This is a genomic window from Nitrobacter sp. (assembly GCF_051535235.1).
Classification (GTDB): domain Bacteria; phylum Pseudomonadota; class Alphaproteobacteria; order Rhizobiales; family Xanthobacteraceae; genus Nitrobacter.
This window is the reverse complement of record NZ_JBPPLZ010000001.1, coordinates 449,276-505,868: the sequence shown is the minus strand read 5'-3', so window position 1 is coordinate 505,868 and position 56,593 is coordinate 449,276. Positions and strand designations below refer to the sequence as shown.

At 63.3% G+C, this 56,593-nt stretch carries 51 protein-coding genes, 1 tRNA gene, 1 pseudogene and 3 riboswitches (2 of these 56 cut by a window edge); of the genes and pseudogenes, 35 read left to right on the top strand and 18 right to left on the bottom strand.

Annotated elements, in window-relative coordinates; translation table 11 throughout:
* Positions 1-532: the 5' portion of a ligase-associated DNA damage response endonuclease PdeM gene (gene pdeM / locus ACS3WA_RS02460; protein WP_438276995.1), read on the bottom strand. 122 nt of this gene lie to the left of the window's left edge; 532 of the gene's 654 nt are visible here — the first part of the coding sequence; the start codon lies at positions 530-532; the stop codon falls past the left edge of the window.
* 151 nt (positions 533-683) lie between these two features.
* Positions 684-3,218 (bottom strand): ligase-associated DNA damage response DEXH box helicase, encoded by a 2,535-nt coding sequence (locus ACS3WA_RS02455; RefSeq protein WP_438276994.1) that lies wholly within the window; start codon positions 3,216-3,218, stop codon positions 684-686.
* Positions 3,219-3,491: 273 nt separating this feature from the next.
* Between ACS3WA_RS02455 and ACS3WA_RS02450 the strand changes: the two genes are divergently transcribed.
* The 6 genes from ACS3WA_RS02450 to ACS3WA_RS02425 all read left to right on the top strand — a co-directional run bounded on the left by ACS3WA_RS02450 (position 3,492) and on the right by ACS3WA_RS02425 (position 11,556).
* Complete coding sequence (locus ACS3WA_RS02450; protein ID WP_438276958.1) at positions 3,492-4,838, top strand: outer membrane protein; 1,347 nt, start codon at positions 3,492-3,494, stop codon at positions 4,836-4,838.
* Positions 4,839-5,020: 182 nt separating this feature from the next.
* Positions 5,021-5,572: an N-acetyltransferase family protein gene (locus ACS3WA_RS02445; RefSeq protein ID WP_438276957.1), complete on the top strand. Its 552-nt coding sequence runs from the start codon at positions 5,021-5,023 to the stop codon at positions 5,570-5,572.
* A 99-nt stretch (positions 5,573-5,671) separates the two neighbouring features.
* Positions 5,672-6,610 carry a zinc metalloprotease HtpX gene (htpX, locus tag ACS3WA_RS02440; RefSeq protein WP_438276956.1) on the top strand — a complete coding sequence of 313 codons (939 nt, stop codon included), beginning with the start codon at positions 5,672-5,674 and terminating at the stop codon, positions 6,608-6,610.
* A gap of 156 nt (positions 6,611-6,766) precedes the next feature.
* Positions 6,767-7,852 (top strand): DUF4892 domain-containing protein, encoded by a 1,086-nt coding sequence (locus tag ACS3WA_RS02435; protein WP_438276955.1) that lies wholly within the window; start codon positions 6,767-6,769, stop codon positions 7,850-7,852.
* A 282-nt stretch (positions 7,853-8,134) separates the two neighbouring features.
* A complete protein-coding gene (locus ACS3WA_RS02430) occupies positions 8,135-10,960 on the top strand; it encodes a PAS domain-containing protein (protein ID WP_438276954.1) in 2,826 nt (941 codons plus the stop codon).
* Between the two features lie 179 nt (positions 10,961-11,139).
* Complete coding sequence (locus tag ACS3WA_RS02425) at positions 11,140-11,556, top strand: DUF1236 domain-containing protein (RefSeq protein ID WP_438276953.1); 417 nt, start codon at positions 11,140-11,142, stop codon at positions 11,554-11,556.
* 70 nt (positions 11,557-11,626) lie between these two features.
* Here ACS3WA_RS02425 and ACS3WA_RS02420 read toward each other — a convergent pair whose 3' ends face one another.
* On the bottom strand, positions 11,627-12,307 hold the full coding sequence (locus ACS3WA_RS02420) for an MBL fold metallo-hydrolase (protein ID WP_438276952.1): 681 nt from the start codon (positions 12,305-12,307) through the stop codon (positions 11,627-11,629).
* Between the two features lie 122 nt (positions 12,308-12,429).
* On the opposite strand from ACS3WA_RS02420, the gene ACS3WA_RS02415 reads away from it, so the two are divergent.
* The gene (locus tag ACS3WA_RS02415; protein ID WP_438276951.1) at positions 12,430-12,921 is read left to right on the top strand and encodes an MmcB family DNA repair protein; all 492 of its coding nucleotides are present in this window, start codon (positions 12,430-12,432) and stop codon (positions 12,919-12,921) included.
* 106 nt (positions 12,922-13,027) lie between these two features.
* Here the strand turns inward: ACS3WA_RS02415 and ACS3WA_RS02410 are convergent, their stop codons facing one another.
* Both ACS3WA_RS02410 and ACS3WA_RS02405 read right to left on the bottom strand, forming a co-directional pair.
* Positions 13,028-13,582, bottom strand: coding sequence for an ActR/PrrA/RegA family redox response regulator transcription factor (locus ACS3WA_RS02410; protein WP_438274004.1), 555 nt, complete (start codon positions 13,580-13,582; stop codon positions 13,028-13,030).
* Between the two features lie 92 nt (positions 13,583-13,674).
* A complete protein-coding gene (locus tag ACS3WA_RS02405; protein ID WP_438276950.1) occupies positions 13,675-15,015 on the bottom strand; it encodes an ActS/PrrB/RegB family redox-sensitive histidine kinase in 1,341 nt (446 codons plus the stop codon).
* Positions 15,016-15,325: 310 nt separating this feature from the next.
* Here ACS3WA_RS02405 and ACS3WA_RS02400 point away from each other — a divergent pair, with 310 nt between their 5' ends.
* The gene (locus ACS3WA_RS02400) at positions 15,326-16,660 is read left to right on the top strand and encodes a polyhydroxyalkanoate depolymerase (RefSeq protein ID WP_438276949.1); all 1,335 of its coding nucleotides are present in this window, start codon (positions 15,326-15,328) and stop codon (positions 16,658-16,660) included.
* Positions 16,661-16,881: 221 nt separating this feature from the next.
* The gene (locus ACS3WA_RS02395; protein WP_438276948.1) at positions 16,882-17,718 is read left to right on the top strand and encodes a M48 family metallopeptidase; all 837 of its coding nucleotides are present in this window, start codon (positions 16,882-16,884) and stop codon (positions 17,716-17,718) included.
* A 112-nt stretch (positions 17,719-17,830) separates the two neighbouring features.
* Here ACS3WA_RS02395 and ACS3WA_RS02390 read toward each other — a convergent pair whose 3' ends face one another.
* From ACS3WA_RS02390 to ACS3WA_RS02380, 3 genes are all read right to left on the bottom strand, one after another.
* Positions 17,831-20,023 (bottom strand): transglycosylase domain-containing protein, encoded by a 2,193-nt coding sequence (locus ACS3WA_RS02390; RefSeq protein WP_438276993.1) that lies wholly within the window; start codon positions 20,021-20,023, stop codon positions 17,831-17,833.
* A gap of 261 nt (positions 20,024-20,284) precedes the next feature.
* Positions 20,285-21,496 (bottom strand): ABC transporter substrate-binding protein, encoded by a 1,212-nt coding sequence (locus ACS3WA_RS02385; protein ID WP_438276992.1) that lies wholly within the window; start codon positions 21,494-21,496, stop codon positions 20,285-20,287.
* Positions 21,497-21,644: 148 nt separating this feature from the next.
* Entirely contained in the window at positions 21,645-24,434 is a 2,790-nt protein-coding gene (locus ACS3WA_RS02380) for a [protein-PII] uridylyltransferase (RefSeq protein ID WP_438276947.1), read from the bottom strand.
* Positions 24,435-24,658: 224 nt separating this feature from the next.
* Here ACS3WA_RS02380 and ACS3WA_RS02375 point away from each other — a divergent pair, with 224 nt between their 5' ends.
* The 5 genes from ACS3WA_RS02375 (at position 24,659) to ACS3WA_RS02355 (ending at position 29,315) form a co-directional block, all read left to right on the top strand.
* Complete coding sequence (locus ACS3WA_RS02375) at positions 24,659-25,633, top strand: aliphatic sulfonate ABC transporter substrate-binding protein (protein WP_438276946.1); 975 nt, start codon at positions 24,659-24,661, stop codon at positions 25,631-25,633.
* 369 nt (positions 25,634-26,002) lie between these two features.
* Positions 26,003-26,842: an ABC transporter permease gene (locus ACS3WA_RS02370; protein WP_438276991.1), complete on the top strand. Its 840-nt coding sequence runs from the start codon at positions 26,003-26,005 to the stop codon at positions 26,840-26,842.
* Entirely contained in the window at positions 26,842-27,627 is a 786-nt protein-coding gene (locus ACS3WA_RS02365) for an ABC transporter ATP-binding protein (RefSeq protein WP_438276945.1), read from the top strand. The genes ACS3WA_RS02370 and ACS3WA_RS02365 overlap by 1 nt, the downstream gene beginning before the upstream one ends.
* Before the next feature lie 58 nt (positions 27,628-27,685).
* The gene (locus ACS3WA_RS02360) at positions 27,686-28,195 is read left to right on the top strand and encodes an OsmC family protein (RefSeq protein WP_438276944.1); all 510 of its coding nucleotides are present in this window, start codon (positions 27,686-27,688) and stop codon (positions 28,193-28,195) included.
* Positions 28,196-28,310: 115 nt separating this feature from the next.
* A complete protein-coding gene (locus ACS3WA_RS02355; RefSeq protein ID WP_438276943.1) occupies positions 28,311-29,315 on the top strand; it encodes an Hsp33 family molecular chaperone in 1,005 nt (334 codons plus the stop codon).
* Positions 29,316-29,326: 11 nt separating this feature from the next.
* Here the strand turns inward: ACS3WA_RS02355 and apaG are convergent, their stop codons facing one another.
* A complete protein-coding gene (apaG, locus tag ACS3WA_RS02350) occupies positions 29,327-29,722 on the bottom strand; it encodes a Co2+/Mg2+ efflux protein ApaG (protein WP_438276942.1) in 396 nt (131 codons plus the stop codon).
* 380 nt (positions 29,723-30,102) lie between these two features.
* Here apaG and ACS3WA_RS02345 point away from each other — a divergent pair, with 380 nt between their 5' ends.
* The 3 genes from ACS3WA_RS02345 to ACS3WA_RS02335 are packed head-to-tail and all read left to right on the top strand — an operon-like array spanning position 30,103 to position 33,091.
* Positions 30,103-31,350, top strand: a complete 1,248-nt coding sequence (locus tag ACS3WA_RS02345; RefSeq protein ID WP_438276941.1) for an OpgC family protein — start codon at positions 30,103-30,105, stop codon at positions 31,348-31,350.
* Positions 31,347-32,111: an SGNH/GDSL hydrolase family protein gene (locus ACS3WA_RS02340; RefSeq protein WP_438276940.1), complete on the top strand. Its 765-nt coding sequence runs from the start codon at positions 31,347-31,349 to the stop codon at positions 32,109-32,111. Before ACS3WA_RS02345 ends, ACS3WA_RS02340 begins: the two co-directional genes overlap by 4 nt.
* Positions 32,108-33,091, top strand: a complete 984-nt coding sequence (locus ACS3WA_RS02335) for an SGNH/GDSL hydrolase family protein (protein WP_438276939.1) — start codon at positions 32,108-32,110, stop codon at positions 33,089-33,091. The genes ACS3WA_RS02340 and ACS3WA_RS02335 overlap by 4 nt, the downstream gene beginning before the upstream one ends.
* Before the next feature lie 140 nt (positions 33,092-33,231).
* Here ACS3WA_RS02335 and ACS3WA_RS02330 read toward each other — a convergent pair whose 3' ends face one another.
* Positions 33,232-34,425 carry an O-succinylhomoserine sulfhydrylase gene (locus tag ACS3WA_RS02330; RefSeq protein WP_438276938.1) on the bottom strand — a complete coding sequence of 398 codons (1,194 nt, stop codon included), beginning with the start codon at positions 34,423-34,425 and terminating at the stop codon, positions 33,232-33,234.
* 70 nt (positions 34,426-34,495) lie between these two features.
* A riboswitch (SAM riboswitch) is annotated at positions 34,496-34,575 on the bottom strand.
* A 121-nt stretch (positions 34,576-34,696) separates the two neighbouring features.
* Between ACS3WA_RS02330 and ACS3WA_RS02325 the strand changes: the two genes are divergently transcribed.
* From ACS3WA_RS02325 to ACS3WA_RS02305, 5 genes are all read left to right on the top strand, one after another.
* Positions 34,697-35,803, top strand: coding sequence for a 2'-deoxycytidine 5'-triphosphate deaminase (locus ACS3WA_RS02325; protein WP_438276937.1), 1,107 nt, complete (start codon positions 34,697-34,699; stop codon positions 35,801-35,803).
* 48 nt (positions 35,804-35,851) lie between these two features.
* Positions 35,852-35,912, top strand: a riboswitch (Fluoride riboswitch).
* Positions 35,913-35,969: 57 nt separating this feature from the next.
* The gene (locus tag ACS3WA_RS02320) at positions 35,970-36,176 is read left to right on the top strand and encodes a hypothetical protein (protein WP_438276936.1); all 207 of its coding nucleotides are present in this window, start codon (positions 35,970-35,972) and stop codon (positions 36,174-36,176) included.
* A gap of 92 nt (positions 36,177-36,268) precedes the next feature.
* On the top strand, positions 36,269-36,649 hold the full coding sequence (gene crcB, locus ACS3WA_RS02315) for a fluoride efflux transporter CrcB (RefSeq protein ID WP_438276935.1): 381 nt from the start codon (positions 36,269-36,271) through the stop codon (positions 36,647-36,649).
* A 100-nt stretch (positions 36,650-36,749) separates the two neighbouring features.
* Positions 36,750-36,823: transfer RNA gene (locus ACS3WA_RS02310), tRNA-Gly, on the top strand.
* 40 nt (positions 36,824-36,863) lie between these two features.
* Positions 36,864-37,430 carry a hypothetical protein gene (locus ACS3WA_RS02305; RefSeq protein ID WP_438276934.1) on the top strand — a complete coding sequence of 189 codons (567 nt, stop codon included), beginning with the start codon at positions 36,864-36,866 and terminating at the stop codon, positions 37,428-37,430.
* A gap of 26 nt (positions 37,431-37,456) precedes the next feature.
* On the opposite strand, the gene ACS3WA_RS02300 is transcribed toward ACS3WA_RS02305, so the two are convergent.
* The 3 genes from ACS3WA_RS02300 to ACS3WA_RS02290 all read right to left on the bottom strand — a co-directional run bounded on the left by ACS3WA_RS02300 (position 37,457) and on the right by ACS3WA_RS02290 (position 39,114).
* Positions 37,457-37,798, bottom strand: a complete 342-nt coding sequence (locus ACS3WA_RS02300) for a cupredoxin domain-containing protein (protein ID WP_438276933.1) — start codon at positions 37,796-37,798, stop codon at positions 37,457-37,459.
* Between the two features lie 10 nt (positions 37,799-37,808).
* Complete coding sequence (locus ACS3WA_RS02295) at positions 37,809-38,330, bottom strand: DUF4142 domain-containing protein (RefSeq protein ID WP_438276932.1); 522 nt, start codon at positions 38,328-38,330, stop codon at positions 37,809-37,811.
* Between the two features lie 91 nt (positions 38,331-38,421).
* On the bottom strand, positions 38,422-39,114 hold the full coding sequence (locus tag ACS3WA_RS02290) for an RNA polymerase sigma factor (protein ID WP_438276931.1): 693 nt from the start codon (positions 39,112-39,114) through the stop codon (positions 38,422-38,424).
* Between the two features lie 335 nt (positions 39,115-39,449).
* Here ACS3WA_RS02290 and ACS3WA_RS02285 point away from each other — a divergent pair, with 335 nt between their 5' ends.
* The 4 genes from ACS3WA_RS02285 (at position 39,450) to ACS3WA_RS02270 (ending at position 41,437) form a co-directional block, all read left to right on the top strand.
* The gene (locus ACS3WA_RS02285) at positions 39,450-39,908 is read left to right on the top strand and encodes a hypothetical protein (protein WP_438276930.1); all 459 of its coding nucleotides are present in this window, start codon (positions 39,450-39,452) and stop codon (positions 39,906-39,908) included.
* A 154-nt stretch (positions 39,909-40,062) separates the two neighbouring features.
* A complete protein-coding gene (locus ACS3WA_RS02280) occupies positions 40,063-40,236 on the top strand; it encodes a hypothetical protein (RefSeq protein WP_438276929.1) in 174 nt (57 codons plus the stop codon).
* Positions 40,237-40,350: 114 nt separating this feature from the next.
* A complete protein-coding gene (locus tag ACS3WA_RS02275) occupies positions 40,351-40,962 on the top strand; it encodes an SCO family protein (RefSeq protein ID WP_438276928.1) in 612 nt (203 codons plus the stop codon).
* Between the two features lie 286 nt (positions 40,963-41,248).
* Positions 41,249-41,437: a hypothetical protein gene (locus tag ACS3WA_RS02270; RefSeq protein WP_438276927.1), complete on the top strand. Its 189-nt coding sequence runs from the start codon at positions 41,249-41,251 to the stop codon at positions 41,435-41,437.
* On the opposite strand, the gene ACS3WA_RS02265 is transcribed toward ACS3WA_RS02270, so the two are convergent.
* Both ACS3WA_RS02265 and ACS3WA_RS02260 read right to left on the bottom strand, forming a co-directional pair.
* Positions 41,417-42,706: a cytochrome P450 gene (locus ACS3WA_RS02265; RefSeq protein WP_438276926.1), complete on the bottom strand. Its 1,290-nt coding sequence runs from the start codon at positions 42,704-42,706 to the stop codon at positions 41,417-41,419. The genes ACS3WA_RS02270 and ACS3WA_RS02265 overlap by 21 nt on opposite strands.
* Positions 42,675-43,319, bottom strand: a complete 645-nt coding sequence (locus ACS3WA_RS02260; RefSeq protein ID WP_438276925.1) for an acyl-homoserine-lactone synthase — start codon at positions 43,317-43,319, stop codon at positions 42,675-42,677. The genes ACS3WA_RS02265 and ACS3WA_RS02260 overlap by 32 nt, the downstream gene beginning before the upstream one ends.
* Before the next feature lie 81 nt (positions 43,320-43,400).
* Between ACS3WA_RS02260 and ACS3WA_RS02255 the strand changes: the two genes are divergently transcribed.
* The 4 genes from ACS3WA_RS02255 to ACS3WA_RS02240 all read left to right on the top strand — a co-directional run bounded on the left by ACS3WA_RS02255 (position 43,401) and on the right by ACS3WA_RS02240 (position 47,754).
* Complete coding sequence (locus tag ACS3WA_RS02255) at positions 43,401-44,177, top strand: LuxR C-terminal-related transcriptional regulator (protein WP_438276924.1); 777 nt, start codon at positions 43,401-43,403, stop codon at positions 44,175-44,177.
* 20 nt (positions 44,178-44,197) lie between these two features.
* Positions 44,198-45,133, top strand: coding sequence for a transporter substrate-binding domain-containing protein (locus tag ACS3WA_RS02250; RefSeq protein WP_438276923.1), 936 nt, complete (start codon positions 44,198-44,200; stop codon positions 45,131-45,133).
* 45 nt (positions 45,134-45,178) lie between these two features.
* Positions 45,179-46,810 (top strand): lysine--tRNA ligase, encoded by a 1,632-nt coding sequence (locus tag ACS3WA_RS02245; protein WP_438276922.1) that lies wholly within the window; start codon positions 45,179-45,181, stop codon positions 46,808-46,810.
* Between the two features lie 425 nt (positions 46,811-47,235).
* Entirely contained in the window at positions 47,236-47,754 is a 519-nt protein-coding gene (locus tag ACS3WA_RS02240; RefSeq protein ID WP_438276921.1) for a L,D-transpeptidase, read from the top strand.
* A gap of 48 nt (positions 47,755-47,802) precedes the next feature.
* Here the strand turns inward: ACS3WA_RS02240 and ACS3WA_RS02235 are convergent, their stop codons facing one another.
* Both ACS3WA_RS02235 and ACS3WA_RS02230 read right to left on the bottom strand, forming a co-directional pair.
* Entirely contained in the window at positions 47,803-48,387 is a 585-nt protein-coding gene (locus ACS3WA_RS02235; RefSeq protein ID WP_438276920.1) for a thermonuclease family protein, read from the bottom strand.
* Positions 48,388-48,471: 84 nt separating this feature from the next.
* Positions 48,472-48,694: pseudogene (locus ACS3WA_RS02230) on the bottom strand (DUF1674 domain-containing protein).
* A 211-nt stretch (positions 48,695-48,905) separates the two neighbouring features.
* On the opposite strand from ACS3WA_RS02230, the gene ACS3WA_RS02225 reads away from it, so the two are divergent.
* From ACS3WA_RS02225 to ACS3WA_RS02205, 5 genes are all read left to right on the top strand, one after another.
* Positions 48,906-50,258 carry an RsmB/NOP family class I SAM-dependent RNA methyltransferase gene (locus ACS3WA_RS02225; RefSeq protein WP_438276919.1) on the top strand — a complete coding sequence of 451 codons (1,353 nt, stop codon included), beginning with the start codon at positions 48,906-48,908 and terminating at the stop codon, positions 50,256-50,258.
* Positions 50,259-50,394: 136 nt separating this feature from the next.
* A complete protein-coding gene (locus tag ACS3WA_RS02220; RefSeq protein WP_438276918.1) occupies positions 50,395-52,149 on the top strand; it encodes a heparinase II/III family protein in 1,755 nt (584 codons plus the stop codon).
* Between the two features lie 60 nt (positions 52,150-52,209).
* A riboswitch (ZMP/ZTP riboswitch) is annotated at positions 52,210-52,291 on the top strand.
* Between the two features lie 24 nt (positions 52,292-52,315).
* The gene (gene purH / locus ACS3WA_RS02215) at positions 52,316-53,908 is read left to right on the top strand and encodes a bifunctional phosphoribosylaminoimidazolecarboxamide formyltransferase/IMP cyclohydrolase (protein ID WP_438276917.1); all 1,593 of its coding nucleotides are present in this window, start codon (positions 52,316-52,318) and stop codon (positions 53,906-53,908) included.
* A 304-nt stretch (positions 53,909-54,212) separates the two neighbouring features.
* Complete coding sequence (locus tag ACS3WA_RS02210) at positions 54,213-54,875, top strand: c-type cytochrome (protein ID WP_438276916.1); 663 nt, start codon at positions 54,213-54,215, stop codon at positions 54,873-54,875.
* Positions 54,872-55,852 (top strand): c-type cytochrome, encoded by a 981-nt coding sequence (locus ACS3WA_RS02205; RefSeq protein WP_438276915.1) that lies wholly within the window; start codon positions 54,872-54,874, stop codon positions 55,850-55,852. The genes ACS3WA_RS02210 and ACS3WA_RS02205 overlap by 4 nt, the downstream gene beginning before the upstream one ends.
* 14 nt (positions 55,853-55,866) lie before the next feature.
* On the opposite strand, the gene ACS3WA_RS02200 is transcribed toward ACS3WA_RS02205, so the two are convergent.
* Positions 55,867-56,593 carry the 3' portion of an MFS transporter gene (locus ACS3WA_RS02200; RefSeq protein WP_438276990.1) on the bottom strand. Its footprint extends 659 nt past the window's final position, so the window shows 727 of its 1,386 coding nt (coding positions 660-1,386); its start codon lies beyond the right edge, outside the window; its stop codon occupies positions 55,867-55,869.

Here is a 56,593-nt window from a genome sequence, read left to right as displayed (position 1 = left end):
CGCCGAACGCCGGCATCACGGCGCGCTCGCCGTCGCTTGCAAAACAGCGCCGCTCCATGGAGCGGCCACGCGTCGAGACCCGCGCCTTCGGATGCAGGTGACCCGCGATTTCTCCGAACTCACCTGTCGGCTCATGGCGGAACATGATCCCGCCCATCGCAACCTCGGTTGCGACCACGCCGCCGAGATCGGCTGGCAGCGCCGGATCGTGATTGCCGGAAATCCAGATCCAGTCGCGACCGGCTTGCAGCGCAGACAATGCGTCGCGATCCGGCGCTGCCAGCCGCTGATAGGCGTCAGGATCGTGAAAACTGTCGCCGAGCGCGATCACGGTGCGCGGATTGTAATGCGCGATGACGGCCGCGAGCCGCGCAAGCGTCGCCTGCGTGTCATAGGGCGGCAGCAGCACGCCGCGCATGGCGAAACTGGAGCCTTTCTCCAGATGCAGGTCGGAGACGACGAGCAGCCGCTCCCGTTCCCAGAACAGCGCGCCGGAGAGATCGGCGAGAAATTCGACGGCGCCCACACGCATGGCTTGCGGCAGCCGGACGTCGTTGATGGCCAACACGCTCAAGAGATGATCCGAATCGGAAAGAGGCTCGTCGCTTTCATAGATCATGCGAACGATCTTCCGAAAAGAGCCGAGACCAAAGGGAACCCGGCAAATATGGACCGCGATGGCATCACCGCTCCATCGCCTCCTTGACGAGGTCCTCGGCGGCTTCGGCCAGCAACTCATCGGAGGCTTCGCCATAGACGGCCTCGCGGCCGATCTCCAGCATCACCGGCACCGCGAGCGGCGAGATATGATCGAGCGGCTTGTGCGTGATGCGGCCCTTGATCCGCGCCAGCATATCGCTCAGGCGGCGGATATCCAGCAGTCCGGTCGCGGCGTCCGCCCGCGCTGCGCGCAGCAGCACATGATCGGGCTGGTGCTTGCGCAGCACGTCGTAGACCAGATCGGTCGAGAACAGCACCTGTCGCCGGCTTTTCTCCTCGCCCGTGAAGCGGCGCGCGATCAGCCCCGAAATGATCGCGCAACTGCGGAAGGTGCGCTTCATCAGCGCGGATTCCGCAAGCCACGCCTCAAGATCGTCGCCCAGCATATCCGGATCGAACAGCGCATCCAGATCCAGCCGACGCTGCTTGATCAGGGTCGACGCATCGCCGAGCATCCAGATCGCCAGTGCGTATTCGTTGGCGACAAACCCGAGCGGGCGTGCGCGCATCCGCTCCAGCCGCCGTGTCAGGAGCATACCGAGCGTCTGGTGCGCGAGCCGTCCCTCAAAGGGATAGCAGACCAGGTAGTGTTTGTCGGCGCGCGGGAAGGTCTCGACGATCATCTCGCGCGCATGTGGGACGCGCGAGACGGAAGCCTGCAGCGACAGCCATTCCCGCACCTGATCCGGCAAGTTGTTCCATGCGCGCTTGTCGTCCAGCAGATTGCGCACCCGTTCGGCCAGATAGGTCGAGAGCGGGAACTTGCCGCCCATGTAGGACGGCACCTTGGGACTGTCGTCATTGGCGCGGGAGACATAGACCTGATCCTCCACCAGCGCCTCGTAGCGCACGATCTCGCCGCCGAATACGAAGGTGTCGCCGGCAACAAGTCCCTCGATGAAATACTCCTCGATCTCACCCAGTATCCGGCCGCCGCGCGCGATCGCGCCGGTCGATCCCGAACCGCGGTGCCGCGAGCGCACCAGTTTCACCTTCAGCATCGCCTCCTCGACGATGGTGCCGATGTTGAGGCGATAGCCCTGCCGCACGCGCAAATTGGCGACGCGCCAGCGGCCGTCCTTGTCCTGTTTGATGCGGGCGAAGCGCTCATAGGTTTTCAGCGCGTAGCCGCCGGTGGCGACGAAATCGATCACGTCATCGAAATCGGCGCGCGTAAGCGCCGCATAGGGCGCGGCCGTGCGCACCTCATCAAAGAGCTGATCGGCATGGACCGGCTCGCCGCAGGCGCAGCCGAGCACATGCTGCGCCAGCACGTCCAGCGCGCCGCTACGCAGCGGCGGCGTGTCCTGCGCATTCTCGTTCACCGCATCGATGGCAACGCGGCATTCGAGCACCTCGAACCGATTCGCAGGCACCAGCACCGCGCGCGAGGCTTCCTCGAGACGGTGATTGGCGCGACCGATGCGCTGCATCAGCCGCGACGAGCCTTTCGGCGCGCCGATATTGATAACGAGATCGACGTCGCCCCAGTCGACGCCGAGATCGAGCGAGGAGGTGCAGACCACGCCGCGCAGTCGGCCCGCCGTCATCGCCTGCTCCACCTTGCGGCGCTGCGCGACGTCGAGGGAGCCGTGATGCAGCGCGATGGCGAGACCGTCGTCGTTGATGCGCCAGAGATCCTGAAACAGCATCTCGGCCTGGCTGCGGGTATTGACGAACACCAGCGTCGTCCTGTTGCGCCTGATGAGTTCATAGATTTCGCCCAGCGCATGCCGCGCCGAATGCCCGGCCCACGGCAGCCGCTCGCGCGTATCGAGCATCTCGACAATCGGAGCGGCAGCGCCGCCGGCTGTGACGATATCGGCGGAGGCAGCTCGGCTTTCGGGTTGCGGCACCAGAAATCGCGCCAGCGACTCCGGCTCCGCCACCGTCGCCGACAGTCCGATCGTGCGCATCCGCGGCGCGAGTTGCCACAGCCGCGCCAGCGCGAGCGACAACAGATCGCCGCGTTTCGAGGTCACCAACGCATGCAGTTCGTCGAGCACCACGCGCCGCAATGACGAGAACAGGAACGGCGCATCATCCGAAGCAAGCAGCAGCGCCATTTGCTCGGGCGTCGTCAGCAGGATATCCGGCGGATAACGGCGCTGGCGCTGGCGCCGCGACACCGGCGTGTCGCCGGTGCGGGTCTCGACCCTGATCGGCAGCTCCATCTCCGCGATCGGAGCTTCCAGGTTGCGGGCGATATCGACTGCCAGCGCCTTCAGCGGCGAGATGTAGAGCGTGTGAAGGCCCCGGCTTTTGCTCCCCTCGCCCCTCGCAGGAGAGGGCTGGCAGGAAAGCTCCACCAGCGTCGGCAGAAAACCCGCCAGCGTTTTGCCGGCGCCGGTCGGCGCGATCAGCAGCGTCGAACGGTCCTCGCGCGCCTTTCGCAACAATTCGAGTTGATGCGCGCGCGGCGACCATCCCCGCGCCCCGAACCAGCGCAGGAAGCCGTCGGGCAGCGGAAGCTGCTCTTCGCGATCCGCGATTCTCACGCCCCGAGAGGTAGGCCGTCCCGCTTGCCCGGTCGAGGCCAAGACCGAGGCCAAGACGATGTCCGCCCTCCGAAAGCGAATCAGGCACCGCCCTCCCCGACCTCCAGCCACGTCCGGCTCGCCGACGCCGTGCCGGAATCGTCATGTGGCCGCTGATTTTGCTGGATTTTCGGCCTTGCAGGACATCATTCCCGGCGAGTGTGGCCACCGTATCACAGACAAGTTTCCCATCGGGGCGTACAGTTCCGGGGTCATTCGCAGACGGGGAACACAATGAAAAAAATTCTGCTCGGCGTTCTGCTGGCCGGCACCGCAATGAGTGCCCAGGCGGCCGATCTCGCACCGCGGCCTTACACCAAGGCGCCGGTGATGGCCCCGGTCTATGACTGGACCGGGTTTTATCTCGGCGTGAATGCCGGCTTCGGGCTTGGCCGCGACCGGACTGTGCATGATTATGGCAACGGCTTCGGAAACTCACTGTATCTGCAGCCGCTCGGCGCGGTCGGCGGCGGCCAGATCGGCTACAACTGGCAGACCAATTCGTTCCTGGGCCCGATCGTGATCGGCGTCGAAGCCGACATTCAGGGCGCCGACATGACCGACAACCGGACAGACTTCATCGGTTTGATCCAGTATCGGCAGAAGCTCGACTGGTTCGGCACCGCGCGCGGCCGTATCGGCCTGGTCAACGGCCCGACCCTGACCTACCTGACCGGCGGCTACGCTTACGGCAACGTCAACACCACGATCACCGAAGCCGGCGTGCCGTTCGCGTTCAGCGGCAACCGCGGGGGCTGGACCTGGGGCAGCGGCGTCGAAGCCGCGCTCGGCGGAAACTGGACCGGCAAGATCGAATATCTCTATGTCGATCTCGGCAACCGCACCGACTCGTTCGTTGGTCAGACACTGCATTCCGAACTGCGCGAGAACATCTTCCGCGTCGGCCTGAACTATCGCATCGGCGGCCACAGCACGTATACGCCGACGGTCACCGCCAACTGGAACGGCTTCTATCTCGGCGGCAATGTCGGCACCGGCACCAGCCGCAACCACGCTACGGTGACCGACATCAACGCCGGTACCAGCGTGCTGTTCAATCTCGCACCCGATGGCCTCATCGGCGGCGGCCAGATCGGCTACAATTGGCAAGCCGGCAACATCGTCTACGGCCTCGAGACCGACTTCCAGGGCTCGACGATGGAAGACAACAAGACCTGCATCGGCTGCGTGCCGGGCGCCTCGCTCGATTTCAATTCGAAGATACAGTGGCTTGGTACCGTGCGCGGCCGCCTCGGCTACGCGGTTGGTCCGTCGCTGTTCTATGCGACCGGCGGTTTCGCCTACGGCAGCGTCAAGACTGCGCTCAACACCTTGAGCTTCTCGGATACCCGCACCGGCTGGACGGTCGGCGGCGGCATCGAGACGCCGTTCACCCTGCTCGGCCTGTTCGGCCCGAACTGGACCTCGACGACGGAATACCTCTACGTCGATCTCGGCCGATCGAGCCGCAGCTTCGACTTCGGTAACGCGCCGGGCGTGCTGACAACCGGTGCGCAGGAACACATTTTCCGCACCGGGTTGAACTATCACTTCAACACGCCGGTGAGCGCGAGATACTGATCGCGACTGCACCGGACCTTCAAGGCCCGGTGCAGGCTGCGTGAAAATTTTGGGGAGTGGGCAAGAAGGCCGCATCGGATGACGATGCGGCCTTTTTTTATGCGTGGAATTCGACGTGTTGCCGCGGCAACGACCCGCGAAAGCGGTGACTCTTTTACGGAACCCGGCCTAATCTCCGCGCCATGTCCGATCTCGTGATCCGAGCCGCCAATGAGGCCGACCTCCCGGCCGTCACCGAGATTTATGAGCACGCCGTCCGTTGCGGGACCGCGACTTTCGAGCTTGTCCCGCCCGATCTCGCGGAAATGACGCGGCGCTTCGGCGCGCTGCGGGATGGCGGCTTTCCTTATCTGGTGGCGGAGTTCGCAAGCGCCGTGGTCGGCTATGCCTATGCCGGCCCCTACCGGGCACGACCGGCCTATCGCTTCACCGTGGAGGACTCGATCTATCTGGCGCCCGCCGCCCAGCGCCGCGGCGTCGGACTACAGTTGCTGCGCCGTCTGATCGCCGAATCCGAGGCGCGGGGCTATCGCCAGATGATCGCAGTCATCGGCGATTCCGCCAATGCGGGATCGATCGGGGTGCATGCGCGGGCCGGCTTCACAATGATCGGCATCCACCCCGCGGTGGGCCTCAAGTTCGGCCGCTGGCTCGACACCGTGATGATGCAACTCCCGCTCGGCGACGGTAGCGCAACGATTCCGTCTGAACAGGCCACGCGCATTCCGGACTAAAAGCGATGCCGCGACGGGCCGCCGCACTTGCGGCTGCCGATCCGCAATTCCCATGTTCTGTGGTGCCGTCCCCGTTCCGGGGGCGATCCGAGGAGCTCGATGAACTACTTTCGTACCGCGATCCTGCTGGCGGGCCTCACCGGCCTGTTCATGGCTGTGGGCTATCTGATCGGCGGCGCCAGCGGCGCGGCGATCGCGCTCGTTGTCGCCGCCGCGACCAATATCTTCGCCTACTGGAACTCCGATCGCATGGTGCTGTCGATGTACGGCGCCCATGAGGTCGATGCCGGCACCGCACCGGACCTGCACCGGCTGGTGGCCGAACTCGCCGCGAGCGCCGGGCTGCCGATGCCGCGCGTGTTCCTGATGGACAATCCGCAGCCCAACGCCTTCGCCACCGGCCGCAATCCGGAGAACGCCGCCGTGGCAGTGACGACCGGACTGGTGCAGTCCTTGCGCCGGGAGGAACTGGCCGGCGTGATCGCGCACGAACTTGCGCACATCAAGAATCACGACACGCTGCTGATGACCATCACCGCAACCATCGCCGGCGCGATCTCGATGCTGGCGCAGTTCGGCTTGTTCTTCGGCGGCGGCAATCGCGACAACAACGGGCCCGGCATTGTCGGCTCGCTGGCGATGATGATCCTGGCGCCGCTCGGCGCCATGCTGGTGCAGATGGCAATCAGCCGGACCCGCGAATACGCGGCCGACGAGATGGGCGCGCGCATCTGCGGCCAGCCGATGTGGCTTGCCGCGGCGCTGGCCAAGATCGACAACGCCGCGCATCAGGTGCCGAACATGGAGGCCGAGCGCGCGCCTGCCACCGCACACATGTTCATCATCAATCCGCTGTCCGGACGCGGCATGGATAATTTGTTCGCCACCCATCCTTCGACCGAGAATCGCATCGCGGCGTTGCAGCGGCTGACCTCGCAGTACGGCGGCGGCGCTTCCACGCCGCCCGCACCGCCTCGTGGCGACTCAGGCGGTCCATGGGGCGGACAGGGACCTTCGCGCCGTGGTCCCTGGGGCTAGGGCGCTTCTCCGCGAACAAATAAAGTCGCGCAGCAGACGTTGCCGGTTCAACGGCTGCGGCCATTTCGGCTGCGGCCAATCGACCTGCATGCATTGCCTTGTCACCATGTCCGGAATCGGCTTCGTGGGAGGTCTCGCCAAGGAGATCATTCGGACATGTTTGTTAAGTCGATTGCGGCGCTCGCCGGAGCGATAATGTTGTTCGGCGCGAACTCTGCCAACGCAGATGCCACCATTCCCAGCAAGGATATTGCCGGCGCCAGGGACAACGCGCTGCTGAAGCGTTACGACGGCTCGTTCATCGTGAGCTATGAGCGCCTCGCCTTCACCGACTTCAAGGTGCCGCTGTCGCGGCTCGAAAAGGCCGGCGACGATCAGCGCGATCGCATGAACAATCAGGTATTCAAACCGAAAGAGGAAATCGAGGTCGAGGGCGCGCGCACGCGGATCGCCTATCTGCTGCCGGCCGGGCGCTCGTCGCTCGAGGTGTTGCGTAACTATCAGGATGTCGTGAAAGAGGCCGGCGGCGAAGTGCTCTACACTTGCAAGACGGAAGGATGCGGCGGCGACCCCGAGCGTTCCAGCGACGGCGGCGGCGGCGAGATAAGCCTCACGATGTATTTCGTTCACGCGAGCCAGCTCAAGGATGCGGATTTTTCCAACGGCAAATGCGCGCTGGCGTCTCATATCGACGATCAGCGGTTCTTCGCTGCGAAGATTCCGCAAGGCGGCGGCGACGCCTATGTCACGGTGCAGACTTTCCAGGTCAAAGACGATCTGTACTGCAAGGCGTTTAACGAACGCACCGTGGCGCTGGTTCATATCGTCGAGCCGAAGCCGCGCGAGCAGAAGATGGTCGTGGTGAAGGCCGAGGAGATGGCGCGGAGCATCGGTACGACCGGCCGCGTCGCACTTTATGGCATTTTCTTCGACACCGACAGGGCCGATCTCAAACCCGAATCCGGTCCGACGCTGGCCGAGATCGCAGGCCTGCTCAAGGCCGACCCGAGGCTCGCCGTGCTGATCGTCGGTCACACCGACAATCAAGGGGCGTTCGACCACAACCTCGATCTGTCGCGCCGCCGCGCCGAAGCGGTGGTGAAGATGCTGGCGGCGAACCACGGGATCGATCCGAGGCGGCTGCGCGCCGCCGGCGTCGGCATGATGGCGCCGGCCGCCTCGAATGATGCCGAAGACGGCCGGGCCAGGAATCGCCGGGTCGAAGTGGTCAAGCTGAACTGACGGCGCGCTCCTCACGCCGCAAGGTCCGTTCTGATCCAGGAGCCGCAGCGGCGAATTCGTTTCGCCGCTTGAGGCCATTCGTTTGCGGGGTCCGTTCGGTCGGGAAAGGTTAACGTGCTGGGTGATTTGCCGCGCCAGTCCTCGCCGTGTTCCGGCACTCCCGCCCGAAAAAATATTGGAACCGAAGAGCGGGATGAGGCGTTTCTTCCGGATGTGATTTGGTATGCGGCGTATTTGGGGATAACCCCTGCAGACCGGCCTACCCAACGACCTGTCCGTTCGATGCTGGAAAAGGCAAGTATCAATACCAGGGCTTTCCTCGCTGGCGGCGAGGAAATGGGCAGTTTAACGCGCCGGTTCAATTGGGCCGCCACATCGGTCGGCGCTCCCGAGGCGTGGCCCCAGAGCCTGCGCACGGCCGTCCGCATCATGCTCAACACCAACCATCCGATGTTCATCTGGTGGGGGCCGGATCTGATCCAGTTCTATAATGACGCCTACCGCCAAACCCTGGGACCGGAGCGGCATCCCAGCGCGCTTGGCCAGAAGGGCAAAGAGTGCTGGGCCGAGATCTGGGACATCATCGGTCCCCAGATCGAGCACGTCATGGCCGGGCGCGGCGCGACCTGGCATGAGGACCAGCTCGTTCCTGTGACGCGCAACGGTAAGCTGGAGCAGGTCTACTGGACCTACGGGTTCAGCCCGATCGATGAGGATCAAGGTGTAGGCGGGGTACTCGTCGTGTGCCGCGACGTCACGCGCGAACATTTTGCCAAGCTCGCCTTGCAGGAACGGGAGGCCGAGCTTGCGCGCGTGCAGATGATCGGCCGGATCGGCGGCCTCGAGGTCGATCTGCGCACCGGTCATCGCAGTCGAAAGTCGCCGGAGTATCTGAAGATACACGGCCTTCCCCCGCAAGCTATCCACGAAAGCCGTGAGGACTGGCTCCGCCGCGTCCATCCCGATGACCGCGCGGTGGCGGAAGGGCAGTTCATCGATGCTGTGCGCGGCGGTGATCGGGAATATGCGGTGCGGTACCGGATCATCCGGCCAAGCGACGGCGAGATACGCTGGATTTCCGCGCGATCGGTGATCGAGCGCGATGCCGATGGCAAAGCGGTCCGGCTGTTCGGCGCGCACATCGACATCACCGACCAGGTCGAAGCAGAGCGCGCCATCCGCCAGCGCGAGGAGGAATTCCGCACGCTTGCGGAGGCGCTGCCGCATCACGTCTGGACCGCGACACCCGACGGCACGTTCAACTGGTTCAATCCGCGTGTCTACGAGTATGTCGGCGTGAAGCCGGGCGAACTCAGCAGCAAAATCTGGAGCAAGATGGTCCACCCGGACGATGCGGCGGCCTCGATCGCGGCCTGGACCCGTGCGGTGACCAGCGGCCGGTTTTTCGAGATCGAATTCCGGATGCGCGGCGCCGACGGCAGCTATCGCTGGTTTCTGGCTCGCGCCGTGCCGGCGCGCGATGAAGACGGTCGCATCACCCGCTGGATCGGCACCAATACCGACGTCCACGATCAAAAGCGGATCGCCGGCAAGCTCGCCGAACTGAACGCCACGCTCGCCGAGCGCGTCGAGGAGAAAACGCGCGAGCGCGACCGGATCTGGAATGTGTCGCAGGACCTGCTGCTGGTCACCGACCATGACGGCATCTGGCGCTCCGTCAATCCCGCCTGGACGAGGACGCTCGGCTGGACCGAGGCCGAGTTGCTGGAGCGCACCGCCGAATGGATCTCGCATCCCGAAGACACCGTCAGGATCCGGGCGGAAATTCGCCGCCTTGCGCTCGGCGAGGCCACGGTGCGATTCGAAAACCGGCTCCGTCACAAGGACGGCTCATATCGCTGGCTGTCCTGGACAGCGGTCCCGGATCAAAACCTCATCTATGCCGTGGCGCGCGACATCACCGCGGAGAAGACCGCGGCCGAACGGTTGAGAGCGGCCGAGGAGGCGTTGCGTCAATCGCAGAAGATGGAAGCGGTAGGCCAGTTGACCGGCGGCATCGCCCACGACTTCAATAATCTGCTCACCGGCATCGTGGGCTCGCTCGATCTGATGCAGACCCGTCTCAATCAGGGCCGGACCGATCGCGCCGGCCGCTACATCGAGGCCGCAATGGCTTCGGCAAATCGCGCCGCGGCGCTGACGCATCGGCTGCTGGCGTTCGCCCGCAGGCAGCCTTTGGTGCCGAAGTCGGTCGACGCCAATCAGCTCATCCTTTCGCTTGAAGACTTGCTGCGCAGGACCATCGGCGAGGCTATCGATCTGGAGATCGGGCCGTCCGAACGGCTATGGCAGACGCTGTGCGATCCGAACCAGCTCGAAAGCGCGCTGCTCAATCTCGCCATCAATGCACGGGATGCCATGCCCGGCGGCGGCAAGCTCAAGATCGCAACGGCGAACACGACCGTCGGCGCTGCCGATGCCGGCCCCTCCGCCATGCAGGCGGGCGACTATATCTGCATCACCGTCACCGACACCGGAACGGGCATGACCCCCGAAGTGGCGGCGCGCGCCTTCGATCCCTTCTTCACCACCAAGCCGATCGGTCAGGGGACCGGACTCGGGCTGTCGATGATCTACGGATTCGCCCGGCAATCCAACGGCCACATCGCCCTCGACACCGCGCCGGGCCGGGGCACCTCGATCAGGCTTTGTCTCCCGCGCCACGAGGGCGTCCCCGAGCCCGATCAGGCTCCGCACGTCAGCAACGACAGGATCCCGGCGACCGGCGAAACCGTTCTCGTCGTCGAGGATGAACCTGTCGTGCGCGGCGTCATCATCGAGATGCTGCACGATCAAGGCTACCTGACGCGCGAGGCCGCCGACGGAGCGGCGGGCTTGCGGATTCTGCAACTGGACAAACCCGTCGATCTTCTGCTGACAGACATAGGATTGCCAGGCATGAACGGACGCCAGCTCGCGGATCAGGCGCGGGAGCTGCGGCCGAATCTGAAAATTCTCTTCATGACCGGCTATGCCGAGAACGCCGCAAACGCCGAAGGTTTTCTGCAACCCGGCATGGACATGATCACCAAACCGTTCGATCTCGACCATCTGTCGCAGCGTGTGCGTGACATCATTTCAAGCTGACCTATTTCAAGCTGACGTACCAACGCATTCGGCGTCGTCATCGTGAGCGCGGAAGATCACGATACGATTGAAGCGATATTGTTCCCTGCGCAGACGCATTTTGCCGGTAAAAACTGGCGGAACGAATGCCCAAGCCCGGACTTTTCTCCTCCGCAACATTCACGATCGGAGGAAATTTTATGATCCGTCGCGTTATCGGAACTGCCGCAGTTGCGGTCGCCTTGGTGCTTCCAGTCTCTGCCATCGCGCAGGGCGTACCGGGCGGCATCGAGCGGGGTGCCCGCGAAGGTGAACGGGCCGCGGGGCCGGTTGGTGCCGTGGTTGGCGGCACCATTGGCGGAGTTGTCGGCGGCGTCGCCGGCGTGCTCGGCGTCGACCAGCGTCCGCGCTTCCGCCACTATGTGGTCGAGCAACACCGTCCGTCCTACCACTATCGCGAGGAGGTTCGCGTCGGTGCAGTCCTGCCCGAAGCCGGCGTGACCTATTATGAGGTTCCGGCCGAATACGGCGCGCCGCAATATCGCTATACGGTGGTGAACGATCGGACCGTCCTGGTTGATCCAAGGACCCATCGGATCGTCGACGTTATCGAATAACGCTGTCTCATAATGCAGGATGAAAGAGGCCGCCGTCGCAGGCGGCCTCTTTGCGTTCAGGGACGCGGCATCACACGCAACCGATCAGGAACGGGTTGCTTGTTCGCTCATGGCCGATGCTCGATCCGGGACCGTGTCCGCAGATGAACGCAACGTCGTCGCCGAGCGGCAGCAGCTTGTCGGTAATGGATTTGATCAACGTGGCATGATGGCCGCCGGGCAGGTCGGTGCGGCCGATCGAGCCGTTGAACAAAACGTCGCCGACATGGGCGAAGCCCATCTCCCTGTTGAAAAAAACCACGCTGCCCGGCGAATGGCCGGGGCAATGAAGAACGTCGAATTCGAGTTCGCCGACCTTGACGCGGTCGCCCTCTTCAAGCCAGCGATCGGGCGCGAAGTTGCGCATCCCGGTCATGCCGTAATTGCGTCCGCTCTCGACCACCAGATCGAGCAGGAATTCGTCGGCGATATGTGGCCCCTCGATCGGGACCTTCAGCGCGTCGCGCAATTCCGCAGCGCCCCCGACATGATCGATGTGACCATGCGTGAGCCAGATTTGCCTGACCTTCACGCCTGCTTTTTCGATGTTCCTCCTGATGAGCGGAACATCGCCGCCGGGATCGATGACCACGGCGTCCCTGGTGGCTTCGCACCACAACAGCGTGCAATTCTGCCGGAAGGGCGTCACCGGAATGATCGTAGCGCCGGCTTTCGTGCCGGTCTGGGTGTCAGTCGGCTTTTCCCGGGTCATGCGCGAGCAATTCCGATTTTTGTGACGCCAAGCAATTTGAACCACGTGGCTGTTATATACTCCCTGGGTGGTCAAAAAACACCGGCATGGCCGGCCCTCGTTTTTGCTATGGTCGCGTCGCCATGGAATCGAATGCGACCCACATCGCCCTCGCACCTCCGCCCGACCGCCGCCAGTCGGAGACCGCGCTGGCGATTGCGCGCGGGACAGGACGGCTTTTGCGATCGCTGGGATTTTCTTGCGTCAGCGAATTGCCACTGCCATCAGGACGGCGCGCCGATCTCGTGGCGTTGAATGCGAGCGGGGAAATCTGGATCGTCGAGATCAAGTCCTCTGTCGAGGATTTGCGGGCCGATCGAAAGTGGCAGGATTATCGCGCGCATTGCGACCGCCTGTTCTTCGCCTTCACGCGCGATCTGCCCTGTGGGATTTTTCCCACGGACACCGGGCTGATCGTCGCCGACGCCTATGGCGCTCACCTGCATTGCGAAGCGCCGGAACACCGCCTGAGCGCGCCAACGCGCAAGGCGATGATGCTTCGCTTCGCATTGGCGGCGGCCCAGCGGCTCAATCGTCTGGTCGATCCGCAAGGCCATGCCGAGGGGGAGTTTTAACTTGTCATTCCGGCCGCCGCGACGAGATATTTTCCGGTTGCCCGCGCTTCCATACACGGGTCACGCCGAGGACATGCTGCGCTCGAAAATGCTATAATGAGAGCGATCACCGCGGCGCGCGTTTCGCCAAAATACGCTGCAGCGTGCGGCGATGCATGTTGAGCCGCCGGGCCGTCTCCGACACATTGCGGTTGCACATCTCGTAAATGCGCTGGATATGTTCCCATCGCACGCGATCCGCCGACATCGGATTCTGCGGCAGTTCCGACTTCTCCGAATTGCTGGAGAGCAGCGCCGCGACCACATCGTCGGCGTCGGCGGGCTTCGACAGATAATCGACGGCACCCATTTTCACCGCGGTCACTGCGGTTGCGATATTGCCATAGCCGGTCAGCACGATCGCGCGAGCATCGGGGCGCTCACGCTTCAGGGCCGACACCACGTCGAGACCGTTGCCGTCGCCGAGCCGCAAGTCCACCACGGCAAAGGCCGGCGCCGATTTTCCGATATGTGCAAGGCCGTCGGAGACGCTGTCGCAGGAGGTCACCTCGAAGCCGCGGGTCTCCATGGCGCGCGACAGGCGCTCGAGAAACGGCTTGTCATCCTCGACGATCAGCAGCGAGCGGTCGGCTTGCGGGAAAACGTCGGGAGTAGCGTTCACAATGATACCTCGCGCTGAGTTGCCTCTGGAACATATGGGCGCTGAAAGCAGTGCCGCAAGCGATGACAGATCACGATCATTGGTGTTGAGAACTAAGCCATTGTCTCTGCGATTGTTTTCGATGTCTCAAAGCGGACGCGCGGCCAGACGATCTGCACCACCGCGCCATGCTCCGGAAATGTCCGGTTGCTGAAGGACACCCTTGCGCCGGTGCGCTCGAGCAAGGTGCGGGCGATGAAAATCCCGAGACCGAGGCCGCTGCGCCCGCCTTGCGCATCGCCGACGTTGCGGCGGCGCGACAGGTAGGGCTCGCCGATTCGCTTGAGAATGTCGGGAACTATTCCCGGACCGTCGTCCGAGATCACGATCCCGACGGTGTCGCTGTTCCACCAGGCATTGACTTCGACGGCGCTGCGCGCGAAATCGACGGCGTTCTCCAGAATGTTGCCGACGCCGTAAAGGATCGCGGGATTGCGCATGCCGACCGGCTCGTGATCGCCGGTGGCCGCGATCGTGGTCTTGATGTCGATGCCGAAATCGCGATGAGGCGCGACGGCTTCCTCGATCAGCGTCGACAGCGGCATCCGGTCGAACGGCGCACCCGAGGACGACAGTTGCGCGATCTTGGCAAGGATGTCGCGGCAACGCTGCGCCTGTTCCCGCACGATGCCGAGATCGCCGGCGAGCCGCTGGGGGTCCTGCGCGCCGTTCTCCTGCAATGCTTTTTCCAGTTCGCGCGAAACCAGGAAGATGGTCGACAGCGGCGTTCCAAGCTCATGAGCGGCGGCGGCGGCGAGGCCATCGATCTGGGTCAGGTGCTGCTCGCGGGTCAGGACCAGTTCGGTTGCCGCGAGCGCATCGGACAGCTTGCGCGCCTGCTCCGTCACCTGGAACGTGTAGAGGCTGGTGACGCCGATCGCGAGCACGATCGAGAACCAGACGCCGGCGAGATAGATCGGCGGCAGGATCAGCGGGTCATCGACGTCCCACGGCAGCGGCAAATGCGTGAAGCCCAGGACTGTCGCGCAAGCAATCGCGAAGGCGCCGAGCGCCATGGTCAACCGTGTCGGCAAGGCCGTGGCCGAGATCAGCACGGGCGCGAGAAACAGATACGAGAAAGGATTCTGCAGACCGCCCGTGAAGAACAACAGCGCGGCGAGTTCGGTGATGTTCAGCGCAAGCAGCGCCGCGGCCTGACGCGGTTCGAGCCGCTGCATCGGATCGAAGATCACCTGCATAGCCAGATTGAGCAGCGAGGACAGTCCGACGATCGTCACGCAGGGAATGATCGGCAGATCGAATTCCAGCCCCTGCGCGACGATGAAGATCGCCGCGAGTTGCCCGAGCGCCGCGAGCCAGCGCAGCCGCAGGATGGTATCCAGCCGGACGTAGCGGCGCGGATGGTTCAAGTCGGAGGCGGCGACGTCGGTCATGTCGCGCAAGCTTATAGCGTTTTCGGGCGATTCTCGCGACGCGGAAGGCCGCGACACGCCGGAGTCGCGGCCCGTCTTGATCTGCGCAATCGAGGCGGCGCATTCGTGAAGCCCATGGGAAGCTTGGCCCCTGTGAAGCGCCGAGCGCCTCGTTCGTTCCAAGGAACTTGCGGAGAGAGAAATGTTTTCGCCACATCCCGGCTCGCGGAAAGCATTAACATACTATATGTAGATCTCTATAGACCGGGGGCGGATTGACGCAGTGCTTCGCAGCAGCCACTATTTTGCGATGCAAAAGGGATTGAGCAGAATGCCTATCGGTGAATTTGGACGGCCGCCGGAGATACCGGCGGAAGTCAGCCCGACGATGACGACGCCGATGTACTGGATGTACGAGATGGCGCAGGCGTCACTCAATCCGGCTCGCGCCGTCACCGACGCGACACGGATACTGTTCCAGAACCCGCTCAATCCGTGGTCGAGCACCGAGTTCGGCAAAACCATCGCCGCCGGCTGTGAATTGTTCGAGCGCACCACCCGCCGCTACGGCAAACCGGAATGGGGCCTGCACGAGACCGAGGTCAACGGCATACGCACGCCGATCGAAATTCGCTCGGTCTGGGAAAAGCCGTTCTGCCGTTTGCTCTACTTCGACCGCAAGCATGTGCGTCCGCTGAGAAGGCCGCAGCCGCGCGTGCTGCTGGTGGCGCCGATGTCGGGTCATTACGCGACGTTGCTGCGCGGAACCGTCGACGCGTTCCTGCCGACGCATGACGTCTATATCACCGACTGGTCCGACGCCCGGATGGTTCCGATCACCGAGGGGCGTTTCGATCTCGATGACTACGTCGATTACCTGATCGAGATGCTGCATGTGCTGGGCGGCAACATCCATGTCATCGCGGTCTGCCAGCCTTCGGTGCCGGTGCTGGCGGCGGTGTCAGTGATGGAGGCCGAAGGCGATCCGTGTGTGCCGTTGTCGATGACGTTGATGGGCGGACCGATCGACACCCGCAACCATCCCACCGCCGTCAATAACCTCGCCGCCGAGAAGGGCACGGACTGGTTCCGCAACCATGTCATCACCAAGGTACCGTTCCCGCATCCCGGCGTGATGCGGGACGTCTATCCGGGCTTCCTGCAGCTCAACGGCTTCATCAGCATGAATTTCGACCGGCACATGGCCGCGCACAAGAGTCTGTTCAAGAATCTCGTCAAGGGCGACGGCGATCTCGTCGACAAGCACCGCGATTTCTACGACGAGTATCTCGCCGTCATGGACCTGACCGCGGAGTATTATCTGCAGACGGTCGATCTGGTGTTCGTCAAGCACGCGCTGCCGGAAGGAAAAATGACCCATCGCGGCCGGCCCGTCGATCCTTCGAAGATCGTGCGCGTGGCGCTGATGACGGTGGAGGGCGAAAACGACGACATTTCCGGGCTCGGGCAGACCAAAGCGGCGCACGCGCTATGCACGTCGATTTCCGACAACCGGCGGGTTCACTATGTGCAGAAGGGCGTCGGCCATTACGGCGTGTTCAACGGCTCGCGCTTCAAGTCCGAGATCGTGCCTCGCATCAACGATTTCATGCAATCCGTCACCACAACACCGATGCGTACGTCACTCCGTGCGGCGGCTGAGTGAATCTGAACAACACTCAATCATTTCACCCGGTGAGGAATGGTCCGGCGAGCCTGGCTGGCCGCTGGAATTCTCAAAAATTTGACAGGGTTTCAGTGCTGTAAAATAATGAGTTCAGATTCACACCTAGAGCAGCCGAATCCGGTGGAATGAACTTCGAATATTTTGTTCCGAGGCCCATTCCATAGGGGGTCGGACCAGCAAACCCGCTGTATATTGGGCAAATGATTTGTTTTTGCGCCGAGCGATTTGACTGGCGGCGGTTATGGCAAAGTCCGGGCGCTACCCCCGCCCCCGGATTTGCTGAAATGGCCCGCGCACTCCTTTATCGACGCCCCGCTGAACCGTCCCGGCTTCTCGTTAAGCACGGCTCCCAGATTTATTCCGTGCGTTTGCGCCGCCATCGTCGCGCTCGCCGCTATACATTGCGAATCCATCCGAGCGATCGCGAAGCGATCCTGACCATGCCGCCGCGGGGAACGCTTGCGGAGGCCAAGGACTTTGCGCAACGCCACGGCGGCTGGATCGCGGCGCGCCTCGGGCGGCTGCCGAAGGCGGCGCCGTTCCACCATGGCGCGATCATTCCGCTGCGCGGCGTCGCTCACCGAATCGTGCATCGCGCCGGCGAGCGCGGCACGGTGTGGACTGAAACACGCGACAGCGGCGAAAGGATTCTCTGTGTGGCCGGCGGGTTCGAACATCTCGACCGGCGTGTCCACGATTTTCTCAAGCGCGAAGCGCGGCGCGACCTGCAAAAGGCCGCGCACCGCTATGCCGACATGCTAGACGTCAGGGTCAAGCGGCTTTCGATCCGCGATCAGTCGAGCCGCTGGGGCTCCTGCACATCAGCGGGATCGCTGTCGTTCTCCTGGCGCCTCATCCTGGCGCCCCCGTTCGTGCTGGATTATCTCGCCGCTCACGAGGTCGCCCACCTCGTTGAGATGAACCATTCGCCGCGGTTCTGGAAGGTGGTGGCCCGGATCTGCAATCATGTCGAGCGGGCCAAGCGATGGCTCGACGCCGAAGGCAACGACCTCCATCGCTACGGCATTCAGGACTGACGGGCTCCTCGCAGTCCGCCGACCTTCTTTTCGTCATTCCGAAACCCGAACTCCCCAACCACGATGGATCGCCGCCTACGCGGCATCCGGAATGACAGCGAGGGTTCTAGGTCTATCGCCCGCCGAACAGCCGGTCGACGAGCCAGCCGTCCAATCCGCTTGCGGCTTCCGGCCGGACATCGGACCGGACCGGCTGAGGTCGGCTGCCGACCGGCACCGGAGCAGCAGCAGGAACAGGAGCCGGCGGCGCGACGACCTGCCGGCCGAGCTGAGCGATGTCCGGAAGCAGGCCGCGCTGCGTGCCCGGGATCGGTTCGGGCCGCAAGCCCTGATGAGCGAAACGCATGAAACGGGTCCAGATCTCTACCGGCAGGCCGCCGCCGGTAGCCTTGCGGGTCGGTGTATTGTCGTCGTTGCCGAGCCACACCCCGGTCACGAGCTTTGCCGTGTAGCCGACAAACCACGCATCGCGAAAATCCTGGCTGGTACCGGTCTTGCCGGCGGCGGTCCATCCGGGAATCTCGGCCTTGCGGGCGGTGCCGCTGATGAGCGTCTGCTCCATCATGGTGTTCATCATCGCAACGGCGCGCGGATCGACCACACGATCAGGCGCGTCCTGCGAGCGCACGTAGAGCAGCTTGTTGCCCTCGACGGTGCGGATGCGATCGACGATGTGGGCATTGGCGGCATATCCGCCGTTGGCGAACGGCGCATAGGCGCCGACCAACTCCAGCGGCGACACCTCGGAGGTGCCGAGCGCGATCGAGGCGTTGGACTCCAGTTTCGACGTGATGCCGAGCCGGTGCGCGGTGCGGACCACGTTCGCGGCGCCGACCTCCAGTCCGAGCCGGACCGCGACCGTGTTCAGCGACATCGCAAGCGCCTGCGTCAGCGTCACCGCGCCGAAATATTCGTGACTGTAATTCTCCGGCCGCCATCCCTTGACGTCGAGCGGCGCGTCCTGCCGGATCGTCTCGGGCGTCAGTCCGGCCTCGATCGCGGTGAGATAGACGAACGGCTTGAATGCGGAACCGGGCTGGCGCTTCGCCGTCACCGCGCGGTTGAACTGGCTGTCGGCATAGTTGCGACCGCCGACCATGGCGCGCACCGCGCCGTCGGGCGTCATCGCCACCAACGCGCCCTGGCTGACATTGAACTTGACGCTTTTCGCGGCCAGTTCGTCGATCACGGCGGCTTCCGCCGCGCTCTGCAGTTTCGGATCGATGGTGGTTTCGACGACGATGCTCTGGTCGACCTGACCCACAAGATCGTCGAGCACCTCGCCAACCCAGTCGGCGACATAATTGATCGTGCCGGCGCTGGCCGGTTTCACGGCATAGGAAGGACGGCTTCCGGCGGCCTGCGCCTGCTGCGCGGTGATGAAACGGGCGTCGGCCATCGCCGCGAGCACGACCTTCGCACGAGCCTCGGCGCCTTCCGGGTTGCGATCGGGCGCGAGCCGCGACGGCGACTTGACGAGACCGGCCAGCATAGCGGCCTCGGCGAGCGTGACGTTCTTCGCCGGCTTGCCGAAATATTTCTGCGCAGCCGCCTCGACGCCATAAGCGCCGGAGCCGAAATAGACCCGGTTGAGATAAAGTTCGAGAATCTGCGCCTTGGTGTGCTTGCGCTCCAGCCAGAGCGCGAGTTCGACCTCCTGAAGCTTTCGCTCGAGCGTGCGCTCTTGGGTGAGGAACAGGTTCTTGGCGAGTTGCTGGGTCAAGGTCGAACCGCCCTGCGACACCCCCCTGTGCATGACGTTGGCCAGGGCCGCGCGCAGAATGCCGACCGGATCGACGCCGTAATGCGAATAGAACCGGCGGTCCTCGATCGCGATGAAGGCCTTGGGCAGATAGGGCGGCAGGTCCTTGAGCGAGACGTTGCTGCCTGCCATTTCGCCGCGCGTCGCCAGCACGCTGCCGTCCGCGCCGACGATCTGGATGGTCGGCGGGCGTTTCGGAATTTCAAGCGACTGGATCGGCGGCAGATGCGCGCCGACATAGACCACCACGCCGACCACGGCGATGGCCGCCCATAAAGAGAGTACGGCGCCCCAATAGAAGACTCGGGACAGACGAACGCGACGGCGCTTCCTGGTCCGGCCCTTGCCGTTCCGATCAGGCGACGGCTTGTGCGACCCGCCGCCACCCGGCCCGGCCTTGCGCGGCGTCGCGCGTTTGGCCGGCGCATCGTCGGCAACCGTGACGCGATCGAGCGGGTTGAGGCGCAACTCCGCGAGCGAAGCGGCAAATCCGCTGAAGACCGGCTCCTTGCGTCCGCCGCGCTTTTTTCGTCCCCATCCCATACGCAACTACGCCCATGCCTTTTCCGCGGCACGCTAGCGGTCGGGGTTTAAGGGGCGGTTACCGTAAAGTTAACGTAAGATTAGAGACCGGGGACGGCGCAAGTTCGCCTGTCTTGAAACGTGGCTGGATCAAGATGGGATGGTCGGACACGGGCGAGCGGAAGCGACGCCGTTCTTCGAACGGCCATGCCTGGCCATGCCCGGCCATAACGCGTCGAACGCTTCATTGTCCGAAAACCGGTTGCCGCTTTTCGGGATGCGCTAACCGCTGGCGTCGTCGGAAATGACCGGTCCGAACAGTTCCCAGCGCTGGCCGTTGAAGCGCATCATCTGCATCTGCTCGTTGACGCGATAGTCGTCCGGCGCCGTGTTGATCCTGATGTCGGGAAGCAACAGGTCGAGGCTGACGTCCTTCAGGTTGGTGGCCTGGTTCATGACGTTCGCGCGCGTGAGATCGTCACCGCACTGCTGCAGCACCCGTACCAGCAGTTGCGCCGTGCTGTAACCATAGGAATTGAAGTTCGAGTCCTGGTCGCCATCCGGATAGTACTTCGCCATGAAGGCGAAATACTTCTTCATGCCCGGATCGTCCTTCCACTGCGGATCGAGCGGGTCCTTGCCGTAGTTTGTGCTGATGATGCCCTTCGAGGCCTCCAGCCCCGCCGGCTGCAACACCGCGCCCACCGAGGTCGCGTTGATGTCGAGGATATGCACCGGCTTCCAGCCGATCTCGAAGGTCTTCCGGATCGCCTGTGCGGCCTGCTTCGGCGTCGCGGCGCTGAACAGAAGCGTGGCGCCGGCGGCGCGCAGCTTGAGGATCTGCGAATCGACGGTGGGATCGGACACCTCATAGGCCGCTTCGGCGACAATCATCTTGGAGGCCCTGGCCCCGAGGCCCGATTTCAGCCCCTTGAGATAGTCCTTGCCGACATCGTCGTTCTGGTAGAGCACGCCGATCCTGGCATCCGGATGATCCTTCAGGATGTACTGGCCGTAGATCCGTCCTTCGACGAAGTAACTGGGGTTGAAACCGATGGTCCAGGGATATTTCTTCGGATCGCTGAAGCGCGAGGCTCCGGTGGCGGCGAAGAGCTGCGGCACTTTCTTCGCGTTCAGATATTTCTGAACGGCGGCATTGGGCGGCGTTCCGATGATCTGAAAGGTGAGAAGCACCTCGTCGCTCTCCACCAGCTTGCGAACCTGTTCGACGGTCTTGGGCGGGCTGTAGGCGTCGTCATACTGGATCAGCCTGATCTTGCGTCCGTTAACCCCGCCTTCGTCGTTGACCATCCTCATATAGGCGGCCTGTACCTTGCCGATGGTGGCATAGGCCGAGATGGGTCCACTGAACGGGACGGTCTGGCCAACCTTGATTTCGGTGTCGGTGACGCCGGGGCCGTATTTTTTCTGAGCGGAGGCCTGCGAGACCGATAGCGCGACAGCCAACGCCGCCGCCGCGGTCCAACGCAGCATACGGTTTTTCATTGCATTGCTTATCATCGTGCTCGCCAGATGCATGATCGTACCCATGGTCCGGTCGAATCAAGCAAGTTGATGTCGGCTCAAACCTGAATGAAGGTCAAGCGCATTGCAAGGCGATCCCTGCGAGAAGCGTGGAACCTCAGGCGGCGGGGCCCGCCGCATTGCCGGCGGCGAGCAGATGGACCAGCGCGCGCTTGATCGCGGCCTGTCGCGTCGGGGCGGTGATCCGGGCCCCGAGCAGGTCGGTGACGTAGAACACGTCGCGGGCGCGCTCGCCGAACGTCGCGACGTGGGCGGAGGCGATATTGAGATCGAGCTTGGAGATCGCCGCGGTGAGCTGGAACAAGAGGCCAGGCCGGTCCAGCCCCGAAACCTCGATCACGGTATGGCGATCCGACCACTGGTTGTTGATGTTGACCTTGGGTTCCACGACGAACGGCCGCAGCCTCTTTCCACCGGCGCGGCTCGGTACCATGTCGGGTAGCCGCAGCCGGCCTTCAAGCACCTGCTCGATGATTTCGCCGATGCGGGCGGCGCGACGGCCCTCGTCCTCGTCGCGGTCGTATTCGCGGGAGATCGCGATGGTATCGAGCGCCTGCCCATCGGTGGTCGTGTAGATCTGCGCATCGACGATGTTGGCGCCGGCCGATGCGCACGCTCCGGCAATGATCGACAGCAGCCAGGGATGGTCCGCGGCGAGGATCGTCAGTTCGGTTACGCCGCGCGTCTCGTCAAAGCCGACATTGATGTTGAGCTTCTGGCCGCTTCGCTCGCTGGCGTGCAGGAAACGCGCATGGCTGATCTTGTGCGCGAGATCGACCTTGAGCCAGTAGGCCGGATAATGCCGCGAGATGTAGGTGTTGAGTTCCTGTTCGGACCATTCGGTGAAGGCGGCGCGGAACTCGGCCTGCGCCGCCGCGATGCGCTCGACGCGGTTGACCTCGGAGAAGCCCCCCGTCAAAACCGGCTCCGTCTCATAATAAAGAGTGCGCAGCAGTTGCGCCTTCCAGCCGTTCCAGACGCCGGGGCCGACGCCGCGGATGTCGGCGGTGGTCAGGATCGTCAGGAGCTTCATCTGCTCGACCGATTGCACCACGGCGGCGAAATTCTCGATGGTCTTGCGATCGGACAGGTCGCGAGACTGGGCCACCTTGGACATCGTCAGATGCTGTTCGATCAGCCATGCGACCAGTTCGGTGTCGGCCGCATCGAATCCGAAACGCGGGCACAAGCGCCGCGCCACCCTGGCGCCCGCGATGGAATGATCCTCAGGCCGGCCTTTTGCGACGTCGTGAAGCAGGGTCGCAATGTAGATGACGGGCCGGTGTTCGGGACGGATCTTGCGCATCAGTTCGCTGGCGAGGGACAATTCGTCGTTATTGCCGCGCTCGATGTCCTGAAGGATGCCGATGCAGCGGATCAGGTGCTCGTCCACCGTGTAGTGGTGATACATGTTGAACTGCATCATCGAGACGATCTTGCCAAAGGCGCGGATGAAATGACCGAGCACGCCGGTCTCGTTCATCCGGCGCAGCACGGTCTCAGCGTCGTTCGACGTCAGGATTTCCATGAACAGCCGGTTGGCTTCCGGATTCTCGCGAAGCTGCGCGTTGATGAGCCGCCTCGACCGCGTCACGGTTCGCAACGCGTCCGGATGAAACGCCAGGTTGTTCTTCTGCGCGAGACGGAACATGCGGATCAGGTTGACGGGATCGCGCTTGAAGACATCGGGCGAGGCGAGATTGATGCGGTTGTTGTCGATGATGAAATCATCGTTGTCCGGCACCCGGCGCAGTTCCGTGCCCGGTCGCCGTCCCGACAATATGCGGCCGAGAACCGGCGCCGGCTTCGCCTGCTGGTCCTCGAGCTTGGCGCAAAGGATGGCGGTGAGGTCTCCGACGTCCTTGGCGGTCAGGAAGTAGTGCTTCATGAAGCGCTCGACATCCTGCATCCCGGGATGAGAGGTATATCCGAGCCGCACCGCGATCTCGCGCTGCAGGTCGAACGACAGCCGTTCCTCGGCCCTGCCCGTGGCGAAGTGCAGATTGCAGCGCACCGACCACAGGAAGTCGGCGCAGCGGCGGAAGGTCCGGTACTCGCGGACATCGAACACCCCGCACTTCAGCAGTTCGTGGCTTTCGTGGACCCGGTAGACATATTTCGCGATCCAGAACAGCGTGTGCAGGTCGCGTAATCCTCCCTTGCCGTCCTTGACGTTGGGCTCGACCAGATAGCGCGACTGGCCGGCGCGGCGATGACGCTCCTCGCGCTCGGCGAGTTTGGCGGTGACGAATTCCGCCGCCGTTCCCTGCACCACTTCCTTGTCGAAACGGGTGACCAGTTCGTCGTAAAGCGCCCGGTCGCCGGCGAGGAACCGGGTCTCCAGAATACCGGTGCGAATGGTCATATCGCCCCGCGCCTGCCGGATCGATTCACGGACCGATCGCGTCGCATGACCGACGCTCAAGCCCATGTCCCACAGACAATACAGGATCGCCTCGGCGACCTGTTCGCCCCACGCGGTCTGCTTGTACGGAAGAATGAACAGCAGATCGAGATCGGACTCCGGCGCCATCAGGCCGCGACCGTATCCACCGGTCGCAACCACGGCCATGCGCTCGCCGTCGGAAGGTATCGGGGAATGATAGAGGTGGCGCGTCGCGGCCGAGAATGCGAGGCGAATGATTTCGTCCTGGACGAAGCAAAGCCGTTCGGCGCAGCGCCGCCCGTGACGGTCGCGCAAAAGCCTCGCCTGCGCCGCATCGAGCACCTTGGCGAATTCCGCCTTCAACAACCTGGACACCGCGGAGCGGAAGGCGTCCTCGTGCCCGGCGTGCTTCTCGGCCAGCGCATCGATGTCGCCGGTGATCCTGGCGGTATCGAAGTCGTCGGCGGCTCCGGCCGCGTCATTTGTCGTCGCGATGTCCATCGCCTACCCGGATAACGGACGCCACGCGGGCTGTCACCGGAGATTGTCGGCCGCACACGATGGGTCCATGCTTCGCGCTACCGGCTTTGAGCAAGGATCTGCTCCCGCCGGAGCATCCGAAAAATCTATTTTCTCGTTGACTGAGGTTTACAACTATTTGACATAAGATGGCTTTTTCGCCCGGCCGAACGGCTCGCATTTTCAACCTCCCAGGAGACATTATCATGTTCAAGCCCGCACGACGCGCCGTGCTCGCCGCCATCGCCGCCGCCACGCTTTTGCCCGCGGCGGCGTTCGCCGCTGACGCGCCGAAGGAAATTCATATCGACTGGGCGACCTACAACCCGGTGTCGATGCTGATGAAGGACAAGGGCCTGATCGAGAAGGAATTCGCCAAGGACGGCATCACCGTGCGCTGGGTCCAGACCCTCGGTTCCAACAAGGCGCTCGAATTTCTGAACGCCGGCTCGATCGATTTCGGCTCCACCGCCGGTTCCGCGGCGCTGGTGGCAAGGATCAACGGCAATCCGCTCAAATCCGTCTATGTCTATTCGAAACCGGAATGGACGGCGCTCGTCACCCGCAAGGACACGACGATCAAGACGGTCACCGACCTCAAGGGCAAGCGCGTCGCAGTCACGCGCGGCACCGATCCGCATATCTTCCTGGTGCGCGCGCTGCAGAAGTTCGGCATGTCCGAAAAGGACATCGTGCCGGTGCTGCTGCAGCATCCGGACGGCAAGACCGCGTTGATCCGCGGCGACGTCGAAGCCTGGGCCGGTCTCGATCCGATGATGGCGCAGGCGGAACTGCAGGACGGCGCGCGGCTGTTCTACCGCGATGCCGACGCCAACACCTACGGCATCCTCAACGTGCGGGAAGAGTTCCTGAAGAAATATCCCGAGATCACGCAGCGCGTGCTGGCCGTCTATGAGACCGCGCGCAAATATGCGGTCGCCCATCCGGAGGAACTGGAAGCGAGCTTCATCGCCGCAACCAAGCTGCCGAAAGACGTGGTCGAGAAACAGTTGCGCGAGCGCACCGACATCTCGAACGGCAAGATCGGCAAGGCCCAGCGCGACACCATTCTCGCGGCCGGCCTGGCGCTCCAGCAGGCTGGCGTCCTCGACGCCAAGGTCGACGTCAAGGCTGCGCTCGACGGCCTGATCGACGATCAGATTCCGCTGCCGGCCAACTGATCGGTCGGCTGGTCCGGAAACGGCGAGAACCGGAGTGCCGGGTTTAGAGCGCGATCAGCAAAAGCGGATTCCGGTTTTGCGTCCGATCGCGCTCTAAATAGTGAGAATGCGCATGATCTTTTCGCCAAACCGCTCACACTTTGGCGGATCATGCGCTCGTGGAGCGAATTTGACATTCGCGCGGTCAACCTCGAGTCGCGGAAGCGAATGTCGAATTCAAAGCTCCACCAGTTACTTATATTCGCTGGTGGTCTTTCGATTCTGACATTCGCAAGAAATCTCGCTGCAACGAGCTGCGAATGTTGGAATCGGACCACTAGCCGTTTTTCGATCTTGCAATCGGCGGCCGGACAGGGTTTGGCAATGACAATGACGCTGGACACCCCCGTCGAGAGCCCAAAGTCGCTCGCCCCGCCGTCTGCGACGCGGTGGAGGCGCTGGACGCGTCCGGCGCTGGGCCTGCTGCTGCCGCTCACCGCGGCCGTCGCGTGGGAATGGGCGGTGGCCGCCGGCTGGTCCAATGGACGACTGGTGCCGCCGCCGTCGACGGTTATTGCAACGATCGACGAACTCGCCCGCAGCGGCGAGTTGTTCCGCCACATGGCGACCACGCTCGAGCGCGTCGGCGCCGGATTCGCGCTCGGCGTTGCGGCCGGCACCGTGCTGGGCGCGATCTCGGGCTATTGGGGGCTGGCGCGACAACTGCTCGATCCGACCATCCAGGCGTTGCGCGCCATTCCCTCGATCGCCTGGGTGCCGCTGTTCATCCTGTGGCTCGGCATTTTCGAGTTGTCCAAGGTCGCCCTGATCGCCGTCGGCGTGTTTTTCCCGATCTATCTGGGCGTCATGGGCGCGATCCTCTCGGTCGATCGCAAGATCGTCGAGGTCGGCCGCACCTTCCGTCTAAGCGGGCCGGCGATGATCCGGCGCATTCTGCTGCCCGCGGTGCTGCCGGCCTATGTGGTGTCGTTGCGCGTCGGGCTCGGCCTCGGCTGGATGTTCGTGGTGGCGGCGGAATTCATGGGCGCGTCCGAAGGGCTCGGCTATCTCCTGATCGACGGCCAGCAACTCGGCAAGCCGGCGCAGATTCTCGCCGCCATCGTGATTTTCGCGATTCTCGGCAAGACCACCGACTGGCTGATCGAAATCGCGGCGATGCCGTTCCTGCGCTGGCAGGATGCGTTCGCGCCAAACCGCGGGGCGTTCTGATGCTGGTGCTCGACCGCGTCGGCAAGACCTACCCCAACGGCGTCAACGCGCTCGAGCGATTTTCGATCGAGATCAGGCTCGGCGAGATCGTCGCCGTGATCGGCGGCTCCGGCTGCGGGAAATCGACGCTGCTGCGCGCCGTCGCCGGCCTCGACCGCGCCAGCTACGGCGCCATCACGCTCGACGGCGAAGCCCTCACCGCGCCGCACCCGAAGGTCGGCATCATCTTCCAGGAGCCGCGGCTGCTGCCGTGGTTGAGCGTCGCCGACAATATCGGCTTCGGTCTGTCGGACGTGTCTGCGACCGAGCGGCGGGAACGCGTCGCCGCCGCGCTTGGCAAGGTCGGCCTATCCGACAAGGCCAGGGCGTGGCCGCGCGAACTGTCGGGCGGACAGGCGCAGCGCGTCGCGATCGCGCGGGCGCTGGTGGTGCGGCCCGAAGTGCTTCTGCTCGACGAGCCGTTTTCCGCGCTCGACGCCTTCACCCGACGCGATCTGCAGGACCACCTGCTCGATCTGTGGTCGGAGACGCGTCCGACACTGCTGCTCGTGACTCACGACGTCGACGAGGCGGTGGTGCTGGCGGACCGGGTGCTGGTGATGCGGCCGCGGCCCGGGCGGCTGTTCGAGCAGGCCGAGATCAGCCTGGCGCGTCCGCGCGACCGCAATTCGGACCTGTTCGAGACCACCAAGCGGCGCATCCTGACCGCACTCGATCGCTCGCTCGACCAGGCCGCGCCCGATCCGACGGCGGCGGCCGAGACCGGCGATGCGCTGTGGTGGTGAACCCGGCGCGCCGTGACTACAATTGCTCTGAATGAATTCAGGAAAAGGAGAGAGGTTGATGGATGCCGCCGAGCTTCGCGCCACGCAGGCCCCGATCAAGGAGCGTTACAAGAGCGACCCGAAGTCGGCGCTGATCACGCTGAAGGCCAAAGGTTCGATCGAGAACGAAGGCATCGCCTGCAAGGTGGAGACCGGCCGCGCGCTTGCGATCGCGGGGCTTCATCCGGCCACCGGCGGCTCCGGCCTCGAATTGTGCTCCGGCGACATGCTGCTCGAGGCGCTGGTCGCCTGCGCCGGCGTCACGCTGAAGTCGGTTGCGACCGCAATCGAGGTGCCGCTGAAATCCGGCCACGTCAGCGCCGAGGGCGATCTCGATTTTCGCGGCACGCTCGGCGTCGACAAGGAAACGCCGGTCGGCTTCGAATCGATCCGCCTGCGGTTCGATGTCGAGACCGATGCGCCGCAGGACAAGCTCGATCTGCTTCTCAAGCTGACCGAGCGCTATTGCGTCGTCTATCAGACCATCAAAAATGGACCGAAAGTATCTGTCGAGATGAAAAGGGCGTGAGGAAGGCCCTGCACGCATGTTCTGGAGCGTTTGTTGCCGGAGCGGAACGCAGACGAAGCCGAATCCGGCTTTCGAGGGGTTTCGATCCCGCACCCCCGACCCCAGATAGAGCGGCATGACCTCACAACCGTCCGACTCCGCTATTTCACCTGAAACCCCGGTGCGCGCGCCCTCGGCTGTTCCGGTCGACGATGCGGTAATTCCGTTCGGGGTGAGCGCGCTCGATCTGCGCGGACGGCTGACGCGGCTCGGACCCGCGCTCGACGAACTGCTGGTCCGGCACGACTATCCCGCGCCGGTCGCCAAGCTGCTCGGCGAGGCGATCGTGCTGACGACGCTGCTCGGCTCCTCGCTCAAGTTCGAGGGCCGCTTCATCCTGCAGACCCAGACCGACGGCCCGGTGTCGTTCCTGATCGTCGACTTTCGGGCGCCGGAGCGGCTGCGGGCCTATGCCCGTTTCGACAGGACGCGGCTCGACGATGCGCAGGATTCCGGCGCGCTGCTCGGACGCGGTCATCTCGCCATGACCATCGATCAGGGGCCGGACATGAGCCGCTATCAGGGCCTGGTGGCGCTGGAAGGCGGCAGCCTCGAAGATGCCGCGCATGAATATTTCCTGCGCTCGGAACAGATACCGACGCGGGTCCGCCTCGCGGTCGGCGAGGAGTGGCGCCGGGACGGCAATGGTCCGAAACGCGGCTGGCGCGGCGGCGGCATGCTGCTGCAATTCCTGCCCAAGGCGCCGGAACGCGCGCGTCAGGCCGATCTCGATCCCGGCGACGCGCCCGAAGGCAGCGCGGTGCATACGGTGGCGGAGGACGATGCCTGGGTCGAGGGCCAGTCGCTGATCGCAACCGTCGAGGATCTCGAACTGATCGATCCAGATTTATCGGGCGAACGCCTGCTGTACCGGCTGTTCCATGAGCGCGGGGTCAGGGTGTTTCCATCGCAGGCCCTGCACGCGCAATGTTCCTGCTCGCGCGACGCGGTGGCGGCGATGCTGAAGAGCTTCGCGCCGCAGGACCGCTCCGGGATGGTGCAGGACGGCAAGGTCGCGGTGACCTGCGAGTTCTGCAGTTCGGTGTACGAATTCACGCCGGAGGAAGCCGGCGTGGAATAGGTGCCGCCTGTTCAGTTGAGCACGCGCTTGCTGTCAGGGCTGTCGAGCGAGAAGGTGGGGACATCGATTTCGAACGCATCGCCGCTTCGGACCGAGATCATCTGATAGCGGCCGCTCATGAAGCCGTTGGCGGTCGGCAGCGGAACGCCGCTGGTGTATTCGAAGCGCTCGCCGGGCGCGAGCACCGGCTGCTCGCCGACCACGCCCTCGCCGCGGACTTCCTGCTTCCGCCCGGAGGCATCGGTGATGATCCAGTGCCGCGTGCGCAACTGGACGGTATCCGACCCGGCATTGGTGATGACCACGGTGTAGGACCAGAAAAAATGGCCTCGCTCAGCCGACGATCGCTCCGGCATGAAGTTCGGCTCAACGGTGACTTCGATCTGGCGGGTAACGGCGCGGTACATCTCAAACTCTCTCTAGAGCATTTTCCGGCTAAGTGGAATCCGGTTAGCGTGAAGAAAATGCCCTCAATTTATAACTTGCGCGGATTCCGATCGCAAAACCGGCATCCACCTTTGCGGAATACGCGCCAGCGTGTTCGCGCGAAGAAAACGCATCAAACCAAAAACATAGAGTGCCTCGTCGGAAGCGGAAGGCTCAAGGCGTCGGGGGCGATCATAGCGAAAACAGGCCCAGGAACCAGCCCCCACTTAGTTGTGAAACCGTGCAGTTCCGGGCCGGAATTCCGGCCGCAATATTGCTTTTTTGTCACCGTTAGCGTGAAGCTGTCGTCCCGTAAATCAGTCTCGGTCGGGGGCGATCGAGACGTTTCGAAACAGAGCGCATGCCGTCGGTTGCCGATCAGGTTGTCGGAGCCCGCGCCAAGGTGGCGGCCGATGGCGCCACGCGCGAAGCACCGGCCATTTCGAGTCCGACCGCGCCCGCCGAACGCGAGCTGCGGCTCGATCTGTTCCGCGGGCTGGCGCTCTGGCTGATCTTCATCGACCATCTGCCGCAGAACCTTCTGACCTGGCTCACCATCCGCAATTACGGCTTCAGCGACGCCACCGAGATTTTCATCTTCATCTCCGGCTATACGGCGGCATTCGTCTACGGGCGGGTCATGCTGCAGCGGGGATTTGTCGTCGCCGCCGCGCGCATTCTCAAGCGCGTCTGGCAGATCTACGTGGCGCACATCTTCCTGTTCACGATTTTTCTCGCAGAAATTTCCTACGTCGCGAGCCGTTTCGAGAACCCGCTTTACACCGAGGAAATGGGCATTCTCGATTTCCTCAAGCAGCCCGACGTCACGATCGTGCAGGCGATGCTGCTGAAGTTCAGGCCCGTCAACATGGACGTGCTGCCGCTCTATATCGCGCTGATGCTTTTCTTTCCGCCGATGCTGGCGCTGATGCAGCGCAAGGCAGACCTGGCGCTGGCGCTGTCGGTCGGCCTTTATGCGCTCACCTGGCAGTTCGATCTGGCGCTGCCGGCCTATCCCAACGGGGTCTGGTTCTTCAATCCCTTCGCCTGGCAACTGCTGTTCGTGTTCGGGGCGTGGTGCGCGCTCGGAGGCGCGAAGCGGACGTCGCGCATCATCCGCTCGCCGGTCACGCTGTGGATTTGCGTCGCCTATCTGCTGTTCGCCTTCTACACGACGCTGACCTGGCATGTGCCGCAGCTCAACTATTTCATGCCGCGCATCGTCGAGCAGTGGATGTATCCCATCGACAAGACCAACCTCGACGTGCTTCGCATCGCCCATTTCCTGGCGCTCGCTGCGCTCACCGTCCGCTTCCTGCCGAGGGACTGGCCCGGGCTGACCTCGCCATGGCTGCGGCCGATGATCCTGTGCGGCCAGCACTCGCTGGAGATTTTCTGCATCGGCGTCTTCCTGGCATTCGCCGGACAGTTCATCCTCGCGGAGTTGTCCGGCGGCGCCGGGATTCACTTCGTTATCAGCCTTTGCGGAATCCTGATCATGTCCGCAGCCGCGTGGGTATTTTCGTGGTACAAAAAGGTTGCCGGCAAGGGCGGGAGCCGTCCCAGGACCGCTGACGGCGACGCTGATCTGGCGGGAGGAGGAGCATGATGGCCGGCTGGATGTCGGTCTTGTTCGTGGTGGCCGGTTTGTCGGCCACCGCGGTCGCGCGGGCGGACGACCCGCCGAGGAATTGCAGTGTCGCGGCCTATCTGCTGACCAGCGAGAGTACGCTGTCGCGGGTGGCCTCGGCGGTGAAGACCGGCGGGCCGCTCGATATTCTGGTTGTAGGCAGCCGTTCCTCAACCATTTCCGGAGCGGAAGGCGACGCCTATCCCGCAAGGCTGCAGGCCGCGCTTCGCCAGAAATTGCCGGCAATTCCCGTATCCGTCTCCGTGGAACTGGCGCCCCGGAAGGCCGCCGAGGATATCGTCCCCGGCCTTGGCAAGCTGGTGCAGACAAAAAAACCGACCTTGGTGGTATGGCAGACCGGCACGGTCGATGCTATCCGGTCCGTCGATGTCGACCGTTTTCACGATGCCATCGACCAGGGCGTTACTGCGTTGCAAAATGCGGGGGCCGACGTTGTGCTGATGAACATGCAATACAGCCCGCGTACCGAAACCATGGTTTCCCCGACATCCTACATCGACAACATGCGGGTGGTGGCGCAGCAGCACGACGTTCCGCTGTTCGACCGGTTTGCGATCATGAGTCAATGGAACGAGACCGGCGAATTCGATTTGTTCAGCCCAGTGCGCGGCGTCGATCAGGCCAAGCGCGTTCACGATTGCCTTGGCCGCGCCTTGTCGACATTCGTCATCAATACCGCCCATATCGACGCTGCCGAACGCGGGACGCGGCGCCAATGACGAGCCGCGGTCGCTTCCCCAGCAACGCTGGCGCGGCCGTGCTGGCGATCATGTTGACGGGCGCGTCGATCTCGAGCGTCACCGCGCAAACTGCGCCGGGTAACGCCGCAGCGCTGCCGATGGGCAGCACCAGCCTATCAGCACTGCCCTCGACCGGCGCTGCGGCTGCATCCCCCGGCGCGCCGTCGCAGAACCTGACCGACGCGCCGGTCGACAAGGCGAAATCTGTTGCCGCCCACGTCCGCGACATCTTGGACCGCGTCCCCTGCCTGCCGCCCAAGGGAATCTCGCAATCGATGGGCTCGCTGCCGCACGTCGCGGCCAAGCTTGCCGCCAACAAGCCGGTCGTCATCGTCGCCTTCGGCTCGTCGTCGACGCAGGGGTACGGCGCGACATCGCCCGAATTCAATTATCCGAACCAGCTGGCGGCACGGCTGCGCCGCAAGTATCCGGCGGCCGCCATCACCGTGATCAATCGCGGCAAGGGTGGCGAGGACGCCCCCGAGATGATGAAGCGGCTGCGATCGGAAGTCATCGACGCCAGGCCGGACATGGTGATCTGGCAGGTCGGCACCAACGCGGTGCTGCGCAATCTCGATCCCGCGAGCACGGCGAAGACCGTCGAAGACGGCGTCGCGACCATTCAGGCCTCCGGCGCCGATCTGGTTCTGGTCGATCCGCAATACGCCCCCGCCGTCAATGCGAGGGGCGAGAATGCCGGCAGGATGGTCAGTCTGCTGAGCAGGGTCGCGCACTACAGGCACGTTGGGATCTTTCCGCGCTTCGAGGTCATGCGCGACTGGCACGACCGGCAGTCGCTGCCGTTCGACACCTTCGTCAACAAGGACGGCCTGCACATGAACGACTGGGGCTACGCCTGTTTCGCCCAGTTGCTCGGCGATGACATCATCAAGTCGGTGGACCAGATGCAGGCGGGCGTCAGGCTGCCGGCAGCCGCGGCGGTCAATCGGCCGCTGTGAGGTCGTTGTGTCCCGGACGCGGTGCGGCGTTTTTCACGCCGCTCTGCAGAGCCGGGACCAAACAAAATCGCTGCACTCTCATAACACGGTCCCGGATCAGCAGCGCACCGCTCCGCGGTGCACAGCATCCGGGACACCTCTCACACCGTCTCCAGCGCGGCGGCGAGATCCTCGATCAGATCGTCCTTGTGTTCGAGGCCGGCCGAATAGCGGATGAAGCCTTCGCCGATACCGAGACTGGCGCGGACCTCCGGCGCAAGCCGCTGGTGGGTGGTGGTCGCCGGATGGGTCACGAGGCTCTTGGCGTCGCCGAGATTGTTCGAGATGCGCGCGAGCTTCAGCGCGTTGAGGCAGCGGAAGGCGCCCGCCTTGCCGCCCCTGACCTCGAAGCCGATCAGCGTCGATCCGGCGCGCATCTGCTTCTTCACCAGCGCCGCTTGCGGATGGTCGGGCCGGCCGGGATAGATGAGGCGGGACACTTTGGGGTGCGACGCCAGCGCATCCGCGATCGCCGCGGCGCTTTCGGTCTGCTGGCGCACGCGAACGCCGAGCGTCTCCAACCCTTTCAGCAATACCCAGGCGTTGAACGGCGAGATCGACGGCCCGGTCTGGCGGATGAAGGTCTGCAGGTGATCCTGAACGAAGGCGTTCGACGCCAGGATGACGCCGCCAAGCGTGCGTCCCTGGCCGTCGATGTGCTTGGTCGCGGAATACACCACGACGTCGGCGCCGAGCGCCAGCGGGCTTTGCCAGATCGGTGTCGCGAACACGTTGTCGACGATCAGCCGTGCGCCGGCCTGATGCGTGATGTCGGCGATACCGCCGATGTCGAGCACGTCGAGTGTCGGGTTGGTGGGGCTTTCGATGAAGCAGCTTCTGGTGTTCGGCCGCATCGCCTTGCGCCACTGATCGAGATCGAGGCCGTCGACCAGCGTCGACTCGATGCCGTAGCGCGGCAGTAGATCCTCGACCACGTAGCGGCAGGAGCCGAACAGGGCCTTGGCCGCGACGACGTGGTCGCCTGCCTTCAGCGGGGCGAGCATCGCGGTCGTCACCGCCGCCATGCCGGTGGCCGTGGCGCGCGCAGCCTCCGCGCCTTCAAGCTCGGCCATGCGCTGCTCGAACATGGCGACGGTCGGATTGGAGTAGCGCGAGTAGATGAAGCCGGGGTCGTCGCCCTTGAACCGCGCTTCGCACTGCTCGGCGGTGTCGTAGACATAACCCTGCGTCAGAAACAGCGCCTCCGACGTCTCGGCGAACTGCGAGCGCAACGTCCCGGAATGAACCAGCCGGGTCTCTGGGCGATATCGGGCCGTGGCTGAAGACTGCGACATGTGACCTCCTGCGCGGCCGCCTTGGAAACGGCCACAAAAAAACCGGCCTGGAAAAAATCCACAGGCCGGGATCACATTGTCCCCGGCCTGTTTAGCGACTTATTTAACGTGGCTGCAAGCCGGCCGGCTCAAATCACCACGGGACGCCTCATGCCTAGTCCGGCACGTCCTGTCCGTCAAGCCAACGAATTGACATTCGCGTTGCGCCCGTCGGATAACGGATCAAAGCCTGCTCCCGGGTCGATATCGCCCACGCCGCAAGGACGACATCGTGTCATTCACGCTCCCGCCGGACGCCAACGGCATCCTGCCCGACCGCATGATCGCGGCGATGGCGGACGCAGGGCTGATCCTTCCCGAGTATCCCTTCGTCGAAAGCCAGATCCAGCCCGCCAGCCTCGACCTGCGGCTCGGCGCCACCGCCTACCGGGTGCGCGCCAGTTTTCTGCCAGGGCCGGATGCAACTGTCGCCGAACGCATCGACGAATTGAAGCTGCACGACATCGACCTTTCCGATGGGGCGGTGCTGGAAACCAACTGCGTCTACATCGTGCCGCTGCTCGAAAGCCTTGCACTGCCGGCGGAGATCATCGCCTCGGCCAATCCGAAAAGCTCGACCGGGCGGCTCGACGTGTTTACGCGCGTGATCGCCGACGGCACCCGCCGCTTCGACATGATCGGCGCCGGTTATCACGGCCCGCTTTATGCGGAAATCAGCCCGAAGACGTTTCCGGTGCTGCTGCGCGAGGGTTCGCGGCTGTCTCAGGTCCGCTTCCGCACCGGCGACGCCGTTCTCAAGGCCGACGAACTCGACGCCTTGCACGCGAGCGAGCGGCTGGTCGATGTCGAGCATGCCGACTGCGTCAACGGGGTCGCGCTCAGCGTCGATCTCTCGGGCGAGAACGGCGGCGGTTTTGTCGGCTATCGCGCCAAGCGCCATACCGGCGTGGTCGATATCGATCGCCGCAGCGGCTATGCGGTCGGCGAATTCTGGGAGCCGATCGCGGCGCGCCCCGATCGCAGCCTCATCCTCGATCCCGGCGAGTTCTACATTCTCGCCTCGAAGGAAGCGGTGCAGGTGCCGCCCGATTACGCCGCCGAAATGGTCCCGTTCGACCCGCTGGTCGGCGAATTCCGCGTACACTATGCCGGCTTTTTCGATCCCGGCTTCGGCTACGCCGGCGCGGGCGGCCAGGGCTCGCGGGCAGTGCTGGAGGTGCGCTCGCGCGAGGTGCCGTTCATTCTCGAGCACGGCCAGATCGTCGGCCGCCTCGTCTACGAGAAGATGCTGGCGCGGCCCGACGCCATGTACGGCCAGCGCATCGGCTCCAACTATCAGGCCCAGGGCCTCAAGCTGTCGAAGCATTTCCGCGTGTGATCACTCACACGCGGGCTTGACCGGCTCGCCGATCCGGCTAGCATGGCCGAAATCGATGGGGATGGGGTCCCCCGATAACCGCCGCAAGGCTGATGACTCCTACCGGGCGCTTGCGCGTCGGTAGGAGCTGTTTCCTTCCCCCCGCTGCGCCCGAGAAAGGGCGCTTATGACCAGACTTCCGAATTCGCTGTCAGTCTCGTTATGGGGCATCGGCGTCTGCTGGATTGCGGTCGCGATCGCATACCTGATGGATTCCGATATGATCCCGATCGATTCTCTGCTGGTATCGCTGGCGGTGCTCATGCTGGTCCCGCTGGCGGTCATCGGCGCCCTCGGCGGCATGACCCAATGGCCTCCGGAGCCCCGCTCGTGATGGACAGAAGCGGGCCTTGATCTTGATTCGACGCGTTTTCTTCACGCGAACCGCCATTCGCCTCGCTCGAAAACGCTTCGGGGAGGCCGGCATTGAACTGGACGTTTATTCTGGCTGTGGCGGCCGGCGGGTCGCTCGGATCGGTGGCCCGCTATCTCGTCAGCATCGGCTTCGGCCGGCTGCTGGGTCCAAAATTTCCGTGGGGAACGCTGTTCATCAATATCACCGGCTCGCTTCTGATCGGCCTGTTCGCCGGCCTGTTCGCGACGCGATGGCATCTGCCCCAGGGGGTGCGCATCTTCGTCACGGTCAGCATTTGCGGCGGCTACACCACCTTCTCCACGTTCTCGCTCGATTTCTTCTATTTGTTCGAGCGCGGCGAGTTGGCGGCGGCCGGCGCTTACATGATCGCCTCCGTCGTGCTCTCCGTCAGCGCGCTGATCGCGGGCATCCAGATCGTGCGGCTGCTTTAAAATGTTACCGCCGCCTCTCCGCAGCCATGGTTCGCAGGCTGGACTAACCGTCTTGGCGGACCGCCCGGTCTCGGCTACATCAGAGGACGAGAAGCAATAGGCGGGCGTAGTTCAATGGTAGAACGGCAGCTTCCCAAGCTGCATACGAGGGTTCGATTCCCTTCGCCCGCTCCATCATCGCTCTTTGAGGTGGATCAGGAGGGCTCTTGACGGGATGGCCGCGCCGCATGACCGCAGCCGTGACGGACTCCTGAAGACCGGCGCCGCGGGCGCCGGAACAGGCATCCTGACGCCGCTGATTCAACCAATGATCGACCACATCAACGGCGCGCCGGCAGACCTGCGAATAGCACTTTTGGCTGTGCCGTTCGCGCTGCTCGTCCTCGTTCTGATCCAGATCGGCTCGGACAATCCGCGGTGGGCGGCGCTGGCAGGGGCCGTGGTGACTGTGATCGCCTTCGTCTGGGCCGTCAGCGTTGCGGTCTGGATCGACGGGCGGATTTCCGTTTCCGAAAGCGCCGTGAGAAATGTGTTGTCCGGTCTGGCCGGGGGGTTCGTCGGCTCCGGCACCCTGGCGCTCGGCGTCAGCCTGCTGCCGGCCAGCCCGCGCGATCCGCTGGCGTGGCTGCCGATGCTGGTGACCGGGACCAGTGCCGGCGCGCTGCTCGCGCTCGACAACGCGCTCAATCTCGACCTGGTGTCGACGCTCTATCCGGTATGGCAGGCCGGCGTCGCCATCTGCCTGGCAATGGCGTTGCGGCGGCGCACGCAATCGACGTGAGTATGCACGTTCCGGCGTGAACCGCGCTACGGCGAGATCGTCAGCCTGGCCTTCATGTTGGGGTGAAAGCGGCAATAATAGTCGATCGTTCCCGCCTTTTTCAGAACGAGCTTGACAGTCTTGTTCGGCGGCAGCTCAACGTCCCAGTCACCGTTCCGCGCCGTCGCGCTATGCACGAAAATGTCCTCATTGACCCACTCGATGGTGTCGCCGACTTTGGCATTCGCCACGGCCGGCGTAATCTCGAGGTTACGCATCGTGATTTGAACCGTTGCCGCATGGGCCGGGACGGATAGTCCCAAGGTTGCGAGGCCTGAAACTGCGAGTCCCGAGGCTGCAACGATCAGAAAATGTCCGCCCGGCTTCATGAGGCGTTCCTTATTTCAGTTCGGCTGCGACGTGTTCGGCATGCTGCTCGTGGCCCTGGAAGATCTTGAGCCCTGTCTGCAGTAGGCCCTTCAGCTCGGCATTGCTGGCGGAGGGAATGAGCAGGGTCTCGAGCGCGCTGTCGACCGCCTTGTGATAGGCGACCTCGTTGTCGACATAGGCCTTGTCGAACGCGGCACCCTTCAGCGCCGACAGTTCCTTGAGCTTGGCGGCGGCATTTTTGGAGAGCGTGCGGCTGGTGTCGTTGTCTTCGGGAGTGACCTTCAGCTTCTTGACCAGTGCGAGCGCCTTCTTGTTCACCGCCTCATGATCCCGCACCATGTCGGCGGCAAACGCCTTCACGTCCTTGTTCCCGGATTTCTCCAGCGCCTGCTTCGCCGCGGTGACATCGATGACGCCGGCGGTATAGGCGATATGCGCGATCTGCGGGTCGGTGGGTTTCGCATCCTGCGCGAGCGCGCCGCTGCTCAGCAGCGCCGCGGCGGCGATCGCCGCGCTCATTCGGACAAGCATCTTTGATCCTCCTGTGACGCCGCGACCGGATCGCCGTGGCGTTTGGTTGAGACACAGGGTTGGATGCAGCGGAGCGGAACAGGTTCCTGGATTATTTGGTCAGGCCGAGCCGATCGAGAACCGCATCGGTCAGGCGCGCGCAACGTTTGCCGGCGAAGGGAAACGCCTCCATCACTACCGGACCGATCTTCTTCTCGACGTTCTTGCGCAGCATCGCGCGGGCGCGATGAAGCCTCGTCTTCACCGTTTCCGGCTTGAGGTCAAGGATTTCGGCGGTTTCCTCCACGTTCATTCCCTCGATAACGCGGGTGATGAAGACGATACGGAAAGCTTCGGGCAGTTCGTCAACCGCCTGCTCGACGATGTGCTGCATTTCGCGCTGAGCCATGGTTTTTTCCGGATCATCGGTGAGAGCGGACCCGGGAAACTGGATGATACGGGCGTCCGACGCCACTGGCTCCAGCGTGGCCCAGTCGACGCTCGGACGCTGGCGCCGCAGCCGGCCGAGCGCCTCGTTCATGGCGATGCGCGCGAGCCAGGTCGCCAGACGCGCGTCGCCGCGAAAACTTTCCAGATGCGTGAAGGCGCGAACGTAGGTTTCCTGCACGACGTCCTCCGCCTCGCCGTCGTTGCGAAGGATGCCGCGGGCGATCCGGTAAAGCTTGCGGTTGTTCGCCTGCATGATCGCGCGGATGGCGCCCTCGTCACGTGCGCGCGCGCGGCGAACCAATTCCAGATCGTCGTCACAGGTCCCCGCCGCTAGCCGGGACTGAATCTGTTGCATGCGATCGCTCCCGATTTTAAGACAACTCTGCTATTGAAGACATGGATGCGGCAAAGCCGGCGAGGTTCCCGGGTCGTTTTCAGATTAACCATATCACTGCGGCGGTTCCACGATTGCCTGACGCGTATGCCGCGATAGCGGACGCGACTGCGATCAGGCTCCGCGCAATCCTGATCGCGGGTCGCGCGAAGTGCAGCGCGTCGGCAACACTGGATTTGAATTTGACAAGAGAGAGCGCAGTCATCTGGACAAAGCGCCGATCTCGCCGGAGGCTACCGGGGTTGGGAATCGCACGACGGTGCCCAACGGATTCGGGGTCAACATCGGGGCTGACGATGAGGGTCGTGACAGGATTGCTCGCAGCGGTTCTGGTGATGGGACATGTTGCGGCGAGTCATGCCGTTGTCCGCATCGGGGAAGATCGGGGCGGTCGTATCGGAACCTACGTCGACAAATATCAGAATCTTCGCAATTCAGGGCAGTCCGTCATCATCGACGGGCTGTGCGCATCGGCCTGCACCATCGTTCTCGGCGCGGTTCCCCACGACAAGATCTGCGTGACGTCGCACGCCGCGCTCGGATTTCATGCCGCCTGGGACATCGGATCCGACGGTCGGGCCGTGACCAATCCCGAAGCGACCCACATGCTCTATCTGATGTACCCTTCCGCGGTGCGGCGCTGGATTCAACAGCGCGGCGGCTTGACGCGGCGCATGATCTTCCTGCGCGGCCGCCAGCTCGCTGGCATGTACCGTCCGTGCTATCTCGATGCTCAGGCCTCGTCGGCACACTGACGCGGCCCCGCCACTTCATCACGACGTGATCGGAGGCAGTTGCGCTTGCCTTGAGGGCGCGACTGGCCTTATCTGAAGCTTCACCGGATCGGCCAGGCCGCGTCGCGTCCACCGGTTGACGAGGGTTGATTATTCACGGGAATTGCGAAAAATCATGCAGCGCCCGGCGCAAATGGCGACCTCGCAACGGGGTCTCGCCTCCATGATCGTGGCATGCAGCGCAGCCGCCGGCGCGGCATTGCTGCTCGGAGCGCTGGCGCTGTGGGCGCATTACGGCACCGCCGTGTTCTTCGAGATGCTGGCCTCCGGCATCGCCGCCTGCTTTTAGCGCGGATTCCGCAAAAGTGGATACCGGTTTTGTGATCGGAACGGGCGTAATCGCGAGCGTTTTCTTGCGGCTATCCGAATTCCACACAGCCGGAAAATGCTCTAAGGACATCTGATGGCAAATCGAGCTACTCGCCCGCTGACCGTGTTCGCGGCCTTCATCGGCAGCCTGGCAATCGGCCTCACGGCGGTTCTTTGGCTGACCGGCGGCGGCCCGTTTGGCGGCAACCTGCTCGGCAAGTCCCAGCCGGCGAAGATTGGCGGTCCATTCCACCTGATCGACCAGACCGGCCAGAGCGTCACCGAAAAGAATCTGATCGGCCGGCCGACGCTGATCTTCTTCGGCTACACCCATTGTCCCGACGTCTGTCCGACCTCGCTGTTCGAAATGTCGGAAGTGCTGCGGGCGATGGGCAAGGACGCCGACCGCGTCAATGCCTATTTCGTGACTGTCGATCCGGAGCGCGACACCCAGGCGGCGATGAAGGAATACCTGTCCAGCTTCGATCCGCACCTGAAAGGCCTGACCGGCGACGCGGCCGCGGTCGCGAAGATCGTGGCCGGATATCGGGTCTTCGCCAAAAAGGTTCCGCTGAAAGACGGCGAGTACTCGATGGATCATACCGCGCTGATCTATCTGATGGATCGCGACGGCAATTTCGTCTCGCCGTTCAATCTCAACCGCTCGCCTGACGCGGCTGCCGCCGATCTCAAGCGTTATCTGTAGGCAGCCTCATTAACTCCAACGATATTGAAATATTAACGGATTAACGTTTTGAGTGTTAACTCAGTTGTGTTAGCTCTTCACAGAATGATGCTCTCCTGCACTAGGTAGTGCATTCATAGTGAGGTCCGTCTCGACCTCACTAAAGAATTCGAGCTTGGCCATCTCCAGAAGGAAAGGAAGGTGTTCAAGATAGAGTTGCTGTGCAAGTTTGCACGCCTCATCCAAAGCCCTGCCAAGTGCCTCAAATTTATCAATGCGCGATTGCATTTTGAGTCCCGAGATTGCCATGAATGATCAGGAAGAAATGCTGCAGGGCTTATATCAAGTTTTCGCACAGATGAATGATGGCGACCCTTTGGCCGAAAGCCCAGCAGCCACCGGCCTCCGCTTGATCAAGATCTTCGTTAAGCTAAAAACCGAAGATCGCCTGCGCATCTTAGAATTCGCTGAGAAGTTAAGCGATCAATCGAGATAATCGTTGGTTGCCTGCACCATGTGGAAGTGCGCCTATCTCAATCGCCGGAGGAACTAGGGTAATCGATGGCTTCGGATTTGGCAGCGGCGTAGCAGACTTAATGATAAGCTCGCAGCTCGATGCAACTTGAAGCGCAAGGATTTGTAACTCCATCATTGCAAGCCCTAACCCCACACACGCTCTTGGGCCAGTGCCGAACGGAACGAAGGCTTTGTTGGCTAAATGAGCGCGATTAAGATCGAACTTCAAAGGATCAATCCAATAACGACCGTCGCGATGAAGATGCCACGGACTGACAATCAAGGAAGTTCCCGTACGTATCTTAATTCCGGCCAGCGTCATGGATTGTTTGGTTTCGCGGGCATACCAGTAGGCTGAAGGGTACAGACGCAGTATCTCAAAGGCGGTGGCGCGACTAATCTTCGCCCGGTTCAGCATTACAGGGCTAATGTCACCTTGCACATCGGTGACTATCGCAGCCTCCTCGGCCAGCTTTGCAGCAAGGCTAGGTGTGGTCGCTAGATGATACAGGAGCCAGGCTGCCGCTGAACCGGTTGTATGATGACCAGCAAGCATAATCAGCAAAACTTCATCCCGCAAAGCAGTGTTCGAAAGTTTTAGACTGTTTAGTGATTGCAGGATACTCGCGCCGGGCGAACGACGCCTTGCTCGCTCAACTACTTCAAGCATAATCTTCCGACTAGTCTTCATCCGTTGGCGTTTCTTTATCGCCGTCCATGGCAGGTCAGGCAGAACCTGAAACATCCGGCCAGCAAGATCATCTTCAACCAGTTTAATCGCATTGATTAATGCCGCCTCATCACCGCTAGAAAGAGCGCCGCGACCAAAAAGCGTATCGCAGATAACTCGTAAGGCTAAGGCTGACATAGTTTGGTGAGCCTCAAACGACTCAACAGCGACCATTTTCACTATAGCTTCTCGTATAATCGCTGTAATCGATGGGACGTAGCTTGAAGAAACGCCGCGTGAGAGTTGCGCGTGAATGGCCGCACGGCGTGCTTGATGTAGCGGACCACTCATCGTCAACGAATTTTTCCCGATGATGGCACTCATCTTTTTAACGAGCCAACCCTTGTCAATCCGCTGTTCCGTAGCCGTGAAGATTGGTTTAATCAGACCCGGATCGGTCACCAGATAAACCGGCCTAGGACCGAGATTCAACTTGACTAGAGGTGCCGTCGCTTGTTCACCGACATCTCGAAATAACGTAAGTGGGTCACGCCGAAACGCGCTGATATCCGAAAACATGTGAGGCATCTTGAATGTCCATCCGCTCCGCGAGGTCGATGAAATATTGGATTTTTGCATTGCTCTGCTGCGAAAGTAATATTTCGCCGGCTACGGCCTGGATTGGATTGCCTGCGTGATCGATGCCAACTGTGGCGGGATGGCCGTAGCGCCGCGTGTTGATGCCCAGGTGGCGAAGGGCGCGTTCATATCGAACGTCGGTGACACCAACGAGTGCCCGCACGTCCAAACGGAGAGCAAAATAAATCATCAGTGCGTGATTGGCCGCTGATGCAATGCGCAAATTTGGATGCATCACACCGAAACGACTGACCTCCCACACATCTAAGCGCACCGGATAGCTGCCCAGTTGAGCAAGGTTCGGGAACACGACGCGGGACAGATAAGGGTTGTCCGTCCGGACCAACCGAAACATTCCGGCCAACACATCATCGCAGAACAACGCGCAGTAGATAGCGTGATGGTTATCGAATTGGTCGCGTTCACAATCGCCGGCGACCGACAAATTCCATCCAAACTGATCAACGAAAAGACGCTTGCGAAATCTCATCAGGTCGATTGCTAAAGCCCCGCCAAGATCGGCCTCCCGGCCAAATACTGCATTGCATCTCATCCTTCCCTCCCCCTTTTCCCCGGGGGAATATCTGCTAGTGTTCAAAGGGAACTGGTATCCCGTAAATGCGGGATGTTTGAGATGGACGTAGAAAACGTCATTGGGGAAATTGAGACCTGCAACGCCGTGAGCGATCTCATGGCGAGATTTCAGGCTATCATTGAGGATTTTGGTTTCGCGGAATTCAACTTTTTGGATGCCGGCCAGCCCGATATCGACAACCCTTTATCGCTGGGAACTGTTAGCCAGGCGTGGGAGCGGGAATATCGGCAAAATAACTTTGTGCACGTTGACCCGATGCTGCCTGTGGTACGGCGACGAAATCTTCCCTTCACTTGGGGGAAAGTGAAATTGCCCGACCGGGTCGGTCGTCGTAAACCCGGCGCTATAAAAACCATGGAGGCGGCACGGGATCATGGCTTCACTGATGGATTTGTTATTCCTTTCCACTATGCCGATCCGCTTGGCCGCCCAAATTTAACGCTATGCGTCCTCTTCTGGCGCGATCCAGTGCAAAAACTACAATTCCTTCTATCACAGAAGCGGCATGAGCTTCATGTTGTGGCAATCTACTTCTTACAACGTGCTGTCGATTTGTTGGCGGATCGTATGAAATCACGAATGCGGTTCGCTGACGACGCAGGACGTCCTTTATTCGAAGTGACATTAACAGATAGAGAGCGCGACGTTTTGTCTTGGGCAGCGCGCGGGAAGACCATGGAAGAAACTTCGGATATCCTTTCAATCTCGACAGACACTGTCCAAACCCACATCGAAAATGCGAAACGAAAGCTGGGCGCTAGCAACAAGCTGCACGCCGTCGTCAAGGCCGTATACATCGGAGCGATCGATGTCTGACTGACGAAAAGCCCCGCTCGATGCAACCACATATTACCGTCTCCGCCAACGAAAGATTGATGCGCAGCCGCGCGACGACGCTGGGTTGCCTGCTGGTCGCTTGCGCGCTCCTGATTTCAGGCGCGGCGACGGACGGCGCGCGCGCGCAAGCGGCGGCAACGACCGCCGCGGCGAAGACCTCGGCCGTCGCGCCGCAGGCGGTGCCGGGCTTCTGGGATCCGCGTCGCCGTCCGGACCGGCCCGAACTGTCCCGCCTGAGCGTGATTCGCTTTCTGACCGAGACCGACTATCCGCCCTTCAACTTCACCGGCCCCGACGGCAATCCGGCCGGCTTCAATGTCGACCTGGCGCGCGCCCTTTGCGACGAGATCAAGGTCACCTGCACGATCCAGATGCGGCGCTTCGAGACGCTGGTGGACGCACTCACCAGCAACCGCGGCGACGCCATCATCGCATCGCTGGCGGTGACGCCGGAGTTGCGGAAGCGGGTGGACTTCACCGATCCGTACTATCGGCCGCCGGCGCGATTCGTGTCGCGGCGCGACGCCGTGATACCCGAGGTGCGCCCGGAATATCTCGAGGGCAAGAAGGTCGGCGTGATCGCAGGCTCCGCGCACGAGGCCTATCTCAAGGCTTTCTTCACCGACGCCGAACTGCATGCCTATCCGAATGACGAGGCGCTGCGGCAGGCGCTGCGGAAGGGCGAGGTCGACTTCATCTTCGGCGACGCCATCGGACTGGCGTTCTGGATCAATGGCACCGATTCGGAAGGCTGCTGCGCGTTCAGCGGCGGCCCGTTCGTCGAGAGCCGCTATTTCGGCGAAGGCGTCGGCATCGCGGTGAAGAAGGGCAACGACGTGCTGCGCCAGGCGCTGAACTGGGCGCTGTTCCGGATCTGGGAAAAAGGCCGCTACACCGACCTGTGGCTGCGGTATTTTTCCGTCAGCCCGTTTTAAACCTGATGTGGCGCAGCGGATGATGCCGCGTGCCCGGAGAATGGAATGTCAGACGTTATATCAGCGAGCGATCTGCGCGGCCTCGCCGAACAATCCAATGCGTGGCCGTTCGAGCAGGCGAAGCAGATCGTCGCGCGCCTGAAGAAGACACCGAAGGACGAGGTGCTGTTCGAGACCGGCTACGGTCCCTCCGGGCTGCCGCATATCGGCACTTTCGGCGAGGTCGCGCGCACCACCATGGTGCGTCACGCCTTCCGGGTGCTGACCGAAGACCGGATCAGGACGCGGCTGCTGGCGTTTTCCGACGACATGGACGGCCTGCGCAAGGTGCCGGACAATGTGCCCAACAAGGAGCTGCTGGCGCAGGATCTCGGCAAGCCTTTGACGCAGGTCCGCGACCCCTTCGGCACGCATGACAGCTTCGGCGAACACAACAATGCGCGCCTGCGCGCCTTCCTCGACACCTTCGGCTTCGACTACGAATTCGCCAGTTCGACCGCCTACTACACCTCGGGCCGTTTCGACGCCACGCTTCTGAAGGTGCTCGAAAATATCGACAGGGTGATGGCGATCATGCTGCCCAGCTTGCGCGAGGAACGCGCCGCGAGCTATTCGCCGTTCCTGCCCATTTGCCCGCGCACCGGCGTGGTGCTGCAGGTGCCGATCGTGGCGCACGACGCGAAAGCCGGCACCGTCTCCTATGACGATCCCGAAACCAACGAGCGCGTCACGGTTCCCGTCACCGGCGGACACTGCAAATTGCAGTGGAAGCCGGACTGGGCGATGCGCTGGACCGCTCTCGGGGTTGATTATGAAATGGCGGGCAAGGACCTGATCGATTCGGTCAAGCTGTCGGGCAAGATCTGTTCCGCGCTCGGCGGCACGCCGCCGGAAGGCTTCAACTACGAACTGTTCCTCGACGACAAGGGCCAGAAGATTTCCAAGTCGAAGGGAAACGGCCTGACCATCGACGAATGGCTGCGCTACGCCTCGCCGGAATCGCTGTCGCTGTTCATGTACCGCGAACCGAAAGCGGCGAAGCGGCTGCATTTCGACGTGATCCCGCGCAACGTCGACGACTACCAGCAGTTCCTGGAAGGCTATCCGCATCAGGACCCAAGGCAGCAGCTCGCCAACCCGGTCTGGCACATTCATGCCGGCCGGCCGCCCGAGGCCGACATGCCGGTCACGTTCCAGTTGCTGCTGACGCTGGTGTCGTCATCGAATGCGGAGAATGCCGAAACCCTGTGGGGCTTCATCGGCCGCTATCGTCCCGGCGTCACGCCGCAGACCCATCCGAAGCTCGATGCGCTGGTCGGCTACGCCATCAACTATTACCGCGACTTCGTGGCGCCGGCGAAAAAATTCCGCGAGCCGACGGGAAGCGAGCGCGCCGCGCTGCAGGACCTGCGCGATGCGCTGTCGCAATTGCCCGAAGATGCCTCGGCCGAAGACATTCAGAACGTGGTCTATGAGATCGGCCGGCGCGAACCCTTTCTCAACCACAAGAAGCTGGCCAAGGACGGCCGCCCCGGCGTCTCGCTGGACTGGTTCAACATGCTCTATCAGGTGCTGCTCGGACAGGAGAAGGGACCGCGCTTCGGTTCGTTCGTCGCGGTCTATGGCTTGCAGAATGCCATCGCGATGATCGACGGCGCGCTGGCGCGGGCGGGATGACGGTCTTCGCGATCCCGGCCGGAGACCGTCGGAGGATCCGGAAACCGGAAAAAAGCGACCCGCCGAAACCGGCGGGTTTTTTTTGTATCGTCCGGAACGCCTTGTCATTCGCCCACATTAACCGGCTGGACGGACCTTCCCCAGAGGTTCTCCCGTCCATTCCCGGCCCGCCGGTGACTGCCCCCCCACCTCACCGGCGGGTTCGCGCTCAGGTGCTTTCGAACGGATGACCGGCTGCACTGGCGTCGGCTCTCGGGCAACGCTTCTGCGTTCCGGTGTTGTTTTCCGGTCATTTACTTTGTTGAGGCAATTTTATTTGAATGCCGAGGCACCGCCATTCGAGTCGCCGGTGACGACGCGCCGACGAATGGCGCGTGCGATTCCGGTTGACGGACACGGCTGCGGCGCAGCTTTGGAGCAAAGGAATGTCGACAAGGGCTGCGGTGGCGTTGGCCGCCACGATCGGAGCGAGCTTGCTGATTATCGCGCCGGCCGAGGCGCGACCGGATGTGGTGAGCTACCGCGGTGATTACGCGCCAGGCACCATCGTGGTGAAGACCGATGAGCGGCGGCTCTACCTGATCGTCGATTCCGATCGCGCGATCCGTTATCCTGTCGGCGTCGGCAAGGCCGGCAAGCAATGGGCGGGCACCGCTCACATCGAAGGCAAATATCGCGATCCGGCATGGGCGCCCCCGGCGGACGTGAAGCGCGATCACCCGAATATTCCGGACGTGATTGCGGGAGGCTCGCCGTCGAATCCGATGGGCGTCGCGGCGATGACGCTGTCCGGCGGCGGCCAATACGCCATTCACGGCACCAACCGGCCGCAGTCGGTCGGTCATTTCGTGTCATACGGCTGCATCCGCATGTACAACGACGACATCAACGACCTCTATCGACGCGTTTCGATCGGAACGCCGGTGGTGGTGACGCAGCGCTGACCGGGAGTGGCGACCGTAAGCGCCAAGACCGTCGACAGACCGTAAAGCTTACCGCCTCGCGCCGTCGCACCAGCTTCCGCGATGACCGCCGTGATAGGCGCGGGCGTAACCGCCCGCCAGCATTGCCGCAGAAACATCGGGCGTTCGCGCCGTGGCTGCATCGGCAAGGACGCGCCCGTTATATTTATCGGGCCCGATATTGGCGATGGTGACACCACCCTCACTGAGCAGATCGCGCAACCGGTTGCTCGCGGCCTGCGCGAGCCGCCGTTCCTCGGCGCAGGCGGCCTTCATTTCCGCGGCGTCGATGCCGCGCAGCCGCACTCGCGTCGTCATGTCGAGACCGGGCCACAGATGAACCAGCGCCTCGAAGGTGTCGCCGTCGATGGTCCTGACGACCTCGACCTGGTGCCGCGCTCCGGAATCGGCGGCGCGCGCCCAGATCGCACGCGTGTCGGACGGGGACGGCAGCGACGTCTGGTTAAGGACCGGCGGCGGCCAATGCACCCAGTTCCGGATCGGCAGCATGGTGCCCGCCACCACGCCCAAAGTGAAAATCCAGGGCAGAATCGGCGAGAGGCGGCCACGCCACCGCGTCCCAAGCGATGTATTTATTCTGCTATATGGGTACATATTCCTAAAGTAGCCCGAGTCGGACCAAACTGCAAGCTGGAAAAGCATCGAGGCGGAAAATGATCCGCTAAGAAAATAGCCAGCTTAGAAGTCCGATGCGATTCCGTTTCGTTCCCAATCGCCGAACCGCGTGGGCTCGGGGCCTTTCGGTCCCTGAATTTCTTTCGGATTCTCTTTTGGTCCGGCAGCGGCTTGCGAGGCGGCACGGCGGGCCTCCGCCTCGGCCAGCGCGCCGGGCCGCCGGCGTCAGCGGCTTCCGCGCATCCGCCGAATCATTGGACGGCAAGATCGAAGGCTCGTCCGTCATGTGACCATCCTCCTGTCGCGATTCTCCGGCGGCGAAGCGACTCATCGTCGCCGGAAAGCCGTCTTCCACCACAAATCATGTTCCGAATGGATGAACATGATGGCGATTCTTATATTTGGCTTATTCACATGTCATGAAGCTGATCCTGCCGTGACGGACGCTGAAAACATGCGTACCGTCATCCCTTACTTTCAAGCGATTTGCCTGCCTCATGCCGTCAACCAGATTCGCACCGCCCACCGAGGTTCCCGGCCTCGCAGCCCGGCGCATCGCAGCGGATATCCTCGACGGCGTCCTGCACAAGCGTCGCACGCTCGACGAACAGCTCGAAGGCGCAGCCGCGCATCCCGGTCTGAAGGCGCTCGCCGATCGCGATCGCGCCTTGATGCGGCGCCTGGTGGCGACGATTCTGCGCCGGCTCGGAACGCTCGGCCATTTGCTGTCACGGCTGCTCGATCGCGGCGTCCCAACCGACGCGCCGCGCGCCCAGAGCGCGCTTCTGATCGGCGCGGCGCAGATTCTCTGGATGGATGTGCCGGATCACGCCGCCGTCGACCTTTCGGTGCGGCTCGTGCAGTCGGACCGACGCGCCGCGAAATATGCGGGACTTGTCAACGCCGTGCTGCGCCGCTGCGCACGCGAGGGTCAGGGCCTGATCGATGAGGTCCGCTCGGAGGCGCTCGACATCCCGCCATGGCTGATGGCGCGATGGACCGTTCATTTCGGCGAGAGCGCCGCGAAAGCCATTGCCGCGGCGATCGGCCACGAACCGCCGCTCGATCTCACCGTCAAGACCGACGCGGCACACTGGGCGGCGCGTCTGCATGGCGAGGCCCTGCCGACCGGAACCGTTCGCACCGCGTTGCAAGGTCCTATCGCGATGCTGCCCGGATTCTCGGAAGGGCGATGGTGGGTGCAGGACGCCGCCGCCGCGCTGCCGGCGCGGCTGTTCGGCGATCTCAAAGGACGGCGCATCGCCGATCTCTGCGCGGCGCCCGGCGGCAAGACCGCGCAACTCGCGCAGGCCGGCGCGGATGTGACGGCCATCGACCGGTCGCCAAATCGGGTGGCGCGGCTTCGCGAAAATCTCGGCCGGCTGTCGCTGGACGCGCGGGCGCTCGTCGCCGACGCCGTCGAATGGCAGGACGATGTGGCAGGCGGCGGCTTCGACGGCGTGCTGGTCGACGCGCCCTGCTCCGCGACCGGAACCATCCGCCGTCATCCGGACGTGGCCTGGCTCAAGCAGGAGGCGGATATCGCGGCGCTGACCACGCTGCAAAACCGATTGCTGAAAAAAGCGCTCGCGCTGCTCAAACCCGGCGGGACGCTGATCTACTGCACCTGTTCGCTGGAACCCGAGGAAGGCGAGCGGACCGTCGCCGCGCTGCTCGCGTCCGAGGCAGGTGTACGGCGCGCGCCGGTCAGCGCCGCGGAAGTAGCCGGACTGGAAGGTATCGTGACGCCGGCGGGTGACTTGCGCACCCTGCCCTGCCATCTGCCGCGCGACGATCCGAAGCTGGGTGGCCTCGACGGTTTCTATGCGGCGCGATTGACCAAGTCCTGATATCCAAAGCCGGATCAAGCAGATTCGCGGCATTTCAAGATAGTGCGTTGCCGGCCTTTCCGGATTAAAAAGATTCGCGAAAGAGTCCCCATCAACTGAAAGGGATTCGCGGGAATCCTCACACTGAAGGCGCAGCGTGTCGGTCGCTCATCGCAGACGCATTTCAACGCTGTTGCTCCGCCGCTTCGCCCGACGGACGCTCGCACGCGCTGGCGACGGCCCGGCGGCGTTGTCGCGGCTATGGCCCGGCCGTACCGACCGTTTGACGATCGCGCCGCATGACCTGCGCACGGCCGACGCCACCCGCGCCGCCGAAATCTATGCCGGCCGCTTCGTGTTCGCGGGCAAGATCGTCACCTGCCGTTCCCGCTCGATCTTCGACCTCGAACCGCCGTCCGAGGACTGGGAAGCTATGCTGCTGGGTTTCGGCTGGCTGCGACATCTGCGCGCCGCCGATACCGCGATCACGCGCGCCAATGCGCGATCGCTGGTGGAGGACTGGATGTCGAATCCGGCGCGCCGGCGGCCGCTCGGACGCCGCGCCGACGTCATGGCGCGCCGTGTCATCTCGCTGTTGTGCCATGCGCCGCTCGTGCTCAGCGATACCGATGGAAAATTCTATCGCCGCTATTTGCGCGCACTGGCCCGCGACGTTCGTCTTTTGCGTTTCGGCCTGCACGACGCGCCCGACGGCGTGCCGCGGCTCCAGGTGCTGATCGCGCTGTGCTACGCTTCGCTGTGCCTCGCCAACCAGGCCCGCACCATCCGCACCGCGACGCGCAAGCTGTCCGACGAATTGCGGCGGCAGATCCTGCCCGATGGTGGCCATGTCTCGCGCAATCCCGGCGCGTTGATCGAACTGCTGATCGACCTGCTGCCGCTCCGGCAGACCTTCGCGGCGCGCAACATCGCGCCGCCGGCGGCGCTGTTGAACGCCATCGACCGCATGATGCCCATGCTGCGTTTCTTCCGTCACGGCGACGGCAGTTTTGCGCTGTTCAATGGCATGAGCGGTGCGCCGTCGGACCTTTTGGCAACGCTTCTGGCCTATGACGACACCCGCGGCATACCGATGGCCCACATGCCGCACACCGGCTTCCAGCGCCTCGAGGCCGGCGCGACGACGCTGATCGTCGATACCGGACCGCCGCCGCCGTCGAACCTCAGCGAGGAGGCGCATGCCGGTTGCCTGTCGTTCGAGTTGTCCTCCGGTCTGAACCGGATCGTCATCAATTGCGGCACGCCCTCGACCAGCCGCGACACTTGGCGCGCCTTCGCACGCACCACGCCGGCGCATTCCACGCTGACCTGCCATGAAACGTCATCCTGCCAGTTCGTCGAACAGTCGGCGATGAAGCGACTGCTGCAAGGCGCGCCGATCGTCGGCGGGCCGCGCAATGTCGAAAGCTCCCGCGACACCGTCGACGACGGCGAACGGCTGACGGCTTCGCATGACGGCTATCTTGCCCGCTTCGGCCTGATCCATCGCCGCGTGCTGACGATCGCGCCTGACGGCGCGCGGCTGGAGGGCGAGGACATCCTGGCGCCCGCGCCCGGCGGCCGCATGAAGGGCAGCCGAATCGATTACGCATTGCGTTTTCACCTGCATCCGTCGATCAAGGCGAGCCGCCTCAGCGATGGGCACGGGGTGATGCTGGTGCTGCAAAACCGCGAGGTCTGGACGTTCGATGCGCCAGCCGACCGCGTCGACCTCGAAGACAGCGTGTTTCTCGCCGGCAACGACGGTCCCCGCCGCAGCGCGCAGATCGTGATCCGTCAGAATGCGCGGGAAGCCCCCAGTGTGCGCTGGAGCTTCGTCCGTTCGGCCACCTCGCCCACGGCCACCACCGCCCGCCGCAATGCGAGCCGGCAGCCGGAATTGCCGCTGTAGCGGCACAAGACCCGGTCTTTTTCCGATCGTTGTGAAGGGCGGCGAAAGCTGCTAACGAACCCGCGCTCGCGCGACTGGCGACCTTGGATGGAGCACCATCGGGAAGCGCGGGACATATCCGCCGCGCGCCTGGGCATAGGTATCCCTTCAGACAGAGGATCTGCCCATGACCGACCGACCGCGCCGCGTGACCCGCGCACTGCTTTCCGTTTCCGACAAGACAGGCCTGATCGAATTCGCCCGCGCGCTCGCTGGTCTCGGCATCGATCTGGTCTCGACCGGCGGCACCGCCAGGGCGATCGCCGCGGCCGGGCTGGCGGTGACGGATGTCTCGGAGCTCACGGGCTTTCCGGAAATGATGGACGGCCGGGTGAAGACGCTGCATCCGAAGGTGCATGGGGGGCTGCTCGCGATCCGCGACAACGCCGATCATGCCGAAGCGATGGCGGATCATAACATCGCCCCGATCGACCTGCTGGTCGTCAATCTGTATCCGTTCGAGGCGACCGTCGACAAAGGCGCGGCTTACGATGACTGCATCGAGAACATCGACATCGGCGGTCCGGCGATGATCCGCGCCGCCGCGAAAAACCACGACGACGTCGCGGTCGTGGTCGAGCCGCAGGATTATCAGGCGGTGCTCGACGAACTCAAAACAAACAAGGGCGCAACCACGCTGGCGCTGCGCAAGCGCCTCGCGGCCAAGGCCTACGCGCGCACCGCCGCCTATGATGCCGCGATCTCCAACTGGTTCGCGGCGCAGCTTGGGACCGACGCGCCGGACTATCGCGCCATCGGCGGGCGTCTTGCGCAGACGCTGCGCTACGGCGAAAACCCGCACCAGAGCGCCGCGTTCTATCGCACGCCGGAGCGGCGCGTCGGGGTCTCGACCGCGCGGCAGTTGCAGGGCAAGGAACTGTCCTACAACAACATCAACGACACCGACGCGGCCTATGAATGCGTCGCCGAATTCGATACGGCGCGCACCGCGGCCTGCGTCATCATCAAGCACGCCAACCCCTGCGGCGTCGCGGAAGGAGCCGATCTCGCCGACGCCTACCGCAAGGCGCTCGCCTGCGACACCACCTCGGCCTATGGCGGCATCATCGCCTTCAACCGCACGCTCGACGCTGATGCGGCCAACGCGGTGGCCGGCATCTTCACCGAAGTCATCATCGCGCCCGATGCGACCGAGGAGGCGATTGCGATCATCGGCAAGCGCAAGAACCTGCGGCTGCTGCTCGCGGGCGGCCTGCCCGACCCGCGCGCGCGCGGAGTGAGCGCAAAGACGGTGGCGGGCGGGCTTCTGGTGCAGACCCGCGACAACGCCGTCGTAGACGACATGCCGCTGAAGGTAGTGACCAGGCGCGCGCCGACCGAGGCCGAGATGCGCGATCTGCGCTTTGCGTTCCGCGTCGGCAAGCACGTCAAGTCCAACACCATCGTCTATGCCAGGGACCTCGCCACCGTCGGCATCGGTGCGGGGCAGATGAGCCGCGTCGACTCCGCGCGTATCGCGGCGCGCAAGGCCGAGGACGCGGCGCGCGACCTGAAGCTCGCGGAGCCGCTGACCCAAGGCTCGGTCGTGGCGTCGGACGCGTTCTTCCCGTTCGCCGACGGGATGCTCGCCTGCGTCGAGGCCGGCGCCACCGCCGTCATTCAACCGGGCGGCTCGATGCGCGACCAGGAGGTCATCAAGGCGGCTGACGAGCACGGCATCGCCATGGTGTTTACCGGCATCCGTCATTTTCGGCATTAGAGCATGATCCCGAAAAGTGGAAACCGGTTTTCGGATAGGATCATGCTCAATCAAAAGGATGGACGAGAGTCTGATTCAACGCAGTTGAGTCAGGCTTTAAAGCGCGATCCATGCGGCCCGGCTGCGCTCTCGATATTGAGAATGCGGACCGTCTTTTCGCCAATTGCTCACGCTTTGGGGAACCAAAATCGGATTTGGTTTTTGTGTTCTGGCGGCAATCGCCGCGACGTGCTTTTGGGTCCGGACGAGGATATTTTCTTGTCTCGGCAACGCGAACCTTGAGATGGAAGGCGGGGGCAACAGAATGAGATCGGTAGCAGGCGGAGCAATGCTGCTCCTTGGCATGTCGGCGCTGCCGGTGCTTGCAGCGGATGGGAAAAACACCACCGCGAACGCGATACCTCCCGGAGCGGCATCGTGCTCACCGTGTCACGGCAAGCAGGGAGAGGGCCAGCCGACGACGGCCGTGCCGCGCCTTGCCGGTCTCAACGCACAATACCTCGAACGTCAGCTTACAGGCTTCAAGGATGGAACGCGCAAGAACCGCATCATGATGATGATCGCCTCCGACCTGTCGGATGGCGAGAAGAAAGCTCTCGCGACCTATTATGCCGATATGGCGACGACGAAGTCCGAAACGGCACCTGCCGATGCGGCCGTGATCGCCGCGGGCGCGAAGCTCGCCGCGACCGGCGACTGGTCAAAAGACCTGCCGGGTTGCGCACAGTGTCACGGAGCCGCCGGCCTCGGCGTCGGGGCGGACTTTCCGCGCCTCGCCGGACAATGGGCCGTCTATATCGAGAAAGCGCTCAGGTCTTGGAAGAGCGGCGATCGCAAGACCGATCCGATGGGCGTGATGGCCAATGTCGCCGGCAAGCTCACCGACGACCAGATCAAGAGCGTCGCCGCCTATTACGAGAGCCTGCCCGTGGCGGCGTCGGCCCCTGCATCGGAGACCAGGCCATGACTCGCAAGCCCGTTGCCCCTTCGGTCCCGGCCGCGGCCGTTCTCGTCCTCGCGGCCGCCGGCTTTGCCGGATACATTCTGTCCGGCGCAGCAACACCGGCAACAGGCGCGACGCCGGAGCCGCCTCCGGCGCAAAAAGCGGAAGCCACCCGTCCCTCCTACACGCCGCCCGCGGAGAGCGACATTCCGGACGGACCCTTCGGCGACATGATACGGCTCGGCGAGGCGATCTTTCACGACACCCAGCACAACGCGAAGGGCTTCGTCGGCAACGACCTGCAATGCTCGAACTGTCACATCGATCGCGGCCGTCAACCCAATTCGGCGCCGCTCGGTGCCGCCTATCTTCTTTACCCGGCCTATCGCGCCAAGAACGCCCGCGTGAATACCTTTCAGGAGCGGCTGCAAGGCTGCTTCCGCTACAGCATGAACGGCAAGGCGCCGCCGTTCAACGACAAGGTGCTGGTGGCGCTGGAGAGCTACGCCTACTTCCTGGCGAAGGGCGGTCCGACCGGCGTCGTGGTCAAAGGTCAGGGCTATCCGAAACTGAAGGCGCCGGATCAGCCGGCGGACTACGATCGCGGCGCAAAGGCCTACGCCCAGCATTGCGCTCTCTGTCATGGCGCTGACGGCGCAGGACAGAAGTCGGCGGACGGACAGACCGTGTTTCCGCCGCTATGGGGACCGCGGTCGTTCAACTGGGGCGCGGGGATGGCCTCGATCAACAACGCCGCGGGCTTCATCAAGGCCAATATGCCGCTCGGACTCGGCGGCTCGCTGAGCGATCAGGAGGCGTGGGACATCGCGACTTACATGGACAGTCAGGAGCGTCCGCAGGATCCGCGGTTCGTTGAATCGGTTGCGGAAACCCGCAAGCGATTCCATGACGAGCCGACGTCCAAATACGGCGTGGTCGTGAACGGCGTGCTGCTTGGCGAAAAGTCGCCGCCGTCAGGGACGATCAACGCGGCGCATTGAACGCGCGGGCACGGTTACTCCCGCACCCGGGACAACAGCGCAAGTCCGGCGACGAAGAACAGCACCAGCACCGCCATGCCCGCCTTCTGGCTTGCAGTGACGAAGGTGACGTAGCCGATCAGGAGCGGACCGACGAACGACGTCACCTTTCCGGTCAGCGCGAACAATCCGAAGAACTGCGCGATGCGATCCTTCGGCGCCATCCGGATCAGCAGCGTCCGCGAGGCCGCCTGCAGCGGGCCGCCGGCGCCGCCGATCAGGCAGCCGAGGATGAGATAGGCCTTCTCCGCAGGTGCCGCGAACAACCCGCCGCCGGGGACGGGCGGCGGCACCTTCACGAACAGGATGGAATCCTTCTCGACCAGCAGGATCATCACGATCGACAGCAGCAGGACGGTCATGCTCGCGGCGATGACGCGCTTCGGACCCACGCGGTCGTCGAGCTTGCCGCCGATCCACGCGCCGAGCGCGCCGGCGACGGCAAGCAGCATGCCGAACACTCCCATCTGGATGGTATGCCAGCCGAAGGTGCCGGCGGCGTAGATGCCGCCGAACGCGAACAGCGACACCAGCCCGTCGGTATAGATCATGTTGGCGAGCAGGAAGGTCGCCAACGATCTGCGCTTCGGCAGTTCGCCGAGCGTCCCGCGCAGTTCTCTCAACCCTTCACGCAACGCCGTTCGCACCGGGCGCTTCGCCGGGAAGTCCGGCGTCAGCAGGAACATCGGCAGCACGAAGACG

Bases quoted from the DNA above. Each gene is read 5' to 3' on its own strand.
- ACS3WA_RS02390 (WP_438276993.1), bottom strand. From the start codon at position 20,023: ATGGGATGGGGACGAAAAAAGCGCGGCGGACGCAAGGAGCCGGTCTTC.
- ACS3WA_RS02285 (WP_438276930.1), top strand. From the start codon at position 39,450: ATGAGGGTCGTGACAGGATTGCTCGCAGCGGTTCTGGTGATGGGACAT.
- ACS3WA_RS02370 (WP_438276991.1), top strand. From the start codon at position 26,003: ATGACGCTGGACACCCCCGTCGAGAGCCCAAAGTCGCTCGCCCCGCCG.
- ACS3WA_RS02275 (WP_438276928.1), top strand. From the start codon at position 40,351: ATGGCAAATCGAGCTACTCGCCCGCTGACCGTGTTCGCGGCCTTCATC.
- ACS3WA_RS02270 (WP_438276927.1), top strand. From the start codon at position 41,249: ATGAATGATCAGGAAGAAATGCTGCAGGGCTTATATCAAGTTTTCGCA.
- ACS3WA_RS02360 (WP_438276944.1), top strand. From the start codon at position 27,686: ATGGATGCCGCCGAGCTTCGCGCCACGCAGGCCCCGATCAAGGAGCGT.
- ACS3WA_RS02445 (WP_438276957.1), top strand. From the start codon at position 5,021: ATGTCCGATCTCGTGATCCGAGCCGCCAATGAGGCCGACCTCCCGGCC.
- ACS3WA_RS02280 (WP_438276929.1), top strand. From the start codon at position 40,063: ATGCAGCGCCCGGCGCAAATGGCGACCTCGCAACGGGGTCTCGCCTCC.
- ACS3WA_RS02425 (WP_438276953.1), top strand. From the start codon at position 11,140: ATGATCCGTCGCGTTATCGGAACTGCCGCAGTTGCGGTCGCCTTGGTG.
- ACS3WA_RS02240 (WP_438276921.1), top strand. From the start codon at position 47,236: ATGTCGACAAGGGCTGCGGTGGCGTTGGCCGCCACGATCGGAGCGAGC.
- ACS3WA_RS02430 (WP_438276954.1), top strand. From the start codon at position 8,135: ATGCTGGAAAAGGCAAGTATCAATACCAGGGCTTTCCTCGCTGGCGGC.
- ACS3WA_RS02295 (WP_438276932.1), bottom strand. From the start codon at position 38,330: ATGCTTGTCCGAATGAGCGCGGCGATCGCCGCCGCGGCGCTGCTGAGC.
- htpX (WP_438276956.1), top strand. From the start codon at position 5,672: ATGAACTACTTTCGTACCGCGATCCTGCTGGCGGGCCTCACCGGCCTG.
- ACS3WA_RS02330 (WP_438276938.1), bottom strand. From the start codon at position 34,425: ATGTCGCAGTCTTCAGCCACGGCCCGATATCGCCCAGAGACCCGGCTG.
- ACS3WA_RS02260 (WP_438276925.1), bottom strand. From the start codon at position 43,319: ATGAGATGCAATGCAGTATTTGGCCGGGAGGCCGATCTTGGCGGGGCT.
- ACS3WA_RS02450 (WP_438276958.1), top strand. From the start codon at position 3,492: ATGAAAAAAATTCTGCTCGGCGTTCTGCTGGCCGGCACCGCAATGAGT.
- ACS3WA_RS02385 (WP_438276992.1), bottom strand. From the start codon at position 21,496: ATGCTGCGTTGGACCGCGGCGGCGGCGTTGGCTGTCGCGCTATCGGTC.
- ACS3WA_RS02365 (WP_438276945.1), top strand. From the start codon at position 26,842: ATGCTGGTGCTCGACCGCGTCGGCAAGACCTACCCCAACGGCGTCAAC.
- ACS3WA_RS02340 (WP_438276940.1), top strand. From the start codon at position 31,347: ATGATGGCCGGCTGGATGTCGGTCTTGTTCGTGGTGGCCGGTTTGTCG.
- ACS3WA_RS02205 (WP_438276915.1), top strand. From the start codon at position 54,872: ATGACTCGCAAGCCCGTTGCCCCTTCGGTCCCGGCCGCGGCCGTTCTC.
- ACS3WA_RS02415 (WP_438276951.1), top strand. From the start codon at position 12,430: ATGGAATCGAATGCGACCCACATCGCCCTCGCACCTCCGCCCGACCGC.
- ACS3WA_RS02375 (WP_438276946.1), top strand. From the start codon at position 24,659: ATGTTCAAGCCCGCACGACGCGCCGTGCTCGCCGCCATCGCCGCCGCC.
- ACS3WA_RS02335 (WP_438276939.1), top strand. From the start codon at position 32,108: ATGACGAGCCGCGGTCGCTTCCCCAGCAACGCTGGCGCGGCCGTGCTG.
- ACS3WA_RS02420 (WP_438276952.1), bottom strand. From the start codon at position 12,307: ATGACCCGGGAAAAGCCGACTGACACCCAGACCGGCACGAAAGCCGGC.
- ACS3WA_RS02245 (WP_438276922.1), top strand. From the start codon at position 45,179: ATGTCAGACGTTATATCAGCGAGCGATCTGCGCGGCCTCGCCGAACAA.
- ACS3WA_RS02290 (WP_438276931.1), bottom strand. From the start codon at position 39,114: ATGCAACAGATTCAGTCCCGGCTAGCGGCGGGGACCTGTGACGACGAT.
- ACS3WA_RS02395 (WP_438276948.1), top strand. From the start codon at position 16,882: ATGATTTGTTTTTGCGCCGAGCGATTTGACTGGCGGCGGTTATGGCAA.
- ACS3WA_RS02255 (WP_438276924.1), top strand. From the start codon at position 43,401: ATGGACGTAGAAAACGTCATTGGGGAAATTGAGACCTGCAACGCCGTG.
- ACS3WA_RS02225 (WP_438276919.1), top strand. From the start codon at position 48,906: ATGCCGTCAACCAGATTCGCACCGCCCACCGAGGTTCCCGGCCTCGCA.
- ACS3WA_RS02355 (WP_438276943.1), top strand. From the start codon at position 28,311: ATGACCTCACAACCGTCCGACTCCGCTATTTCACCTGAAACCCCGGTG.
- ACS3WA_RS02345 (WP_438276941.1), top strand. From the start codon at position 30,103: ATGCCGTCGGTTGCCGATCAGGTTGTCGGAGCCCGCGCCAAGGTGGCG.
- ACS3WA_RS02305 (WP_438276934.1), top strand. From the start codon at position 36,864: ATGGCCGCGCCGCATGACCGCAGCCGTGACGGACTCCTGAAGACCGGC.
- ACS3WA_RS02435 (WP_438276955.1), top strand. From the start codon at position 6,767: ATGTTTGTTAAGTCGATTGCGGCGCTCGCCGGAGCGATAATGTTGTTC.
- purH (WP_438276917.1), top strand. From the start codon at position 52,316: ATGACCGACCGACCGCGCCGCGTGACCCGCGCACTGCTTTCCGTTTCC.
- ACS3WA_RS02210 (WP_438276916.1), top strand. From the start codon at position 54,213: ATGAGATCGGTAGCAGGCGGAGCAATGCTGCTCCTTGGCATGTCGGCG.
- ACS3WA_RS02300 (WP_438276933.1), bottom strand. From the start codon at position 37,798: ATGAAGCCGGGCGGACATTTTCTGATCGTTGCAGCCTCGGGACTCGCA.
- apaG (WP_438276942.1), bottom strand. From the start codon at position 29,722: ATGTACCGCGCCGTTACCCGCCAGATCGAAGTCACCGTTGAGCCGAAC.
- ACS3WA_RS02380 (WP_438276947.1), bottom strand. From the start codon at position 24,434: ATGGACATCGCGACGACAAATGACGCGGCCGGAGCCGCCGACGACTTC.
- ACS3WA_RS02265 (WP_438276926.1), bottom strand. From the start codon at position 42,706: ATGTTTTCGGATATCAGCGCGTTTCGGCGTGACCCACTTACGTTATTT.
- ACS3WA_RS02320 (WP_438276936.1), top strand. From the start codon at position 35,970: ATGACCAGACTTCCGAATTCGCTGTCAGTCTCGTTATGGGGCATCGGC.
- ACS3WA_RS02235 (WP_438276920.1), bottom strand. From the start codon at position 48,387: ATGTACCCATATAGCAGAATAAATACATCGCTTGGGACGCGGTGGCGT.
- ACS3WA_RS02405 (WP_438276950.1), bottom strand. From the start codon at position 15,015: ATGACCGACGTCGCCGCCTCCGACTTGAACCATCCGCGCCGCTACGTC.
- ACS3WA_RS02250 (WP_438276923.1), top strand. From the start codon at position 44,198: ATGCAACCACATATTACCGTCTCCGCCAACGAAAGATTGATGCGCAGC.
- ACS3WA_RS02400 (WP_438276949.1), top strand. From the start codon at position 15,326: ATGCCTATCGGTGAATTTGGACGGCCGCCGGAGATACCGGCGGAAGTC.